Genomic DNA, 57,671 nt, shown 5'->3' with positions numbered 1-57,671 from the left:
TGCTACTCATAACAGCATTATTTCTAAAAATACGCCCGAAATGTTCCTTATCTGGAAAAATTTCATCTTGCATTGGTAAATATACACCTGCGCTATCAACTAAATAAATAATAGGCAGTCTGTTTTCAATGGATATTTCTTGAGCTCTAAGATTCTTTTTAGCAGTCATAGGAAACCATGCACCAGCTTTTACAGTGGCATCGTTGGCAACTACGATACATTGTTTTCCTTCAACATAGCCAATTTTTACAACTACTCCAGCAGAAGGACAACCGCCATGTTCTTCATACATCTCATCAGCAGCAAAAGCACCAATTTCAATAGAAGGTTTTTTGTCATCTAAGAGAAAATCAATGCGTTCGCGTGCTGTCATTTTTCCCTTACTATGTAATTTTTCTATTCGTTTTTGTCCACCGCCAACATGTACTTTGGCTAAGCGTTGGCGTAATTCTGATACTAAAAGTTTGTTGTGATCTTCGTTTTTGTTGAAGTTAATGTCCATGGTTGTTATTTTTTCCTGTGCTAAAATACGAAACTAATGCGGCTCATAAAAACAACGAAGTTTGAAAATTTTCTTAAAATGTAGAGCTTATATATTTCATGGAATTATATTCCTTGGAAAATAAAATTATTCTTTGTACATTTGTACCATTAATGTAAAACAATCAACAAAAAATAATAAAGATGAAAAAAATTGTAGCCTTTGCCGGAAGTGATAGTAAAACATCTATTAACAAGCAATTAGCCACTTATGCCGCAAGTTTGGTAAAAAATGCAGATATCACAATTTTAGATTTGAACGATTATGAATTGCCTTTATATAGTGTAAATAAAGAAGCTGAAATTGGAATTCCTGAAAACGCACATGCATTTTTAAAAGAAGTTCAATCAGCAGATGGAATCATATTGTCATTAGCAGAACACAATGGAGTGTATTCAACCGCATTTAAAAACGTATTTGATTGGATGTCACGTATTGATGGCAAACTCTGGGCAGATATTCCGATGTTATTAATGGCAACCTCACCAGGAGTTCGTGGTGGAGGAACAGTTTTGGAGATTGCTAAAGGAAGATTTCCTTTTATGGGAGGAAACATTGTGGCCGCTTATTCTTTACCTAGCTTTAATGATAATTTTCAATCAGGAAAAATTACAAATGAAACTTTTAGAGAAAAGTTGGAGGAAGAAGTTAAAAAACTAAACAAAGCCATTGACCAGGCATAAATTCGTTTTTTGTATCTTTAAGAGGAAATCCAATCACTGTAAAATCAAAATCTTATGGAGCGAAAACAAATTGTAAAAGAATATAGTAATGAAGATATTACAGTCATTTGGAAACCTAAAACATGCATTCATTCCAAAAAGTGTTGGAAAGGTTTATTACAAGTCTTTAATCCTCAAAATAGACCTTGGGTTAATATGGATGGAGCTAGTACTGCCCGTATCAAAAAACAAGTAGACGCTTGCCCTTCAGGAGCATTGATCTATGTAAACAAACATGAAGATAAAGAGAAAAACTCAACTACAACAAATGGTAAGCTAGCAGAAGGAAATCATGTAACTTTGATTGATATGAAAGAAAATGGACCACTGATTGTTCATGGAAATCTAGAAATTAAGGATACTAAAGGAAATACAGTAACACACTCTAATAAAACGGCTTTATGTAGATGTGGAGCTTCGAGTAACAAACCACTTTGTGATGGTTCACATGCAAAAGTAGATTTTAAAGCAAATTAACAGCATTCAAATTTATGGGAGATATTTCGAAAGACATACAATCTAAATTTCCATCAGAAAAAGTAAAAGCTTTTATCAATATTAAGTATACCGCAAATTGGCTTAATAGTAAAGAAAATGAATTTTTTAAACCTTTTGGGATCTCTCCACAGCAATTTAATATACTGAGGATATTAAAAGGAGCTGGTAAAGCCATCAAAGTACAAGACATAAAAAATCGCATGATTGAAAGAGCTCCAAATGCAACACGCTTAATGGACAAACTGTGCGGAAAAGAACTTATTGAACGGATTCCATGTCCTGAGGATAGAAGAGTTGTTCACATTGCGATAACTAACGAAGGATTACAACTATTAGCAGAAATTGCCAAAAATATGCCCAAGAACGATTGGTTGGGAAACCTAACAGAGGAAGAAGCGGCACAACTCAGCTATTTATTAGATAAGGTAAGATAAAAATTTGACAAAATATTTTCCATGGAAAATATTACAATGCAATAACAATTAAGAAAGGAGAAAACAAATGAAAACATTACGAAGTATTGCATACAAAGGAACAAGTGACTTTGTAAATATGGGAGGAAACTTAATTCGTCAACCATTGCCAACACAACAATTAGAGCAAGTAGATCCGTTTTTATTATTACACCATTACAAATATGACGTAGGTCCATACAGCCCAGGATTATCTCTATCTCCGCATCCACATCGCGGTTTTGAACCTGTAACATTTCTCTTAAAAGGAGAACAATTACACAGAGATTCACTAGGAAACGAAGGTGTATTAAATGCTGGTGATGTACAATGGATGACAGCTGGTAGTGGAGTAATTCATGACGAAGGACCAAGCAAAAATTTTGTGGGAACGATGGAAGGAATTCAGCTTTGGATAAATCTTCCAAAAAAATACAAAATGACAACTCCTAAATATCAAGATGTCAAAGCTAATCAAATGCCAATAGTGGCCATAAATGATGATAAAGGAACAGTAAAAATTGTGGCAGGAGAACTTAATGGACAAAAAGGAGTCGCCAGTACCTTTACACAGATTAACGCATTTATAGTAAATATAAAAACTTCAGGCGAAATAGTAATCCCTATTCCAAATCACCATGAAGCTTTAGTATACTTGTTAGAAGGAGAGGTTTATGTCAATGATTCCCAAAATTTAAAACTAGGTAAAATACAATTGCTTAATTTTCAAAAAGATGGGGAAGCAATTAAGCTTGAAGGACTTCAAGACAGTATCTTACTCGTTCTTTCAGGCGAACCTATCAATGAAAAAGTCACTTCTTGGGGACCGTACGTAATGAATACGCAAACGGAAATCATGGAAGCGATGCGTGACTATCAGCAAGGAAAAATGGGACATTTATACTAAATTTTGCCATTCCTCCGAAACTAAAATCTCAATGAAATTCTGAATAAAATGAATCTCTTTTAAAGGGACAATTTGTAGGGCGTCGCTCCCAAAAATGGGAGTCGCGCTTTCAAGAGTCGCTCTCTACGAGGAGCTTCAACACATCTTTCAATCGCTGACGCTGTTGGGTGTTAGGTATTGATTTTTTAGTATTAGACAGAAACAAAAAGACGAATCGGCAAAAAACCAAGAGGCAAGACAAAACACAAATAGTGCATAAAAAACAACACAAAAAAATGAAAACAATATATCATAAAGCAAACTCAAGAGGAAAAGCAGATCATGGCTGGCTCAAAAGTTACCATAGTTTTAGTTTTGCAAACTATTATGAGCCTTCTCGTATGGGGTTTGGGCAATTACGTGTTCTTAATGATGATATCGTACAGCCAAAAATGGGCTTTGGAACACATCCGCATCAAAACATGGAAATCATTTCGATTCCTTTAAGTGGTGCATTGTCTCACAAAGATAGTATGGACAATAAACGAGCAATAACTGTTGGAGAAGTACAAGTAATGTCTGCAGGAACAGGTTTGCAACATTCTGAGTTTAACGATAGCAAAACGGATGAGGTAAATTTTTTACAATTATGGATTCTGCCTCAAGAGATGGGAGTAACACCACGTTATGAACAAAAACAATTTGATCAAAGCAAGCGTGAAAATCAATTTCAAACGTTGGTAGCGCCCAAAAATAATAAAATTGATGAAGCATTATGGATTCATCAAGATGCATACATTTCCATAGGAAATTTTGAAGCTGCGCAAACTGTTGATTTTTCACTAAACAGTACGCAGCACGGTGTATACATATTTCTTTTAGAAGGAGAAATCGTGATTGATAATCATACGCTCTCTACTAGAGATGCTATAGGTATTTGGGAAACACAACAGGTAGAAATCAGCATTAAAGAAAATTCTAAAATACTAACAATTGAAGTTCCTATGAACTAAATGACTTCTAATATAGTTTAAAAAGACTGTTTGATAGATTTATAAATTTCAAACAGTCTTTTTTTTACAACTCAGATTGCAAGACAATGAACGAATAATATTCTTTTCTTTTTAAAAAATAAGTATATTGCATACTATTATGCGTGCATAATAAATAGTTGATTCTTTTTTAAAAGAATAATAGTATCTTTAAATACAATCAGAAAAATCGTTCATACGAAATGAAATATCCACATATATTTGAACCTTTAGACTTAGGGTTTACACAATTGAAAAATAGAGTATTAATGGGGTCTATGCATACTGGGCTAGAAGAAGAGAAGCATGGTTTTGAACGACTAGCAGCTTTTTATGCCGAACGTGCCAAAGGAGGAGTTGGTCTAATCGTTACTGGCGGAATGGCTCCAAGTGTTCGTGGTTGGTTAACTCCATTTTCTTCACGAATGAGTACTAAAAGGCATGCCAAAAAACACAGAGTAATAACCGAAGCTGTTCATAAAAATGGTGGTAAAATATGCATGCAAATTCTTCATGCAGGTCGTTATGGACACCATCCGTTGAATGTAGCTCCATCTGCAATAAAATCTCCAATAACACCATTTAAACCTTCCAAACTAAGCGATGGCGGCATTCGAAGAACAATCAAAAGTTTTGCAAACTCAGCTTCTTTAGCAAAATTGGCAGGCTATGATGGCGTAGAAATCATGGGCTCGGAAGGGTATTTAATAAATCAATTTGTTGTAGAACATACCAATAAACGAGCAGATGAATGGGGCGGAAATTATGCAAATCGAATGAAATTTGCAGTACAAACTGTAAAAGCAGTTAGAGAGGCCGTTGGTACTAAATTCATCATTATTTACCGTTTGTCCATGCTCGATCTTATAGAAAAAGGCAGTACATGGGAAGAAGTCGTTTTATTGGCAAAAGCAATTGAAAAAGCTGGCGCAACCATTATCAATACTGGTATAGGTTGGCATGAAGCACGTATTCCAACTATTGCAACTTCTGTTCCAAGAGCAGCTTTTACATGGATTACCGAACGAATGAAGAAAGAAGTGAACATTCCTTTGGTAACTTCTAACAGAATTAACATGCCTAGTGTGGCTGAAAAAATATTAGCAGAAGGTCATGCAGATATGATTTCTATGGCACGACCATTTTTGGCAGATGCCGATTGGGTTAATAAAGCTGCTGCTGCAAAAGAAGACGAAATCAATACCTGTATAGCATGTAACCAAGCGTGTTTAGATCATATTTTTAAACAAAAAGTGGCGAGTTGTTTAGTCAATCCACGTGCTTGTCATGAAACAGAATTTGATTACAGCCCTGCAAAAATAAAAAAGAAAATTGCAGTAATAGGAGCTGGACCAGCAGGTTTGGCTGCAGCTACAATTTCAGCGCAACGCGGGCATGATGTAACTTTGTTTGATGATCATCAAGAAATTGGAGGACAATTTAATATCGCTAAGCAAATACCAGGTAAAGAAGAGTTTTACGAAACTATTCGCTACTTTAATAAACAAATAGAATTACACAATGTTACCTTAAAACTAGGGAAACGTGTTAATGCAGATGAACTCTTAAGAGACGATTTTGCAGAAGTAATTTTGGCAACAGGAATTAAACCTAGAACTCCAAAAATAGAAGGTATTGAACACAAAAAAGTATTAAGTTATATAGATGTACTAAAACACAAAAAGCCTGTTGGAAATCGCGTAGCTGTCATTGGAGCTGGAGGCATAGGATTTGATGTGTCAGAATACCTATCGCATGAAGGAGAGTCTACATCACAAAATATAGATGCTTGGTTGGAAGAATGGGGAATTGACAAATCTCTCAAAGCACGCGGAGGTATTGAAAATATGAAACCTAACTTTCATGAATCATCTAGAGAAATTTTTATGTTTAAGCGTAGTAAAGGAAAATTTGGAGGAAATTTAGGGAAAACGACAGGTTGGATTCATCGAGCTAACCTGAAAAAGAAAAAAGTAAATTTTATTGGAGAAGTTCAATACACAAAAATAGATGATGAAGGTTTACACTATACGCAAAATGAAGAAACTCACGTGTTGCATGTAGATAACATAGTTATTTGTGCAGGACAAACACCTTTAAAAGAGTTACTAGCACCGTTACAAGCTAAAGGAATGACAGTGCATGTGATTGGAGGAGCTGATGTTGCAGCCGAATTGGATGCGAAGCGTGCAATAGATCAAGGGAGTCGTCTAGCAGCAAAATTGTAAACTATACATAGAACTCAAAAAAACCGCAATAGTCATATACTTATTGCGGTTTTTTTGTTTAAAATTGATTTAAAACATAAGTTACATCACTGGCTCTACTGTAAAACCTTCTTTGCGTAATAAATTGATTACTCCTTGCTCCCCAGGTAAATGCAAGGCGCCAACACCAATAAATGCAGGCGATTCTTTAGTAATCTTTGTAATTAACGGAATCCAATTACGATTACGCTGATCTACTAAACTTTCTTGGAAATCGGCTTCCAAACCTTGTTCGCCCATGATTTTTACTAAACCTTCTAAATTTTCAGCATTGTAGTACTTTGTCATTTCTTCAAAGCTCTTTCTGCTTTCTTCCATACCGTTTTCTGCCATTTCTACTAGCGTTTTTAGTTGTTCTTCGTAGGGTATTTTTTCAAAAACTTGCATTTGATCTGCAATTGTTTCCAAACCAATAACTTCTTCATTTTGAGATTTAGCAACTTTCATAAATTCAGTTTCATACGCAGTTCCGTTCTCACAAAGAGCCATTTTGGACGTTAGTGTAGACGTAATTGCAATGGGTTTCATAGAGTTAAATAATGTAAGATCCATACCTACTTGTTTTTTGAAAAAAGCGTTTAAGGTTGCATAATCTTTTTCGTTCAGCAACCCTTTGATAGTCTTTCCATCTTCCATAAAAATCATTTTCATCATATCGGTTTGCATGTTGGGATCGGACAAATCTACTTCCAGGACTAATTTATCAGTTTCATCGAATGCTTTTTTGAGTTTATCTGTCAATTGATAATCACAAGTCAAGTGAATAGTTCCGTACAAATACGAAGGTTTTTCAAGGCCATTTCCAGAAATTTTCCAAAGGAGAGAATTGGCCAATTTTTCAGGTTGCTTTGTATTAGTAACAGATTTTGTGGTGTGGCAACTATATAAAAATGTTAACACACTGAATACGAATAAAAAGAATAGTTTACGCATGAATTGTAAGTGTAATTTTTTGGAGAAAGATACTAAAAAATATAGGTTTTTGAGACGAGGAAAAATAGATTGTAGTATAATTGTATGGCTTTATCTTTTAGATTTAGAATTAAAAATTAGATATTTGTAATTCACAAAAGCGCAAAAGATAGAGGCATTTGTTAAAGCTCCTCGCAATGAAAATGAAGAGAGCGACTGCCGAAACTGACTTTCGTGTAATTGAAAGATGCGTCAAAATTATATACTATGGGAATGAACAAAAATACAGTATTAGGCTGGGCAACTTTAATAATGGTTTTAGTAGGAATTGGATTGATTGCCTTAGGAGCATTTAGATACGACGATGTAGCAGGATATGGATTTGCAGCTGTTGGAGTCGGCTTTTTTGCAATTGCTTGGGTATTCAATGCATTAAAAGGAAGAGTATAAACAGTACATACTGAAAAAAATAAAAAAGACCTTTATCGAAAGGTCTTTTTTTGTGCTTAAAAAGTTTGAAATTAAAAAGTGAGCATGTGTAAATGATTGATTTGCTAGGTAGTAAAATAATAAAATCTCCTTTGTAGCGATTTCATTGCTCTTAAGGAAAAGGAAAAAACATGCGGAATAAACAGACAATGACACGTATCTATTTTCTCTATTTCTAAGCGAAATTATATATGTGAAAGCTACGACAATTGTGTATATTTGCTCAAAGCAATTAAATAAAGATTCATTATGTCAGACGATAAGAAAGTTATCTTTTCCATGAATAGGGTTTCTAAAACCTATCAAAGTACTAACAAGCAAGTTTTAAAAGATATATATCTCAGTTTTTTCTATGGAGCCAAGATCGGAATTCTCGGATTGAATGGTTCTGGTAAATCTACTTTATTAAAAATCATTGCTGGTGTAGAAAAAAACTATCAAGGAGAGGTTACATTTGCGCCAGGTTACAATGTTGGTTATTTAGAGCAAGAACCACAATTAGACGATGAAAAAACGGTATTAGATGTCGTAAAGGAAGGTGTAGCAGAAACGGTAGCTGTTTTAGATGAGTATAATAAAATCAACGATATGTTTGGTTTGGAAGAAGTATACTCAGATCCAGATAAAATGGATAAACTGATGGCTCGCCAAGCCGAATTACAAGATAAAATAGATGCTAGCAATGCATGGGAGCTTGATACGAAGTTAGAAATTGCAATGGACGCACTTCGCACACCAGAACCTGATAAAAAGATTGGTGTACTTTCGGGAGGAGAGCGTCGTAGAGTAGCATTGTGTCGTTTGTTATTACAAGAACCAGAAATATTATTACTTGATGAGCCTACGAACCACTTGGATGCAGAATCTGTACATTGGTTAGAGCAACATTTGGCACAATATAAAGGAACTGTAATCGCAGTAACACACGACCGTTATTTCTTAGATAATGTTGCTGGTTGGATTTTAGAATTAGATAGAGGAGAAGGTATTCCATGGGAAGGTAATTATTCTTCTTGGTTAGATCAAAAGTCTAAACGTTTGGCACAAGAAAGTAAAACAGCTTCGAAAAGACAGAAAACACTCGAACGAGAGTTGGATTGGGTACGTCAAGGAGCAAAAGGACGTCAAACCAAACAAAAAGCACGTTTAAAGAACTATGATAAGCTCTTAAATCAAGATCAAAAACAAACGGAAGAAAAACTAGAAATCTACATTCCGAATGGTCCAAGATTAGGAACCAATGTAATTGAAGCGAAGGGAGTTTCTAAAGCATTTGGCGATAAATTACTGTATGAAGATTTAAATTTCAATCTGCCGCAAGCGGGAATCGTGGGAATTATTGGGCCGAATGGAGCTGGAAAGACCACTATTTTCAAAATGATTATGGGTGAAGAAACACCAGATAAAGGAACATTTACTGTAGGAGAAACAGCGAAGATTGCTTATGTAGATCAATCACACGCTAATATTGATCCTGAAAAATCAATCTGGTCAAACTTTTCAGACGAACAAGAATTGATTATGATGGGAGGAAAACAGGTAAATTCTAGAGCGTATTTAAGTCGATTCAATTTCTCTGGAAGTGAACAAAACAAAAAAGTAAGTACGCTTTCTGGTGGAGAACGCAACCGTTTGCACTTGGCAATGACTTTAAAAGAAGAAGGAAATGTACTATTATTGGATGAGCCAACTAACGACTTGGACGTAAATACGTTACGAGCATTGGAAGAAGGTTTGGAAAACTTTGCAGGTTGTGCTGTAGTGATTTCGCATGATAGATGGTTTTTAGATCGTATATGTACACATATCTTGTCTTTTGAAGGAGATTCACAAGTATATTTCTTTGAGGGTAGTTTCTCTGATTATGAAGAAAATAAAAAGAAACGCTTAGGAGGCGATTTGATACCAAAACGTATCAAGTACAAAAAATTGATTCGTTAAGTTTCTACTTTGTTTAGTCTAACAAGACTAGCCTAATATAATATATAAACTCAAAAACCTCACTTGTGAGGTTTTTGAGTTTTAATAATGCAAAGAGCTTTTTTATCACTGAGCAAACACTTCATTTTCGTTTGAAAAAGCTTTAAACTCTAATGGGTTTCCACTAAAATCAAATACAAACATCGTACGTTGTTCTCCTTTTTGACCTTCGTAGCGTATTTGTGGTTTTACTATAAATTCTATTGAGTTTGCTTCCAATCTTTTTTGTAACGCTTCAAATTGACTGAGGGTTAGTAAGCAGCCAAAATGAGGAATGGGAACGCTAACTCCATCAACTTTTCCACAATAATCCAACGCAGGGAACTGAGTACTTACATGTCCAGAAAGTTGATGACCAAAAAAATCAAAATCAATCCAATTTTCTGTTGATCTACCTTCTTTACAGCCTACTATGTCTACATAAAAGGCACGTGTTGATTCAATGTTTTTAATCTTAAAAGCATAATGAAAAGCATTCATAAATGTAGGGTTTTTATTTATCTGTATATTAGCCAATCTTTCAAAGATAGTTTAAAAGTAACGATGACAGGGGTTTGAATTTAAAAATGTAGTGAAGCATTTACTTCTTGAGAAGAATTGCACAAAAACCGTTTAGTATGTTATTTTTTTGTATTTTGAAAAGTCTTAAAACCCGAATTTTTTGAAAAGAATTTTACCTACCATATTAGTACTCCTTCTAGGGATTCTCACTGTTTCGAGTCAGAACATTGTCAAAAAGCGTATTAAAGATAGTATTAATAAATATTTAGATCAATCTTTTTATAGTTTCTCCAAATATGAATATAAAGAAGTTATTGAAGCATGCAATAGAGGGATTATTTATGCCAATGAGATTGATGATAAATACAATTTGGCTTTATTTTATAACGAACTAGGTTTGGCGTACGAAGGAATTTCTGAATTTGACAAGTCGAGAGAAAAGTTCTTAGAGTCTTTGCGATATTCTGAAGAGATAAAAAATGATACCATCCAAAATTGGGTGTATAACAATATGGGAAATTTGTATTCGGAAGGTCTTCAAAAAACGGATACTGCGTTGTATTACTACAAAAAATCTTTACAACTCGCCAGAAAAATAAAAGATACCTTCGAGATACTAACTCCAATTATGAATATTGGGTGGACTTATATAGACAAGGAAAAATACGATATGGCTTTACCGTATATAGTACAATCTGAAAACATGATTTTTACAAAATACGGAGATGATTCAGCAAAAGCTCAAATCAATTATTTGTTTGGCAGGTATTATATGCACAAAGAAAAACTGCCATTAGCCGACAATTATTTTAGAATGTCTATTGAGTATGCAAACAAAGCAAAATTGTTGGAAGAATTGACTGAGATTTATCAATATTACGCTACACTAGCTGAAAAGCAAGAAAATTATACGTTGGCATATGAACGTTTGAATAAGCATTTACAATTAAAGGACTCTTTATTAGACGAGAAAAAAATTAGAGAGAACCAAGCTGCTTTGGCAAAATTTTCGGTAGATGATATAAAAAGAGATCTCAAGCGAATTGAAGCAGAGAAGCGAAATCAAGAAACAATTATTAGAAAATCTAAACAAGTTTCATATGTTTTAATGGTGGCAGGCTTTATTCTGATCTTGTTACTTATCAATATGTTTAAGAATTATAAGTTTAGAAATAGAGCAATATCGAAACTGCGCTTAAAAAATTCTGAATTGCAAGAGGCCAAAGAAGAAGCTGAACAACAAGCCAATCTTAAGGCTCAATTTTTTTCTACAGTAAGCCACGAATTGCGCACACCTTTATACGGAGTTGTAGGGCTTACTTCATTACTATCTGAAGATTTTCCTCATTTGAGAGAAAATGAAAATTTCAAATCACTCAAATTTTCTAGTAAATACTTATTGTCATTGATTAATAATGTGTTACAGATGAATAAAATTGAGTCGCAAGGTGTCAAACTGGAAAGCATTCCGTTTAACATCAGAAACTTAATTAATGAGGTAGTCAATTCATTTAGCTTTGCTATAAGTCAAAATGAGAATCAAGTTCATAAGGAAATTGATGAAGAAATTCCGCAAATTCTCATTGGAGATTCGGTTCGTTTATCTCAAATTTTGATGAATCTTATTGGGAATGCGATTAAATTTACTGAATCTGGTAATATTTGGATTCGTATAGAATCAGTTGCTAAAAAAGGAGCAAAACATACTTTAAAATTTAGGATTGAAGATGATGGAATAGGAATTCCTAAAGATAAACAAACTTCGGTTTTTGATAAGTTCATACAATTGCGTCCTATTGAAAAAAATTATCAAGGAACTGGTTTGGGACTATCGATTGTAAAACGACTACTGTTACTTTTTGAAAGTGACATAGAGTTAAAAAGTGAAGAAGGTCAAGGCACAGAGTTTTCTTTTGAAATTACTTTTGAGGAAAGTGCAGAGTTAGTATTGAAAGAAACTACTGCTCAAAGTAAAGCTACGGAAGTAATCGAAAAACGTATTTTAATTGTAGATGATAATAAGATTAATAGAGTTGTAACGAAACGAATTTTGCAAGGAAAAGGATATGAATGTGAAGTTGCCGAAGATGGAATAGAAGCTCTAGATATATTGAGAACGAATTCGTTTGACTTGATTTTGATGGATATTAACATGCCAAACCTAGACGGTGTAGAAACAACCAAACATATTCGTAAAATTGACAAACGTACTCCTATTATCGCATTAACAGCTGTAGAAGAAGCACAAATAAAAGATAGAATTCAAGAAGCTGGAATGAATGATTTTATTATAAAACCTTATGATATGGCTGAGTTTCATCAAATCATATTAAAAAACCTTTACACAAAGGTTATATAAAATAGGCACTTCCATACACATAGATACTACATAATATCAACTCGCCAATAAAGATACTTAGCGCAAAAACGATAGGATTAATTTTCATAGCACCGGCAGTGTAGCATATTAAATCGGTAGGCACTAATGGGAAAAATGCCCAAAATATGATAAAAAGCGGGCCGTATTTTCCAGACAATTTTTCTTTTACAAGATTAGTTGTTTTAGTATTCTTATCAAATATTTTAGCAAAGCCTAATTTATCTGAAAAATAATATACAATCATTGAAGAAATAACAATTCCGATTACAGAAAGTAACAACACCAAAAATAAATCGTTTGGAAACAGATAAACACCGGCAAAAATTAAGGCAGTACTAGGAAGCATTACAAATCCTCGGATAATGTGACACAAAAAGAAAACAATTAGTCCATAAGCTCCACAAGCTTCTATTTGCATTGCAATACTTTCTCTCGAAAAAGTCTCAGGAAAAAAACAATTGTACAGAATAAAACCGATGATGAGGACAATCCAAAAACGCCTAAAAAACGTGATATAACTTTCTTTCATTAAAAATTAGTTCAGTATGTAAACAAGACGCTTCAATTGTACAAATGTTACGGTTGTTGTATTTTTTATGATAATTTAAGAAGTGAATTCATCTATAATTAATTCCATTTTGATATCTCCACGTGCATATGGATTATCAAGTTCTAATGGAATTTCTTTGAATCCATACTTTTTATATAAATAAATAGCGTTTTCAAGTTTCCGATTGGAATACAACAGCAGTTTTTCTATATGATTTTCTTTTGAAAAATTGATACAATGCTGTAACAGTTCGTGTCCAATCTTTTGCCCTCTACGTTCTGGAGAAACTGCCATTTTACTAAGCTCATATACAGTATCAATAATTTTCATTAGCGCTACAGTACCCACAATTTGATTGTTGATTTTGGCAAAAAAGATATATCCACCTTGGTCAATAATATATTTTTGAGGTTGACTCAATACTTTTTCGTCATAAGGTTCAACATAAAAGAACGCTTCAAGCCATTCGCGATTCAATTGGTAGAAATATTTAGAATATTGTTCTTCAAAAGGTATGATGGACACTTTTTCCATATTTTATTTACGAATAAAATCGGTTATCAAATAGCTTAATAGTTTACCCACTAAATACATTTCTTTGGCATCATTTGGATTTGGCGCAGCCTCACAAAGATGTAAATAGGCTGCATTTTTTTGTTTGCCAAAAAAAGAAACAAAAGCGCGTGCTTGATTTGCGGAAAATCCGCTAGGAGTCATAGCACTACTGGGAATATTTTCAATTACATCGCAATCTATCTCTATACCATATGGACGGTTGTTAATGAAGTTTAACGCATTGTGTAGTTGAAATGAAAAACCTTGTTCTTGTCGTATCATGACACTTTCAAAAGTGTTGTAACGCAAGCGATCTGGAGTTGCATTGATGGTTTTAAATACTTTTTTTGACGAATAATTTTCGTGTAAACCAAACATAAAATATCTGTCTAAAAAGCCTTCTTTAAAGGCATAACTAAAGCCGTTACCACTATGTCTGCCTTCTAGACTTCTAAAATCGGTATGCGCATCAAAATTTACTACATTAATAGCTTTGCTTTTCCCCAATGCAGCTCCTTTTATATTTCCATAGGCATTGTTATGTCCTCCACCAATAATGATAGGTTTTTTTCCTGCACTTACAATTTGAAATACCAAATAACTCACTTCGTCATCAATTTTACGAACAAGATTGGCGAGTTGTTGATAATAATTAGGATCATTCTTAGAAAAATTCTCAGCAGTTTCTTGTAACTCCGAAAAGTCAAAATGACCCAATACCAGTACATGCTTTCCTTTGTTATAGGCATTGTCTTGCGTATTTAGCAATGAGGCAAGTCCGGCATTCCATGCGGTAGTAGCTCCTTTTTTTCCACGATTAGCTCGAATACCAATATCTTCAGGAATTCCAAATAATACGTATTTGGCATTACTTTTAAGTAGTTGCTCACCTAAATCTTCCTGTGAAGAAAGTGTTTCAACTTTTTCTCCAAATTTGGTTTCTCCGTCTCTTTTATGAATCAAGGTTTCAAGAGTGGTACTGGTGTACAATTGTAGCATAAGTTCTGTGTCGGTTGCGTATAGCTAAAGTACGTTTTTTATGTTTTGAAGAAAAATGAAAAAAGAAAAGTTTCCTGAAATTAAGAAAGGAGGGAACTTTAGTATTTATATAGCCTTACAATGCTTCAGAAAGAGCTAAAATACACTCTTCTCTAATTTTCCAGATTTCTTCAAAAGAATAGGAGAGGTGCGCTGAATCAATCCATTGTTTTAGAAACTGTTGATGCCAAGTTATTTTATATGCCCCAATTTGATATGGGAGAATTTCTTCTTCTACTAGTAGACTTGTTACAAAAGAGGTGTCATTTTGGGTAATACGTGTAATGTCGAGAAGGTTACCGTTAATTTTTAAATACGTATGTGCTTCGGGTATATAAGGAAGTTGATACTTTGTTAGAATTTTGCCTATACCAGATGTGTTTTGTGCATTCATTTTATAAATTCCCATAAATAACTGAACATCATCTTGTTGGTTTTCAATCGCAAGCTGTTTTAAAAATGCATGCTTTGTAGCGCAAGTTCCTTTGTTTTCTGGGATGATAGATTGATAGTTGCTACGGTCAGTGTTTCTTCCATACGGTAACTGGTGAATATAGGTAACCGCGTCGTTAAAATTGACAATCCCTTTTTGTAGTAACAATTGAGAAAGCAAACCATTTGGAAGAAGCGAAAAATTGAGCATGGCAAAATTTGTTATAAAAAAGGAAGAAAGTTACATTACTCTTCCATTGATAAGTACTTGGTCAATATGGTTATTTCCAAAAGCATAAGGAAGTACGTGATAAGAGTCTATTTTTTTGGTAATAATTAAATTAGCTGCTTTTCCTTGTGTAATACTTCCATGAGTTTCCGAAAGTCCCATAGCATATGCTCCATTAATTGTTGCAGCATTGATGGCTTCTTCTGGGGTCATTTTCATTTTGATACAGGCAGTACTGATAACAAAATTCATATTTCCAGAAGGTGTAGATCCTGGGTTGTAATCGGTTGCTAATGCTACGGGTAGTCCGGCGTCAATCAATTTTCGGGCAGGAGTGTAGGGAATACTTAAAAAATAAGAGCATGAAGGCAATGCTACAGGCATTGTATCACTTCCTTGTAAAGCTGTAATATCTTCTTGATTTAGTTCTTCTAAATGATCCACAGAAAGAGCTTTGTATTGAACGCCTAACGCAACTCCGCCAAAGGCATTGAACTGGTTTACATGAATTTTTGGTATAAGATTGAATGATTGAGCCGCTTTGAGTAAACGTTCAGTGTCTTGTAAGCTGAAATATCCTTTTTCACAAAAAATATCTACATATTCTGCGAGTTGTTCATTAGCCACTTTAGGTAACATTTCATGGATTACTAAATCCATGTAGCCATCTTTGTTGTTTTTATATTCAGCAGGAATTGCATGTGCACCCAAGAAAGTAGTTTTAACAGGGAAATTATAGTGTTCCTTTAAGCGTTTGGCTACTCGTAACATCTTAACTTCGGCATCTGTAGTGAGTCCATAACCAGATTTAATCTCAATTGCACCAGTTCCTAGTTGTATCACTTCTTCAAGACGTTTTGCAGATTGCGTAAATAGTTCTTCTTCAGAAGTTTCTTGTAGTTTCTTTGCAGAATTTAAGATGCCACCGCCTCTATTAGCTATTTCCTCATAGCTCAGTCCGTTAATTCTATCTACAAATTCTTGTGCGCGATTCCCAGCATAAACTATATGAGTATGACTATCGCACCAAGTTGGTAATACAATTTTATCAGTACAATCTATGATTGTATCTGCGGAAGCAATTTCTATATCAGCCATAACACCAAAACTTGAAATGGTTCCATCAACAATATATAGGTAAGCATTTTGTAAAGTAGGAAGATGTTTCATTTCATTTCCTGCGACTTTAGAAACGTTGGTTTTACGAACTTGAAGTAATTCTTTAATGTTGATGAGTAATGTAGTCATGTGCTAAAAATATATATACAAAAGTAGAAGCAAAGTGAATAAATCCCTAATTTTAATGCTGTAAATTCTTTGAGATATGAAAACTATTGGACTTATAGGAGGTATTACACCACAGTCTACCATACTATATTATCAAATACTGAATGCTTTGGCAGCTCAACATATAGGAGATTCGCATACAGCAAAATGTATTATTCATTCGGTTGATTTTGGAGAAATTCATCATTTGCAAACTGAAAATCGCTGGGATGTGCTGGATCAACTGATGAGTAATGCAGCATTGAGTTTGGAGAGATCAGGAGCATCTTGTGTGATTATTTGTGCGAATACCATGCATTTAACAATTGAAGCTGTGCGCAAAAGTGTTTCTATTCCAGTTATACATATTGCTGAAGCAACTGCTCAAAAAATTCAGGAACAAGAATTGAAAACTATAGCTCTATTAGGAACAAAGTATACTATGGAAAAAGATTTTTATAAAAAAATATTGACTTCGTATGGAATACAAACAGTGATTCCTAATGAAGATGAACGCGCTGTAATACATAATGTCATTTATGACGAGTTGTCAAAAGGGATTCTCAGTCCAAATTCTAAAGAAGCCTATTGTAGAGTCATAGAACGACTTCAAGGAGAAGGTGCAGAAGGAGTTATTTTGGGATGTACAGAAATTCCGTTGTTAATTCAGCAAGCAGATGTTTCTATTCCTGTATTTGACACAACAAAAATTCATGCGTGTGCTGCTATGGATTTTGCGTTGAATAATTAAAAAGGCGATACCTCTGTATAATAGAACTATCGCCTTTTTTATATGATTAAGATATTTTTTACTGTTTAATCAGTTTCTTGTTAATTGTTTGATTAGCTGTTTCTAGCTGAACAAGATACAATCCGCGTTGTAAACTTTGAACATTGATTTCGTTCGTAGAGTTGGTATTATACAGTACTTGTTTTCCTGAAATGTCATAAACTCGAATAGTGTGTATAGTTACATTATTTTGCGTCTGTACATAAACAATATCTCCGTTAGAAGGATTTGGATACATACGGAAAGTTTCTAAGTTTTCCTCTTCAACACTTAAAGGAGTCGAATAGCAGGTCCAAGTTAAGTCATCAAAACGAACTCTATTGGAACCAGTTGAATTATTATTAATTACTAAAGAAATATCACTAGCAACATTAATATTAGGGATAGTTGTTGTAGTTACCGTACTACTGTAAGGAATTGTACCTACTACACTTCCATTCACAACTACATCAAATGTACCGCTTGACCCAGAGAAGACTAATTGTGTTGTTACAGTTAGTTCTCCAATACCATCAGGAACAGTAGGAGCTGTAATTGCTCCATTTCTTACGGTGATTGCTTTTCCATTAGCAATAGGTTGGTCGGTACGAGCATCAGTTGCTTGCCATTGTAATCCATTATCGCCTGTCCAATTTCTTGTTTGGTAAGCACTAGAGTTTGCCCCGATATTTTCAAAAGTTTCGCTAGCACATGTTGCACCAGGAGCTCCTCCATCAAGTGTAGTTCCATCAACACCTGTAGATTGTGCTGAGCTATTTCCAGCAGCATCTTTGGCTAGAACAGTAAAAGTATAAGTAGTTAATGCAGATAACCCACTTACGGTTGCAGAAGTTGTTGTTACAGTTTGATCAAACATACCATCAACATACACATCATAGGCAGTTACTCCAACATTATCAGTTGAAGCGGTCCAAGAAACTTGAATGCTACTGCTAGTTTCGTTACTTACCATTACATTGGTAGGAACAGTTGGTGCTTGAGCGTCAGAACTGTAAATTCCCCAACGATCTTCGGCAGGAGTTCCTCCCCAAATTTGTGTTGCTAAGCGTGGATTGTCAATAAAAGGATTGCGATTTCCTTGTGCGGTAGCATTTACAATATTTTCATGATAGTTATTACGAGCATCTTCATATGGAGAAACAGGATCTGCAGCATTCCACTCTAATAACAAATCAATCATGTTCGCATCTACACTGTTAGTAGTTCCGTCTGCTACCAAATTAGGAGCACACTGATTCCCATAACGAATGTACATATACATAACAATTCTTGCTACATCACCACGCCAGTCAGTTCCTCCTAAAGAAGCATCTCCAGGATACCAAAAAGCTCCAACAGTTCCAGAGTTTCCAGAACCCGCAGCAAATAAACGATTTCCACGTTGTCCATTGCGTTGTACATCACTTGAACGTAAGTTATGTGCATCGCTATAAGGAGGTCCATTGGTCGTACTAGCATCTAATGAAGGATTTGCTAATGAATTGGCAAAAGTGTGTTCTCTGTTCCAATCTCCTACGTTACCACCATTACTGTTTTTATCTCTTGATAAATCGTTGGTTACATCACCATCGCTTCCATTTTCCCAACCATAAATAAGTAATACATTGTTTGCATTGTTCGGATCAACATCTGTAATCATAGTAGCTGTCCAAATTTCAGAATAGGAAAGTGAATTTGAGTGTGTGTTGATTACTTTGGTAGCCAACTCGTCACGTAATTGAATTCCTGTTAGGGTAAGATTAACATCATTGTAATATGATTGTTGAGCAATCGCACTTAATGATAGTAATCCAATTAAAAAAAGTAGTGTTCTTTTCATCGTAATAATATAATTCAAATAATTTAGGGTTTATTTTTTTTGTAAAAGTGCCATATAAAATCCATCAAAACCAGATTCATGCGCAAGCACTTTCTTATCTTCTATCAAAGAGAAATCATCATTAGAAGCTAAAAACTTCTCAACTTGCTCTTGATTTTCTGAAGGAAGAATTGAACAAGTTGCATATACAAGTTTTCCTCCAGATTTGACCATTCGCGAATAGCGTTGTAAAATATCTTGTTGGGTTGCCTTAACTTTTTCTAAGAATTCAGGTTCAATTTTCCATTTAGCGTCTGGATTTCTTCGAAGAACACCCAATCCTGAGCAAGGAGCATCGATTAATACACGATCAGCTTTGTCATATAACTTCTTGATTATTTTTGAAGAAGTAATGGCTCGAGTTTCAATATTATGTGCCCCATTTCGTTTGGCTCTACGTTTTAATTCACGCAATTTTCCTTCGTAAATATCTAATGAAATGACTTGTCCTTTGTTTTCCATTAGAGCTGCGATATGCAATGATTTTCCTCCAGCGCCTGCACACGCATCTACGACTTTCATACCAGGTTTAACATCTAGTAAAGCTGCTACGAGTTGAGAGGATGCATCTTGCACTTCAAATAATCCATTTTTGAAAGCATCATTTTTAAAGATGTTGGCACGTTCTTTTAAACGTAACGCATCCGAATAACCTTTAATAGTTTCTGTTTCAATGCTTTCTGATGCTAAGACTTCTTGGAGTTTTTTCTTAGTTGTTCGTAAGGTGTTGGTGCGCAAAATCACGTCTGCTTGTTCGTTCAAAGCATGAATTTCTTTTGTCCAAACACTTTCTCCAAGTTCTTGTACACCCAATTCATCCAGCCAATCAGGAATAGATTCTTTGATTTTTCTTATTTTAGAGAGTTCGTCAAAACGACCTTTTATTCTACGTGTAGGAGTCCCTTTAAGTTGATTCCAATCTGGTAAGTCGATTCCTCGAAGTGTTGCCCAAACAGCAAACATACGCCATAAATTTTCTCGAGAATAATTTTCTTTAATCTCCGCTATTTCAGCATATAAACGTTTCCAACGTACAATTTCATACGTAGTCTCTGCTACAAACTTACGATCACGACTTCCCCATCGGGCATCTCGTTTGAGTAATTTTTCAACTACTTTATCAGCATAAGCCTCTTCATTAAATATCAAGTTTAATCCGTCAATCACGGAAAAAACTAAATTTCTATGTAATCGCATTCAATTTAAATTAAAGCGCAAAGGTATTATTTTATGTTCAGACTTTTTAGTTATTTTCTATAATAGAAGAAAATCGATGGGTGAAACTACTTTTATAATCGACCTATAAACAAGAAACGAAGAATTTTTACGATACCTGCACATGGAAAACTATTTCTCCAGTGTACAAAAGAAATCTAAGCTAGCTTCTGAATGTGGAGCCAGTGAATAATCGTCCAATGTAATATCATTAACCAGTTCAGGGTGTTTGTGAAGAAGTTTTTTACGATTCATCCGATTTGCAATTTCATACGGAATTTGAAGCATCCAAGCAGGAATTTTATGTTCAAGATTAAAAATATCATAACGTAAAAATCGGGCTACAGATTTTTTATTTTTTTCATAATAGGTATCTGTTTTTTGATTCCCTTTAATGGCTTGAATGGTGTATTTTGAGAATGTATGGTCAAAAAGATTGGTTAGATCTTGATAGGTATATTCTTTGTAATGCCACGGATTTCTAGCAATGGTTTTTAATGCATTGGGAGTAGAAATATACGCTTTTCCTCCAGGTTTGAGTACACGATGAATTTCCTCAATGTATAAGGAAGCTTCTTTGATATGTTCAATTACTTGAAACGAAACTACCACATCAAAACTATTGGATGCTAAGGTTGTTAATGGCGGAATTTTTTCTTGAATAATAACCGTGTTAGGGTATTTATTGTTGATAAACTCAGCCGTGTAGGGCGACTTATCAATCAGTGTTAATTGGCTGGCATTTTTATACAATAATTCTACTCCGTAGCCTTCTCCACAACCAATTTCTAATACATTGCCGTGAATTAATGGAGCTACAATGTGATACGCTTTTAGTGTGCGCTGAAATAGTGGATTATCTGATTGAATTTTTGAAGAAGTTACTTCTGTAGAGAATAGCATGTTTAGAGGAATTAATAAGGCCAATTACGTTGTTGCCATGTTTGAAATGCAGCGTCAAATTGTTGAAATGATTTCGGACTTACAGGTGAATTTTCTACACCATTAGGAAATTGTTGCATCATTTGTGCATACATATTTTTTAAGCGATAGGCATGTCGTAAATTAATAATAGGATATGGAGGATCAAAGGAAGTCATCCATTGCAATTCTTCCCAAATATTTTGCATGGCAGTTCTGCAAATTTCAGTGCCTTTAGGAGTATTTCCTGCGCGAACATATAGTTTCCCAATGGCATATGCAAATTGCTTGAAAGGGACTGTTTTATCTGGAAACAGCGTTATGCAAGTATCTAACACACGGATAGCTTCGCTTGTTTTACCTTCTTCTAATAGTGCTTGCGCTAAAAAGTAATAATTTTGACGTAAAATTTCTCTAGCATAAGATACATTTTCATTGCGTACAAAATTTTCAGAAGAATCCATTTTTTTGAATTGCAATTGATTCATTACATAGGGAAACATCATTTCTGTGTCAACTATTTTTGGATTCAATTCAGCATTTTTTCGTTGAATAGGAGCAAGAATGCTAACCATTCCGTGTTGAATTAAATACGGCTCAAGGTTGATGAGATGTCTCTTTTTTCCATTAGAAACAAAGCAAATCGGTCGATCATTAATATTTTCCATTAATACGTTCATCAACACAATTTCATTGAGTCCGTAAAACTTTTTTGGATGCTTCCAAGTAATTTCAGAAGTATAAGAAGCATTTAATTTTTCAGGACTGAATTGTTTTTGCATTTTGGTTGTATCTATTGGGATAGAAAATGTAGAGGAAGGAATATAATGTCGCATTCTACCATTCCAATTGATTTTTGTGTTGTCGTTATTTAAGAATTCAAATAAAATTGGTAATACGGCTGCTTTTTCAGTTTCTTCCTGTAATGGGAATAATTTTTCTACACCACTAATGTATAGTTTTTTGTCTAGGCTAATTTTTACAGGTTTGGACTCGTATAGTTTTTTTGTTAAATTATCAACATGTGAATCAATATTTAACTGATCAAAATTAATGACACGAACATCTGTACGATAGCCTTCTACTTGTTGTAAATACCATAACGGAAAAGTCATATTGTCGCCATCGGTAATTAAAATAGCTTGCTCTGGACACGCGTCTAAATATGCTTTTCCAAAATCATAAGCAAAAGTATCATGTGCACGCTGATGATTGTCCCAACCTTTTGCAAATAATTGTATTGGTGACGCGAGGAACACAAAGCCAGTGATGATTGAGATACGTATTTTTTTGTTTTTGATAAAAGAGAAGGTTTGTATCAAAAAAACAACCGAGAGTCCAATCCAGAGGGCGAAAATTATGAAGGATCCTATAAAAATATAATCACGTTCTCGAATTAAAATACTAGAAGGAACCGGATTTACATAAATCGTAATTCCAATACCGAATGTAAGAAAAACTAAAATAGTAGTCCAAAGATATTGTTTGTGTTTTCTTAAAGCAAAAATTCCTAGTATGCCTAGTAAAAAAGGCAAAAAGTAATAGGCATCATTTCCTTTGTGATGCTGATAATGATGAGGAATTACTTGTTTGTCGCCAATTCGATGTTTGTCCAATACGTTGACACCACTCATCCAGTTACCCTCTTTAATGTAACCTAATCCGTGGTAATCGTTTTGTCGTCCAATAAAATTCCAAAACAGATAACGTGCATTTAGCCAGATTACTTGATAATTGAAGAAAAATCGTAGATTTTCACCAAAAGTAGGTTTGTAAATTGTTACCGTTTCACCTTGCACAGGATATTCAATAGGTTCGCCAAAAATGGGTGTCCAAGCTTTATATTTTTCTGCATCTCCACGATCAAACATACGCGGAAAAAACATAGTAAATTCTTTAGCATATTGTACTTCTTTGAACTTTCCATCGTGTGTTATTAAATACTTTTCTTCAGAAGGAACATACCTAAATTCAGGGGTTCCATCTACAAAAGAAACGTCTTTGTTTAACGGAGCATTATAAACAGGGCCTTTTAAAAGAGGAATAGCACCAACGCCAAATTGTTCTGCCCGAACATATTGTAGCATTTTGTTACTATTTAGCATACGATCGGCAATCAACATTTGCACATCAGAACGTTGTAAAGGCATTAAGAAAGAACTCATTCCTATGAGAAAAAATACAATGCCAAGTGTACAATGATGAATTGTTTTTTTGTTTCTTTTTTTGGAAAAAATCAATAAAAAACTACTGATAATTGAGATTAGTATAATAACAACAATAATTCCACTATTAAGAGGCATTTTTACAGAGTTTACCAACCAAATATCTAATGAGTTTGCTAATTTAATACTGCCTTGTACCACAAATCCATATAGTAAAAAAAATGAGGCACTTCCTGCTAAAAGCGCAATGCAGAAATTTTTTAGATTGAGTCCAAACTTTTTATGAGCTATAAGAATTGAAAAAGGGATAATAATTGCTATGGTAATTAAATGGACACCTGTAGAAATTCCTAATAAAAAAGCAATTAATAAAGCATATTTTACTTCTTTTACTTTATTTGGCGTTTGTTCCCATAAAAGCATTGTGTAAATCATTCCTGTCAATAAAGAAAAAGATAAAGTGTATACTTCTGCTTCTGTTGATGCCGTCCAAAAACTATCAGAAAAAGCTAAAGACAAAGCAGCAACTATTCCAGCAACAAAAGAAACTGTACGATTAAGATTACTTTCAGGTAAAATGAATACTTTTTTACTGATATTTATAGTGATTCTAAATAACAGGGTAATTGTGAGTGCTCCAAAAAAGCTTGAAATTAAGTTGGAAACCAATGCTGCTTTACTAGCAGGAAACCATGTTAAAATGGTTTTACATAAAATAGTATAAAAAGGTGCACCTGGCGGATGCGAGGCTTGCAAGGTATAATTACTATTGATAAACTCAGGACTATCCCAGAAAGAGATAGTGTTTGGTGAACAAATGGCATAAATTACAAATACACCTAAAAATAGAATCCAGCTACAAATTTTTTCAGCTTTTGGCATTAGAGCGGCATTAAATTTTGAGATGCAATATAGTAGAATTATTCAATCTTGAATGTACCATTCATGAATAAAAGTGGTCAACTTATACAAAATTATGTAAAACAGGTATATTCTCCCATAAGGTTTTGAGCGCCGATTATTATATTTGGCAAAGGCTTAAAAAGATATATTTTATATATTTGATAAACCATTTTAAAATAAACTAACAACATTCTATTATGAAAAAACAATTACCCCTCATTGTGGTGTTTGTATTTTGCTTATTGGGAATTACTACATTACAAGCACAAACATTGAATGAAACTATGGGTACAGGATCAGGAGTAAGTATTACTTCTGGTGACTTCAACACCTATTATGGAGATAGTACAGGTAGTTTCACAACTTCAGGTTCAAGAAACACCTTGTTTGGATATTCAGCAGGACGAAGCGTAACTACCAGTGAATTGGTAGCAATTGGATACTTAGCGGGATATTCCAATACTACAGGATTTGATAACACTTTTATAGGGTATGAAGCTGGTCGTTTAACAACTACTGGTGGAGATAATACTTTTATTGGAGCTGAATCCGGAGAGAACAATACTACAGGATATGATAACACATTCGTAGGGGAAGAATCTGGAGCGAACAATACTACAGGTTATGAAAATACCTTTATCGGTGAAGATGCTGGATTTAGTAATACAACAGGATACAAACAGACATTCGTTGGTAATGAAGTAGGTATTTCTTCAAATGTTGGATACCGTAACACAGGTATTGGTAGTGAGTCTATGAGTGATGTAGATGATGGTCACCACAATACAGGAGTTGGAGACTCAGCTGCTATTGATATTGGGGATGGTATTTACAACACTATGGTGGGAGCTGCTTCTGGTGTAGCAACTGAATATGCTGATTACAACACGTTTATTGGAGCACAGGCAGGTTGGGATAACAACCGTACTAATAGTTTAACCAATGCAAACCACAACACATATGTGGGATTTTCAGCAGGTTTTACAAACCGTGAAGGACAGTACAATGTCGGAATGGGATCATTGGCAGATTTTGACAATACAAACCGTTCAAATACGATGTTCTTTGGATACAATATCACAGCAAGTAATAACAACGTAATGGGATTTGGTAACAACTCATTTATAGACGGACAATACTCAATTTCTTTGGGTATGAACCATGATGTTCGTGGTGATTACTCTGTAATGATGGGATATCAAGGGAATATGCAAGCATTAGCAGATTACTCTGTTGGTATTGGTAACGCTGTTGATATTGAAGAAAATGATGTAGTAGGTATTGGACGCTCTGTTGATATTGACAATCAATTTGCAGTAGCAATTGGATCTACTTCAGTAGCGCAAAGTGATGGAGCTATTGTAATTGGATATCAAGCTTCTTCAACTGATCCGGGTGCTTTACTTCCAACAAATAATATTGCTATCGGGGTAGCTGCAAACGTACAGGGAACTAACTCAGTTGCCATTGGTAATGCTGCAACTGCAGTAAATGATAATACAATGGTTCTTGGTGGAGCTACCAATCCTTTAAGTGTAGGTATTGGAACGGATACGCCTAACGCAAACGCTTCTTTAGATTTAACAGGAGCAACTAAAGGGTTGCAATTAAACCGTATGACAACAGCTGAACGTACTTCGTTTGGTAGTTCATTAGCAGTGTCAGATCAAGGAATGGTAGTGTATGATACCGATGATAACAACTCTTATTATTGGAGCGGTTCTGCTTGGAAAGGAATGATGGACACCGATACGGATACACAAGATTTATCCTTAGCGTCTGACATTTTAAGCTTAACGGATGGAGGTTCTGTAGACTTGTCTCCTTACTTAGATAATACAGATAATCAAGAATTATCAATTGCGGCAAACGTATTAAGTATTTCTGGCGGTGCAACAACAATTGATTTATCTTCCTATTTAGACAATACAGATAATCAAGAGTTATCAATTGCGGCTAACGTATTAAGTATTTCTGGAGGAGCAACAACAATCGATCTTTCACCATATTTGGATAATACAGATAGTCAAAACTTATCATTATCAGGAACTACTTTAAATATTTCTGGTGGAACAGGTGTTGACTTGGCAGTGATTCAAGATGGAACAGGAACAGACGATCAAAACTTAACTTCAGCAACATTGTCAGGGAATACTTTAACAGTTGCTATTGAAGGAGGAACTTCAGTAAACGTTGACCTTTCTCCAATACTAGACCCACTGGAAGCTGAAAATGTAGCGCAGCAAGCTCAAATTGATGATTTAATTACTAGAGTAGAAGCTATTGAAGCTTGTGCTTGTAGTGGAACTTTATCTTTACCAGGAGGAACACCTGCATCAAGAAGTGGAGCTATTTTATATCAAAACATTCCAAATCCTTTCAACGATACTTCTGCTATCCGTTATTTTGTACCTCAAGATATGACAGGAGAAGCAACTATTGTTTTTGTAAATACTGCTGGACAAATTATTTCTAGAGTGGATTTGCCACAAAAAGGGGATCAAGAATTAAATATCAATACTAGAACTTTATCTTCTGGAATGTATTACTACACTTTGTATGTAGGAGGAAAAAAGATTGATACTAAAAAGATGATTGTTGAATAATTTCTACAATCTAACACATAAATATCATGAAAAGCTTCGTAATATTACGAAGCTTTTTCTATTTTTAAGAACATGAAAACGCAACAAATAGATCTGCTCAATACTGTACTCATACTGATTTCGTTTGTATTGGCTTATTGGTTACCATTTGAACTTTTCCTCTTTGCATATGCAGTGTTAGGTCCTTTGCATTATTTCACTGAGATTAATTGGATCCGTGATAAAAACTATTTCATAGCAAGTAAGTTTTGGATATATTTAGTAATAGGAGCAGCATTATTAATATCAATTCCGCCATTACTTCTTGCTTTTCCAACCGTATTTTCTAATGATTCTAAAATTGTTTTATTTATAACCAACACACTTTCTCCATATCTTAATGCCTGTTTGTTTTTGACTATTGTAGGTGCAGTTGCTTTTACTGTATTTCAAAAAAAAAGGAATCAATACGTACTCTTAGCCATGGGAGTTTTACTTGCAGTTATATTTCATTTTTTATCTATTTATCATTTAATAGTAGGTATATTTCTTCCTACTATTATTCATGTATACATTTTCACAATACTTTTTATGTGGTACGGCAACCTAAAGAATCATTATAAAATAGGATACCTGAATGTTGTATTAATGTGTTTGGTGCCAATTTTTATTATACTACTTTCTGTAAAACCGTTTGATTATGTGTTAAGTTATAATACTCGTGCAATTTATGAAGACAATGCTTTTTATATTCTCAATGCAAAAATATCTCAAGCGATTGGATTGACAGACGGAAGTATATTTTCCTTTGAAGGTGTGTTATTTATTAAGATTCAAATATTCATAGCTTTTGCGTATACTTATCATTATTTGAATTGGTTTTCCAAAACTACAGTAATTGGTTGGCATCATAAACTAACCCAAAAACGTTCTATGACAATCATACTTATGTGGATTACTTCAGTAGCTCTTTATTTTTATAACTATAAAATAGGGTTTACCTTATTACTATTTTTAAGTTTTGTCCACGTACTTATGGAGTTTCCTTTAAATGTAATTTCGATTAGAGGCATTGGACAATCTATTTTTAATTCAAACAAAAGTTAGCATGCGAATAGTCTTTCTTTTAATACTCAGTATATTATTTTTTTCTTGTTCAGAAAAAAAAAGGAATACAAAAAATATAAAAACATATACATCAGTAACTATTGATTCAATTTTTACAGATTCAATCAGTATTAGGGCTCTTGCGGTTACTTCCGAGGGTAATTTAGTATATGGAGGAAACAAAACTACAATTGGATACTATGATGCAAAAAGTAATCTACATACAAACTTGCTCAAAGGTGCAATTTCTGATTCTATAAACGTAAGCTTTCGAGCTGTTGCGCATGTTAATGAGACTACTTTTGGAATTAGTATTGTAAATCCTGCATTGCTCTATAAAATTTCCAAACAAGGAACAGTGACATTAGTATACAAAGAATCGCACGAAAAAGTATTTTATGATGCAATTGCTTTTTGGAATGAACAAGAAGGCATTGCTATTGGTGATCCTACAGAGAGTTGTATCAGTATCATTATTACACGTAATGGTGGTAATACATGGGAAAAAGTATCTTGTGAAGCACTGCCAAAAGCTCTTGAGGGTGAAGCTGCTTTTGCCGCTAGTAATACAAATATTTCCATTGTAGGAGATAAAGTGTGGGTAGCTACTGGAGGAAAAGCAAGTAGAATTCTGTACTCAAAAGATAAAGGAAAAACGTGGCAAGTTTTTAATACGCCTATTATACAAGGTATTGAGACAACAGGGATGTATTCTGTGGACTTTTATGATGCTAACAATGGATTTGCTATTGGAGGAGATTATACTCAACCTACTATCAATGAAGCAAATAAAATCAGAACAGCTGATGGCGGAAAAACATGGGAGCTGGTTGCCAAAAATTCTGGACCAGGTTATCGTAGCTGTGTGCAATACATTCCTAATGGTGAAGCAGCTAATTTGGTAGCCGTTGGTTTTAAAGGAATTGATTATTCCAATGATGGTGGAAACACATGGACACATTTATCCGACGAAGGGTTTTATACCATTCAATTTGTAAATGACTCTATAGCGTATGCAGCAGGAAAAAATAGAATCGCTAAGTTATTGTTTCATTAAAAGAACTTTTTAACGGAGTTTGTCTAAAACTTTTTTAACGCTATCATGTGCAAGCATTGATTCCATAAATTCGTAGGCTGGAATCGCCATTACACGACTCATTGCGGGTTCAATAATAGTTCCTGTTGCTGCAGAAGCACCTTTTAAATGTTCTTTTATGGATTTATTATTCTTTTCAATAAGCGTGTATACTGTTTCAATACAGTCTAGATTCTTTAATTTTTCTCCATAAATAGCTTTTATATCTTCCATGGTGAATGTATGTGGCAAATAAATAGTTTCAAAAGAAAAGTTAGGGTTTAAATCATCGAGCAATTGTAATTTTTCTTTGATGTATCCAGGAAACATTTCTGTAGCTGCTACAGAATTCAAGATTGCAGAAATCTCGGTAGATTTGTTGATGATACCTCCATTACATTCATTCATAATAGAATCCATACAATGCTTAATATACGGAACTTTATCATTAACAATATTGATAAAAACGGTTTCTTTACTCGCTGCACTTGAATCGATAGAATTGATGGCTTCATACATTTTGTAAGCAGAAAGCAACCCTGAATTTTCAAAAATTCCGCCATCATTATATTGTCCCTCGGTTTCAATGGTAGCGGCAGGACTAATTAAAGGAAAACGGTTGGTGGTGGAAGCTGCATTATAAAAACTGAGTGTATTACTTTCAGGTAATTCTAAAATATCATTAGCTCCTAAATACAATATTCTGTTTGCAATGCCTTTGGAAGCAATTGAAACCGCCATGCCTTGCCGTCCTTTGATATTGGTAGAATTACTTATTAGAATAGGAAACTGTTTGTTTCGTTTTTGATACATTTCGTTCCAATATTGTCTGTAAGTTTTGTTTCTAAATTCGTCTTCACAAAATTCAGGGTTACCAAATTTTGCATACACACGCATTGCTGCTGTTGAGCGATCCATTCCGTCAAGACTGGTAGGTACAAATAAGTGTGTAATCCAATCGCGTCCTAACAAATGGGCTACATCCATAGATAAAATATTCTCTGTGCTAATTTCTCGAATAATTGAATCACGTTCTGTTTGTAATTCGTATTCGTGCTTAATCACAGAATAATTAATCAATCCAATAGTTCCTCCAGAAGCACCAGATAAACATACGGTGTTGTCATACAATGTATTGTTTTTATCTAAAGCGTTTAGCACTGTCATAGTCCAAGCATTAGCTTTCATACCACCTCCATAACAACCTATATAGTAGCGTTTTTCAGGTAAATTCTGTACATATGTATCGAGTGTAACAATATTTTCTGTTGTGTCTTTAATTCGAGTTAGTTCAAATAGATTATTGGCAGTACTTTCATTATGCCTAGCTAAAAAGTTTAACAGAACTAATACCAACACAGTCGTATATACAGTAAAGAAAAAAGTAGTTCTTTTTTGTGTGGCAAACTTTTCTTTGGAGAGATTGTAATAAATAAAGTGTTTAAGAATGATGACTATAATTCCATAAAAAAGGAAAAAAGTAGACAGAATCAAAATAATCACATTTACTTTTAAAGCAATGATAGGAAAGAAGTTGATGACAAGTAAAATTAGCATGTTTGCTAATCCAAAATAAGCAATGATTCTTAAAAAAACGATGTTGTTACTCATAGAGCCTAAACATAGATCTCCAATTCGTAGTTTAGATAGTTGGCTAAAGAATCGTGTTTGTCCAAAATACATTTTGTCTTCGACCATTTGTGTAATTTCTACTTTCTTTTGCTCGTAACTGCGTTCGTCTTTTGGATTGTGTATAATTGAAAAAGCGTTGATAACAGCGTTGATATCTTCGTTAAAAAAAACATACTTAAAAAGCGTTCTAAATGTACGATAGTAGGTATAAGTAATTGCTTGTAATGTGATGCAAAATAGGCTTAGAATAACTGTGATATAATTATACGGATGTTCAGATTGAACTAGTAAAATGAATAAAATAATGTGCGCAATGATGGTAAGTGATAAAAAAAGTAAATAATTCCGGATTGGCCGATTTAACCGTTTTTCTTCAGGTTTTACTACATATATATCGACAATATCATCATTTAAGAGATCTTCATCAAAAAAATGATCTTTCCATGCACTTTTTTTTGTTTTTAATACATACAACCACCATATCAAACCAGCCATTAATACCAAGGTAAGACTACTTAACCGGAAACCTGTGTCAAAATTGGTATCTGCCGTATAAGAAATCATATAAAAAAGGGCTCCATAAAAGAAAACTCCAATAACTCTCCGTAAAAAACTAATGTAATTTTCAAAGGCAATTTCATTTTCTGTGTTTTGGTCGCCATTTCGATACCAAATGATTCCAAATATGGAAAATACTCTGGTCATGTGCCATTTTTTATCCTTGAACTTTCTGTTAGATCTTGAAAACAAAAAATAATTAGGATAATGTGAAAGTACAATACAATAAATAGGCGCAAAGAATAGAAGTAATACAAATACAAACCAAAATGGATGATAGTACAAATCTACAACAATCGAATTCATCTGTGTAGTTTTAGGCAGCGTCATTCCAATAATGAAAAGAAATAAAAAACTAATCCAAGAGGAAGCAAAAAACTCTTTAAAAATGACCAATCGATTTTTTAACGAGTAGCGAACCCAAATTAGCAGCGTCGTAATAAAAGTTAAAGCATATGCACTATTCTTAATAGTAACAATGGTTTGGGGGTATTTTTTATAAATAAGATAATAAAAATTCTCAGTGCAATCAAAACTATATGCAATACAGGCTAAAGCAATAAATAGATAAAATATCCATACTTTTTTATGTGTTTTGGTCTTTCTACACACATAATTCCCAAGGATATAGAGAAGTATAAATGCCCAAGCAAAATCGAGTAAAAAGAAGAAAGTGAAAATGGTTTGATCAAAAGTGTCTGTATGATTATATAACCACTCTTTAGTGACCAACTTTTCTGTGAATTGTGGGTGCGATATCCAATCAAGAATAGAAAAGCTTTTTCCGCAGATAAGCATTAAAACAGTAAGTATGATAAAGATGATGATAGTTGTTTTTGAAACTTTTTTACAGCTGCTATCTGTCTTAGGTGTTTTTTTGGGTAGTTCAGTTTTTTTCATGAGTTGGTAATTTGACTAAAGCTACAAATGAAATTTGTAAAATAAAATACTTACATAAAGGTATTTTGAAATCTGTCATATACTTACGAAAAAGGAGTGCCTATACAGCACTCCTTAATACCAATCACCAAATTGTAAACTGTGACGAATCACTTCTTACTACACTATATATTGGACTTTACTTTTTACAAAAGGTTTAAATCAAAAAGAGCATTTCTTAACTAGAAATGCTCTTTTCTCATCAATGCTAGGTTAGAATACAATGTACTCTAGGTTTTTTAGGGCATTGATTTTCGTTTACCATGCTTATCACGGAATTGTTTCATTAGCTTTTTATTAAAATCGCGCTCTGCTTTTTTTAAACGTATAATCTTAATTGCTGGTAAAATTTTTCTCAGCTTTTGCATCATATCACGTTCATTTTCATACAATTGACGTTCAATTACTTCTAGGCGATCGAGAATTTGAGAAGCTTCTGCTTCTGATAAGTTTTCCATATCTTTCACTTCTCGCTTAATTTTTGACATTTCACGAATACGTAACTCGTGATGCTTATCATCATAGGCATTGTAAATTGGCCAAAATTGCTGAGCCTCTTTTTCGGTCAAGTCTAGGTTTTCTGTAAAATAAGCAATTTTTAATTTTTTAATTTTTTCTTTAATATGCCTGTCTTGTGCATTCCCAATCAGAACGCCAAATAGGACAAAAAGTATTGTAGTGTATATTTTCATGTTCAATAGGTTATTCAATTAATAACTCGTATGGATCTGTTGTTTTTTCTAAATAATCTAAAGTTTCCGATTCGTCCAGTTCTACCTCGAAAACGGCTGTAATATCTACATTTTCTTCTTCATAAACATTGACTAACTCATAATTATTGAGCGCAATCAAATCATTTTCTATAAATGTATTAATCTCACTATTTTCTACTGTTTCGATACTGATAATTTCTTTTGTATTTTGATATATTGCTACAGAAGAAACTAATACCAAGCATGCTGCGACAGCATAACGAATATATTTTTGGTAGTTTTTCTTAAACTGTAGTGAAATTACCTTCGTTTCAGATTCATTTGAAAATAATTTTTCTGAGAGTGTGTCTTCCAAACGATTAAAATACATTTCTGGAGCCTTGAAACCAGATGTTTCAGGAATCGTAGATTCGGTTGTTAATCGCTCAAAAAAACGATCTTCGAAGTTCTCAAAGTATTCTTTAGGCGTTTTAAAACCTGTTTGATTTGTATGTAATTCGTTCTTTTTCACAATAGTTTGACTCTAAATATAAGAAAAGGTTTAATGGGTTAAAAAAACTTCTATCTTTTTTACTGCGTGATGATAAGATGCTTTCAAAGCGCCAATGGATGTATCTAAAATCTCACTCATTTCATTGTATGTTATATCATCAAAATACTTCATGTTGAATACAATTTGTTGTTTTTGTGGCAACGAAGCAATGGCTTTTTGTAATTTTAATTGAATTTCATCACCTTCAAAAAATACGTCAGCTGTAAGATTGTTAATCAATTGTTCTTGGACTTCTTCAGAAGAAATTCCTGCTTTTTTAGCTCGTTGATTGATAAATGTAATGGCTTCATTGGTAGCAATACGATACATCCATGAATATAATTTGCTATCACCTTTAAAATTGTGAATACTTTTAAAAATTTTGATAAAAGTATTTTGCAATACATCATCTGCATCGTCGTGACTGGTAACTATTCTACGAATATGCCAATACAAGCGTTCTTTATAGGTAGATACCAACTGACGAAACGCTTTTTCTTGCGTTTTCGGATTCTTCAACTCATCAATAAGACTTATCTCTACACTATTCAAGGGTATGCATTTTATCTTTGGACTCTTACCGAAGGAAAAGGTTTAATTAAAGATAAAAAAAATGTCATTCTACTAAAAATGTAAGAATGACATTTGTGTTGTTTTTTACTAGCTACTAAATAGATTGCATTTGTACCAACTTAGTATATACTTTATTGTTACGAATCAATTCTTCATGAGTTCCTTGTTCAACAATTTCTCCTTTTTGCATAACCACAATCAGGTCTGCATTTTGAATGGTAGACAATCGATGAGCAATTACTATTGAAGTTCTATTTTTCATCATATTTTCTAATGCTACTTGTACCAAACGTTCACTTTCTGTATCAAGGGCAGAAGTCGCTTCATCCAAAATCATGATTGGTGGATTTTTAAGAACAGCTCTAGCAATACTTAATCGTTGTTTTTGTCCGCCCGAGAGTTTTCCTCCAGAATCACCAACATTATGATCGAGTAATTCAGGCAAGTCTTTGACAAATTCCCAAGCGTTTGCAATTTTTAATGCATCAATTACTTCTTCATCAGTTGCATCTTGTTTTCCAAGTTTTACGTTGTTGCGAATGGTATCATTAAATAGAATTGAATCTTGCGTTACAATACCCATCAAACCTCGAAGAGAAGCTTTTGTGAGCGTTTTGATATTTTCTCCATCTATGTCAATACTTCCTTCATTTACATCGTAAAAGCGTGTCACCAAGTTTGCAATTGTACTTTTTCCACTTCCAGATTGCCCCACGAGCGCCACTGTTTTTCCTTTAGGAACGTTTAGTGAAAAGTTTTTGAGGACTAACTCTTCTTCATATTTAAAAGATACATCTTCTAGGGTAATTCCAGCAGTAAATTCAGTTTTTGCTTTCGCATCTATAGCATCTTGAATCGTTGATTCGGTATTTAAAACTTCCAAAACACGATCTGCGGATGCATTTCCTGCTTTTACTTTATAACTCGCTTTGCTGATTGCTTTTGCAGGTGTTAGGATATTATATGCCAATGCCATATAGGTGATAAATTGATCTGGAGAAAGCGTTTTATCTATCAGCACTAATTTTCCACCATATAATAAAATAACAGCAATTACGACAATACCTAAAAATTCACTGGTTGGAGACGCAAGGTTTTGTCGATGTGCCAAATTATTAGAGTATTTGTACAATTGAGAAGTAGAATTACTAAAGGCTTTATTGAAATGTTTTTCAGCATTAAATCCTTTAATCACTTTTAATCCATTCAGTGTTTCATCTAAAATAGATAAAAATACACCATTTTCTTTTTGAACTCGGTCAGAATGTTTTTTTAGACTTTTACCTACTCTAGAGATGATAAATCCTGAGATGGGAATAAAAACAAAAACAAATATTGTCAATTTTGAACTGATGGAAAACATAAAGAGAATTGTAAAAATGATTGTCAATGGCTCACGTACCAACAGCTCAAGAATCGCTAATAACGAGTTTTGTATCTCATTTACATCACCAGAAATTCGGGCGATGATATCTCCTTTTCTCTTTTCAGAAAAATATGAAATAGGTAAAGTGGTTACTTTATGATATAGTTTATTGCGAATATCCTTTAAAATACCATTTCGCAAATATGCCAAAAAGAAGTTAGAAAAATATCCTGCGACATTTTTTAGTAAAAACGTAGATATGACAATACAAATCATGAAAATTAATACTTCATATTGACCATTTTTTTCTATTTTTTGTGTGATAAAAAAGTTTAAATAGTCATTTAGGTAATCACCATAACCTTGAAGTCCTACATAATTTTTTCTTATTGGTTCAACTGTAATGCGCTCTGCCGTTTTTAATAATACTTTCAACATTGGCATAAGCGATACAAAGGAAAGTGTACCAAATAACGCATACAAAATATTGAAAAATATATTTAGATACGCATACTTTTTATATGGAATAATGTAATGCGATAATTTTTTTATGTAATTCATCTAATTGAGTTTCATTTCGTGTACGATGCGCTCAATTTTGGCATCAAGCTTTTGTTCTACCGTATAAAAGTCTGCTTTATTCTCTAAAGGCAGATTTACACTAAAGTAGAATTTAATTTTTGGTTCTGTACCACTTGGTCGGGCTGCAATTTTAGTGCCATCTGCGGTGTAGTAAATTAATACGTTTGATTTTGGTACAGTTATGTCAGAAGTACTGCCATTTTGCATGTTTAAAGCAATTGAAGTTTGGTAGTCTTCAATGCGAATTACAGGCGATCCATCAATGGTTTTCAAGGGATTTTCTCGAAGATCAATCATTGTTTGTTTGATTTCTGCAGCACCATCTATGCCTTTGCGTACGAGTGAAATCAATTTTTCTTTGTAAAAACCGTGTGTAACATACAAATCAATCAATGTTTCATAGATAGAGCTTCCATTCGCTTTTGCAGTTGCTGCAATTTCACAGGCTAGGAGAGAAGCGGTAACGGCATCTTTGTCACGTACAAAATCTCCTGTCATGAATCCAAAACTTTCTTCACCACCACCAATAAATTCTAATTCAGGGAAATCCTTAATCATTTTAGCAATCCACTTAAAACCTGTCAGGCCAATTTTACATTCTACATTGTAGGCTGTTGCTAATTGTTCCATCATAGGAGTAGAAACAATTGTAGAGCCGATGAATTGTTGACCGTTAATTTTATGGTTTTCTTGCCATTTTTTAAGTAAAAAGTCAGTCATTACAACCATAGTTTGATTTCCATTCAAGAGAATCATGTCTCCATTCAAATCACGTACGGCTATTCCAAGTCGGTCACTATCAGGATCAGTTCCAATCACAATATCTGCATTTACATCATTTGCTAGATGTAGTGCCATTTCTAAGGCTTCTGGTTCTTCAGGATTTGGAGAAACGACTGTAGGGAAATCTCCATCAGGTTTGGCTTGTGCTTCTACTACATGAACACTTGTGTATCCCGCTTCTTTTAAAACAGTTGGAATCATTGTAATAGATGTTCCATGCAACGAAGTAAACGCAATTGTAAGATTGTGTTTTTTTGGAGCATTAAAACTACCATTTAATACACTTGCCTTTACAAAAGCTTCATCTACTTCTGTGTCAATTTTTTTAATGAGTTCCGCATTCGCATCAAATACTATTTGCTCAAAACTTAGCTGATTGATTTCTTGTATAATATCAGTGTCTTGTGGTGGAACAATTTGTCCACCATCAGTCCAATATACTTTATATCCATTATATTCTGGCGGATTATGAGAAGCTGTAAGCACAATTCCGCAGTGACAATTCAAATATTTAACAGCAAATGACAATTCTGGTGTAGGGCGCAAATCAGAAAATAGATATACATGAATTCCGTTTGCTGAAAATACATCGGCTACGGTTTGCGCCAAAGATTTGCTGTTATGTCTGCAATCGTATGCAATGGCAACTTTCAAAGATTCATTAGGATATACTTTTTTAAGATAATTACTGAGTCCTTGAGTGTTTTTACCTAAGGTATATTTGTTAATTCTATTAGTGCCAGGTCCCATAATACCACGCATTCCACCTGTGCCAAAGGCAAGATTTGTATAAAAGCTTTCAGTAAGTTCTTTCGGGTTATTATCTATAAGTTGCTGTATTTCTTCTTGAGTTTTAGCATCAAAAAAAGGACTAAGCCAACTTGTTGCTTTTTTCAAGATTTGAGCATCAATCTTTGTCATTTGTAGTTATTTTAAGCAACAAAAATAATGAAATCATTTGGTTTGTATTTTGGTAGTTGGCATATTTTAGATAACTTTAGGGTATTGCTATGATCAAATGAAAAAAAATACCCTAAAACTTTTATGCATATTTCTGTTTTTTTCATTTTCAGCTTTAGCACAACTTGAAGCTAGTCATTGGTTTTTTGGTGTTAATGCTGGTTTGAATTTTAATACAGGAATTCCAATCTCAATAGATCCTGGACAGGTTAATACTTTAGAGGGCTGTTCTACTATTTCTGACGCCAATGGTTCTTTACTATTTTACACAGACGGAGTGACCGTGTGGAATAGGATGCATGAAATTATGGCCAATGGTACGAATTTGGCAGGAAGTTTATCCAGTACACAGTCATGTATTATTGTTCCCAATCCTGGAAGTGAAACAATTTATTATATATTTACTACAGATGTTGTAGATGCGTATGCGCAAAACGGAAACGGAAATAGTAATGGTTTCAACTATTCTGTAGTTGATATGTCGCAAGTAGGTGGTTTAGGAGCAGTTGTTACTAAGAATGTTAATTTATTGCCCAATACATCAGAAAAGGTTACAGCAGCATTAAGTGCAGATGGTAATTTCTGGGTAATTACACATCGCAATAATCAATTTTTTTCTTTTAAAGTGACTCCTATGGGAGTTACTACCATTCCAGTAGTATCCAACACGCCACTGTCTATTGCTGATTATAGAAATATTCGTGGAAATATCAAAGTATCACCTGATAGTAGAAAATTAGCAATTGCACATACACTTTTTGAGCCTGACCAAGCTGGTTCTCTTTATTTGTATGATTTTGATGCAAATACAGGGTTGGTAAGCAATGGTACTTTTTTAGCGGATGATTTGGTGTTTTATGGTGTAGAATTTTCTTCAAATTCTACACGATTATATGCTTCCGGGAAATTCATCTCAGATACTAGTTTAGAAAATATTCAATTACAACAATATGACGTGACGGCAAGTACTGTTTCTTCCACCAAATATATTGTTCATAATTATTTTCAAGGTCAAATAGTTCCTTCATTAGCTGGAAGTTTACAATTAGGGTTAGACAAACGTATTTATCATGCGCTACCAGGTTCAAAGATATCTACAATTAACACACCCAATTTATTAGGAGCAGCTTGCGATTTTGACTTTGAAAGTGTTGATTTAGGACTCAATTTTGCACGATTCGGATTGCCAGCTTCGGTACAGTCTTATTATGAAAGCATTGCGACGATTGAAAATTTTTGTTTTGGAGAGCAAACGACCTTTACAGTAAACTCCTTAAACACTATCATTGGAATTGATTGGAATTTTGGAGATCCCGCTTCAGGAAGTTTGAATACATCTAATGAGATATCAACAGCACATACGTTTTCATCGGTAGGGACTTATACGGTCACAGCGACTGTGACATTTTCCAATGCTCCTGCTCAAACCTTTACTGAAATTGTTGTAGTTCAAGAATCACCAACTATAGCTCCTTTGTTTGTGCTTGAACAATGTGATGCGGACGACAATAGTAATGACGGATTATCAATTTTCAATTTACAAGAGGCGATTACAGTGATTGAAGAAGATAATGGAAATAGTAACATAGAAGTTTCATTTTTTGAAAGTTTAAGCGACGCTCAAGCGAATCAAAATACATTAGCGAGTTATTTTTATGCCAATTCAACAAATAATCAAATTCTATACGCACGAGTCTTTTCGTATGTAGATTGTTACACAATTACACAAATACAGCTAAATGTAAATTCAGGGACAAATTTAGGAGTATATGATACTATTGAAGTATGTGAGATTAACGGAATTAATATTTCTATTTCTCAAGTGGAAGATACTCTGGAGGCTGATTTTCCAGGAGCTATGATTGGTGTATTTAATACAAGGAACGATGCTTTATTGCAAGATAATCAGCTAACTGATACGACACCTATTAATGTTGATTTGATAAATGAATTGTTTTTTAGAGTTTCGTATGCTAATGAATGTGCTTTTATAGGAAGTGTAGCAATAACTATTGTTGGACAGCCAGAAATAGAAGATCAACAAGCTTTTTTATGTAGAGATGAAAATGCGTCTGTAGAACTTTCATTTGAAGAAACTTTTACAAGCTATGTATGGTCTACTAATGAAACTACACCTTCAATTACCGTAACAGAAACAGGAATATATTCTGTCATTGTGACGAATAGTGCAGGTTGCGAAAAGCAGGTTTTCTATATCGTTGAAGAAGAACCATCTGTGACGATTGATCGAATTGAAGTGCAAGATTTTCAAGAGGTAAATACAATCAAGATTGTGATAGCTTCAACTGATGACGCCGAAAATATAACGTATTCAATCAATGGAGGAAATTTATTTTCTGAATCGAACGAGTTTGTGAATGTTTCTCCAGGATTGTATGATATTATTGTACGTCGTGGCGAATGTGATGCAGCTACAGAAACGATTTTAGTGGGAGGATTTCCAAAATTTTTCACGCCAAACGGCGATCATATTAATGATACGTGGCAATTGTATCAAAAAGAATACTATCCCAACGCCACTATTGAGTTATATGATCGTTACGGGAAAAACTTAAATGTAATCAAAGCAAGTAGTGAATGGGACGGAACTTATAAAGGTGTGCTATTACCTTCGGGAGATTACTGGTATAAGTTAATACTTGAAAATGGTAGAATTGTCAAAGGAAATGTCACGTTGAAACGTTAAAAGTTTTTTGTATCACTAATCTTGTAACGTTCTTTATCACGTCTGCTACGCAAAACAATCTCTCCCAAAAATCCAGCTAAGAAAAATTGAGTACCAATAATCATAGTCGTTAGAGATATATAGAACCATGGATTTTGTGTTACTAAAATTGCAGGTAGGTCATAGGCCAATTTATACAATTTCATCACGCCAATATATCCAGCAGAGGTAAATCCTATAAAAAACATCAACACACCTAATGCGCCAAATAAATGCATTGGGCGTTTTCCGAATTTTGACAAAAACCAAATAGTGATTAAATCTAAGAAGCCGTTGATGAAACGATCATATCCAAACTTAGTTTTTCCATACTTTCTGGCTTGGTGTTTAACTACTTTTTCATCAATATTCTGAAAGCCTGCATTTTTAGCTAATACGGGAATGTATCGGTGCATTTCTCCATATACATCTACATTCTTTATTACTATATTCTTATAAGCTTTTAGTCCGCAGTTAAAATCGTGTAGTTTTAACCCAGAAGTACGCCGCGCAGCCCAATTGAATAATTTGGAGGGAATATTTTTTGCAATGACAGAGTCGTATCGTTTCTTTTTCCAACCAGAAATGAGATCAAAATTTTGTTCTGTAATCAATTTATATAATTCAGGAATCTCATCAGGACTGTCTTGTAAATCGGCATCCATCGTAATGACTACATCTCCAGTAGCTTTTTCAAAACCAGCATGCAATGCTTGCGACTTCCCGTAATTTCGTAAAAAACGAATGCCTTTTACCTCTAAATATTGCTCGCTTAGTGTTTCAATTATATCCCATGAATGATCTGTACTACCATCGTCAATAAATAAAATCTCATACGAAAAAGAATGTACTTGCATTACATTGGCAATCCACTGATGCAATTCTCGTAAGGATTCTTCTTCGTTTAGAAGTGGTATAACTACAGATATATTCATGAATAATATTTATTGCGGTTTATAAAAAGCATTAATGACCAATGAAGTAATCAAAGAAACAAAAAATCCTGTAAATAAACTTTTTAAAACAATATCAATAAACAAGCTAAACTTATAATTTTCTTTAAAAAAGGCGACTTTTTCCGCAACTTCTTCAGGTTTGAATTGAGAATCTAGTTTCAAATCTTTTTGAGCAACTTCGGCTAAGTTACCAATATAACTAGGCTCAATAAAATTTGCGTGTATGATTTGATAAATCCAAAACATAATCCCGCCAATTAATATTACACCAATTCCTGTTTGTAAACCTTTACGAATACTGAACAATTCACCAGTAGATTTTTTACTAGCAATCACAATAGATAAGATAATCATAATGGCAGTAATTGGTAGCATTACAATCGCAAAAATATTTTTAGAATCTGTGTGAATATTTTGCTGATATTGCAATAGAAAAAAAACAATATTCAAAATTCCGAGGGCAATGCCAAAGTGTGCTGTTTTTGAAAACATACAGGTAATTTTAAAACAAGTCACAAATATAGAAATTCGTGCGTAGAAAATGTCAAAATATTTTTATTTAAAAGTTGCTTATTCAGAAATAATAATTAAATTTGCACCTCGAAAATTGAGAAAGTTATATTAAAGCATACAAAGATGAAACAAGGTATACATCCAGAAAATTACAGAATGGTAGCTTTTAAAGATATGTCTAATGATGATGTATTTCTTACAAAGTCTACTGTAGATACTAAAGAGACTATCGAAGTTGATGGTACTGAGTATCCATTATATAAATTAGAAATTTCAAGAACTTCACATCCATATTATACTGGTAAGTCTAAATTGGTAGATACAGCTGGACGTATCGATAAGTTCAAAAACAAATATGCGAAATTCAAGAAATAAGAATTTCTCACAACACATGCAAAATGTCTTTCAGGAAACTGAGAGACATTTTTTTTTGAAAACATTATAGTTTTTATATTTACAAACAGACTATCTTTAACAAAAATTAAGCTCTTATGAACTATATCCTCTTTGATGGAACCGTACGAAATGCCTTATTGCCATTTACATTTACTCGACCAGTAGCTGATATTAGAGTCGGAATTTTAACGATAAGAGAAAAGTGGGAATTGTACCTTGGCGGAACTACCACTACAATAACAGAAGAGTATCTCTCCGATAAATGGCCTATGGTGGAATTGGAGGAAAATGTAATGATTAATGCTTCTTTTTTTCCCAATGCCGATTTAGTAGCTATGATTCAGGAGCTAACGAGTAAGCAAGCTATTTTTTGTGGAGATGAAATCATTGCTTTTCATAGCACAGATGAGCAAGATGAGGTTGACTTTGATACATATGAGATAATTACGTACGATCAAGAGCACATACGAATAGAGAATACATGGGATATTTTTTCTAAAAATGCAGATGCAATTCAAGCTGATTTTGAATTGATTACTAGAGATAGAACATCTCAACCCATCCCAGCAACGGTAAATGTAATTGCTCCAGAAAATATTTTTATTGAAGAAGGGGCAAAGCTTAATTTTTGTACACTCAACGCAAGTTCAGGACCTATCTATATTGGTGAAAATGCTGAGATTATGGAAGGAAGTGTGGTGCGTGGCGCATTGGCAATGTGTGAAAGCTCCGTGTTGAAACTTTCTACAAAAATTTACGGAGCAACTACCCTCGGGCCATATTGTAAAGTTGGAGGCGAAGTAAATAACTCGGTTTTAATGGGATATTCTAACAAAGGACATGATGGATTTTTAGGGAATTCTGTCTTAGGAGAATGGTGCAATATTGGTGCAGATAGTAACAATTCTAACTTAAAGAATAATTATGCGCCAGTGCGTTTGTGGAGTTATGAAACTGAAAATTTTGCTAAAACAGGCTTACAATTCTGTGGACTCATGATGGGCGATCACAGTAAATGTGGAATCAATACGATGTTTAATACAGGAACTGTTGTTGGTGTCAATGCAAACATTTTTGGCTCAGGTTTCCCAAGAAATTTTGTACCCAGCTACAGTTGGGGTGGCGCAAGTGGATTTACTACCTATTTGACCAATAAAGCATTTGAAGTGGCCAAAGTTGTGATGTCAAGACGAAATGTAGAATTCACTTCACAGGACGAAGCCATTCTCACGCATGTGTTTGAGGAAACCAAAAAATGGCGTAAAGACTAAATAAAATCTATAAAAAATATGTTAGGATTTGTTCTCATGTATTTCGTCGGAAAGGCGTTTTACAACATGGCAAAAAAACACGAACAATCGGGTTGGTTGTACGCCATACTAGGTGTGTTATCGTATTATGCTGGCCTTGTGCTAGGAGGCGTTTTACTAGGAATTATTTTAGGACTTTTATATCCAGAATTCATAGAAAGTTCAAGTGAATTATTCTTAGGATTATTAACCATTCCAGTTGGAATATTGTGTTGTTGGGGATTTTACCAAATTTTAAAAGTAAAGTGGGAAAAGGAATTTGCTGAAAAAGAACGGAATAAGCCAAAAATCTCTGATATTGGAAAAAAAGAAGAAGATTTATATCCAACACAAAACTTATTACCAAGAAATACAAATATAGAAGGCGAAACTCCAGAAAAAAATGATGGATTCCGTTTCTAGGAATTCACCATTTTTTATCAACTATAAGAAAATAGATTCGAAAAACTCTCCGAGATTTCTATCTTAAAAAGTAAGTAATACAAGATAAAGCCAAAAATTACGGTAGCAATGCCCAATCTAACAAGTAGTTTTTTTCTATACACTTTCTGTTCTTCTGAAATTTGAACTCTGATTTGTTGACGCATTTGAGAAGTAAGTTTAGGGAATGTATTGTTGATTCCGTCGTCTTGATAAAATTGTGTATTCGCATCAAACACTTTGCGTTTTTCGCGTCTTTTCTTAGTTCTTCGTATATCGTCAAATACGTAAAAGCCTACTCCTTGTCCCATGATCTTCAGTTTTAATAGTTAACATGCACTATATCAGTATAAAAAAGAAGAAAAATGTTACAATATTGATGATTATTTATTTTTTTTAACACGTTTCAACTCCAATAAATTTAGTGCGTTATTGCCTAAGCCTTGTACGTTTTTTTGGGTAAATCGTACGACTTGATCATAATACAGAGGAATCAAAGGAGCTTCCGAAATAAGTAAAGAATCCATTTTAGTGTACAAATCTATCCGAGTTGAAGCGTCTGTTTCACGTAATGCAGCTTCGTACCAAGTGTCAAATTGTGTATTTTTAAAATGAGTATAATTTGGTCCGTTTGGAGTGAAATTTTTACTGTAAAATAGAGATAAATAATTTTCTGCATCTGGATAATCAGCAATCCAACTTGCTCTAAAAATGGGTAATTCACCTTTTGATCGTAACTCTCGCAGAGTGGAAGCTGGAATCACATTTACACTAGCTTTGATTCCAATCTTTTCAAGTTCTCGCTGAATGTATTCACAGAAATTTAAATATTGCCCATTTGTAGTGATGGCAACTTCAGGAGTTAAATTCCCTGTTTCTTTTTTGTATTGAACGACTAAGTCTTTTGCTTTTTCAGGTTGATACTCAAACCCTTGAATATTTGCAAATCCCGGCAGCCCTTTTGGAATAAACCCATGCGTAGCAGGTGTGCCTATTCCGCTTCGCAAATAAGTAATCATTTTTTGACGGTCAAAACTATAATTCATGGCTTTTCGCAGCAAATGATGACTCGAAACATTTGTGCTATCACCCATATAAATTCCTAAATATTCAGTGTTTAAATACGGGCCAGAAATCATTTGAAAATCGTTGCGATATTTTTCTTGAAGCCTTCCAGAAGCATTTAAGATTTCATCTTGATATGAAGGATCCAGTGAATTTAAAAAATCTAAATTTCCTTGAACAAACTGTAAAAACTCACTTTGCTTATCGGGTAAGAATGTAATTGCAATAGCTTCTAAATACGGTAAGCGAATTCCGTTGTCATCTTTTTCAAAATAATGCGGATTTTTACGAAAAACCAATTTGGTATTCTCTTCCCATATTTTGAATTGAAAAGGACCTGTTCCGATTGGGTTTGCTCTAAAATCATTTCCATAATGTGTTACAATTTCTTTAGGAACTACGGAGCAATACTTCATGGTTAGCAAGCTCAAAAAAGCAGGAAAAGGTTGTTTTAATCGAATTTGAAATGTAGTCGTATCAATTGCGTTAAAACTTTCTACACTTTTAAAAATCCATCGTCCGCTAGACGCTAATTTATCATCTAAAATTCGTCCAAAACTATATTCAAAATCATACGCATTGACAGTACGTGTTTTTTTTTCGCCAAATAATGCATGTTCATGAAAATATACATCATTTCGCAACGTAAATGTATACGTTAAAGCGTCTTCAGAAACCTTCCAAGATTTTGCAATAGAAGGAATAACATTCAAATTTTCGTCCATTTCCACCAATCCATTAAACAATTGATGAACTGCCCAAATATTCCGTTGATCTTTTGCAAAAGCAGGGTCTAACGAAGTGATATTAGCATGCTCGTTATAACGAAAAACCAAATGTGCTCGATTAGTTGCTTTTTCTTGTATACAAGAAGAGAATAGAGTGAATAAGCAAATAATTGATACATAAGTATTTATCAATCTGAAATGTTGCGGTATTAATTTTATCATCTTCCGAATTAATTGTAAATTTGCAGGCTTTATGCTAAAGAAAACACATTTTTGTGTTGATTGGAAAGTTTAAAAGTACATAATAAAAAACACAAAATACTACCAAATAGGTGGAAAAATAGAGGAATGAACGATCAAAAGAAAGTTGCTTTTTATACGCTTGGTTGCAAACTGAATTTTTCAGAAACGTCTACGATTGCCAGAGGTTTTAAAGACGAAGGATTTGATAAAGTAGATTTTTCGGAAGTTGCTGATATCTATGTGATTAATACTTGTAGTGTAACTGAAAATGCAGATAAGCGTTTTAAAACGATTGTAAAGCAGGCACAAAAAGTCAATCCTGATGCATTTGTAGCAGCTGTTGGATGTTATGCACAATTACAGCCCGAAGAATTGGCAGCGGTGGATGGTGTTGATTTAGTGTTGGGGGCAACGGAAAAATTTAAACTTACTTCCTATATTAATGATTTACTAAGTCGTCCAGAGCGCAATCGTGGGATGGGAGAAGTACATTCTTGCGAAATTGAAGAAGCTGATTTTTATGTGGGAAGTTATTCTATTGGCGATCGTACACGCGCATTCTTAAAAGTACAAGATGGTTGTGATTACAAATGTACCTATTGCACGATTCCGCTAGCTAGGGGAATTTCACGTAGCGATACTCTTGAAAATGTACTAAAAAATGCTAAAGAAATATCTGAGCAAGACATTAAAGAAATTGTATTAACAGGTGTAAATATAGGTGATTACGGAAAAGGAGAGTTCGGTAATAAAAAACATGAACACACCTTTTTAGAATTGGTTCAAGCACTAGATACTGTTGAAGGAATTGAACGTTTGCGAATTTCTTCTATTGAGCCTAATTTGCTGAAAAATGAAACAATTGATTTTGTTTCTAAAAGTAAAACTTTTGTGCCGCATTTTCACATTCCACTGCAAAGTGGGAGCAATACATTATTGCGTTTAATGCGTCGTCGCTACATGCGTGAATTGTATGTAGATCGTGTCGCAAAAATTAAAGAAGTGATGCCAGATGCTTGTATTGGTGTTGATGTTATTGTTGGATTTCCTGGAGAAACAGACGAGCTATTTATAGAAACCTACAATTTTTTGACTGAATTGGATATTTCATATTTGCATGTATTTACCTATTCGGAGCGTGAAAATACAATTGCAGCCGAAATGGAAGGAGTAGTTCCTCAAAATGTTCGAAAAAAGCGTAGTAAAATGTTACGAGGACTATCTGCAAAAAAACGTAGAGCATTTTATGAAAATCAGTTAGGAAAAACCAAAACTGTATTATTTGAAGGAGAAAATAAAGAAGGATATATTCACGGTTTTACGGAAAATTATGTAAAAGTAAAAGCACCTTGGAATCCAGTATTAGTCAATACGTTGCATGAAGTAACACTCACTAAAATAGATGATGATGGTATGGTACGTTTTGACTTTGTAAATGAACTAGCGATTTCTGACCTGTAATTTTTCTAAATTGGTACGATTCATGTAATTCATTCAATACAGCTTATCGCAAATTGCGATTAGATATGTATATTTAACAAATAAATGAATGAATAGCATGAAAAAACTTTTACTACTAATACTCACTCTTACTTTAATAGCTTGTGATGCGCAAACCAAAGAATTTATTGGAAGTTCATGGCGTGTAACTAGCTTAGAAATGGAAGGAAAAGCAATTGCAGTTGCCAACGAAGTTATTTTGACGGTAAAGTCAGATTCTGAATTTGCTTTAGCATTGGATAAGAATAATTGTTTTGGAACGTATGTTATTACCAATACTAACGAAATTCAATTAAAAACATTAGGGTGTACAGAATTGTGTTGTGACTCTGAGTTTTCTTCAGAAGTAACTCAAGCTTTGTATAAAGTTTCGTCAATCAAGATGAAAAAAGACGTAGTAACTTTGGAGGGAAAAGACGTTTCCATTACATTTAAAAAACATCTAGAAGCTAAAAATAGAATTCAGATGATGCATAAAGACAAACCTATTGTAGAAAAAAAAGAAAAAATTCCATCAGAAGAGACTACAAATATTGGCAAAATTGAAAATCCTAATCAACAAATTGAAAAAGAGAAGATTCAAGGAACTGGGGAGTTTATCGTGCTATATAAGTCACCCTGTAAAGGAAATTGTGAAGAGTATACAATGACTTTTTATGAAAATGGTGTTGTTCTGTACGAAGGAAAATTCAATGCAAAAATTCAAGGAGTCCGCACTTTACAACTAGCAAAAGAGAGTATAGCAACAATGTTTACTTCTTTTCAAACTGAAAACTATCATGGTTTTAACGAAGTATATGATAATAATCGTATCATGGATCTTCAAAATACGTATTTAACCTATCAAGGAAAGAAAATACAAATTCGCTTTAAACCGAATGCTCCTCAAAAATTACAAGAATTGTTAATGATTGTAGAAAAAGAGGCAGAGCAAGTATTACAACAACTTAAAAAATAAAACTAGTAACAAAAGAAAAAGGGAATCGTTGCGATTCCCTTTTTTAATTTTTTTTACGAGAGTTTTTTAAATGCGTACACCTACAGGAAGTAGATCTTTGTACTCTTTGTGTTTTCTCAAAAAACTAGCAATTCTCGGACTAGTTGGCACAACTCTTAAATTTCGTTCTTGAATTGTATCTAGAACAATCTTAATAAAGGCATTCTTAAATTCTGGATCATCTAGTTCTTCTGGCACAATCAATTTTGTCAAAAATATTTTGCGTTCTTGTAGTGAATACTCAATCTTAGCAATCCCATGTTCAGTTTTGTATTCAAATTGACGCAAAAATTCGTTATCATTGATAACAATTTCATTATTCATAGCGGTAGAATTTAAATTAATTTAAAAGGTGTATTTTAGGAGAAATGTCAAATTAACTTTGCAAAGATACAAAATTTACAGTAGATTTCCGAGTTTTTAGTACGACTATCTGTATGAAAGCGAATAAAATACCTGTATACTGTATGCCAGGAATGGCTGCAAATCCTTCCATATTTCAATATATTAAACTGCCAGAAGATGAATTTGAGATGTTCTTTTTAGAATGGTTTGTTCCTGAAAAAGAAGAAACATTAGCGGCATATGCCATGCGCATGACGAAAAAAATTAAACATGACAACATTGTATTAATAGGTGTTTCTTTTGGCGGAATTTTGGTTCAAGAAATGGCAAAAATCATTAGTGTGCGTAAATTGTTCGTAATCTCTAGTGTAAAAACACGTTTTGAATTGCCACGACGTATGAAACTTGCTAAGGCTACTAAGCTATATAAACTGCTTCCAACTAGTTTGGTAAACAATATAGAAGTGTTGAGTAAATTTGCTTTTGGCGATTTGGCAACCAAACGATTAGAGCTCTATGAACAGTATCTTTCTATGAGAGACAAATTTTATTTGGATTGGTCGATAGAACAAATCATTAATTGGACACAAGAAGAACCTTTGCCAAATACAATTCATATTCACGGAGATAAAGATATGGTGTTTCCTATGCAACATATTGAAAATTGTATTGTTGTAAAAGGAGGAACACACATAATGATTATCAATAAATACAAATGGTTCAATAAAAATCTTCCTAAATTAATTAACGAATAAAAACTTCTAAACCGTTCAAAAACAACTGAAAAATGTTTTCTTCATTCTGAAACAGTTTGTTATTTTTGTAAGACCTACCCAACACTTTTTCAATTCAAATAAAATAGCTAACTTAAAGACGATTAAGAAAAACTTTAAAAAAATTAGACAATGCGTAAGATTAAAAATGGATTTGCTTTCTTGGGATTGATTTTTCTAGGAATATTATTGATGAATGCCGTACAAAAAGATAAAGTGATGACTGCTGAACTGGAGACAGAAACGACTGGAGTGTCGTCAAGAATGATAGAAAATGATGAAAACGACTACAATGTATATGCGCTAGAAATGCCTAATACATTAGATTTTGCAGGAGAAGAAGTGCCGTTATATCTGCCAGATATTAAGGAGCGAATGGATAGAGAGCTACTAGTCAACACGTATTGGCAATCCAATGGATTGTTATTGTTTAAAAGAGCAAACAAATATTTTCCAATCATAGAACCAATTCTTAAAGAACATGGAATTCCAAGTGATTTTAAATATTTAGCATTGATAGAAAGCGGTTTGCAAAATGTAGTTTCGCCTGCAGGAGCTACAGGTTTTTGGCAAATTATGAAAACTACTGGAAAGGAAAATGGCTTAGAAATCAATTCAAATGTAGATGAGCGTTATCACTTAGAAAAAGCAACACATGTAGCTTGTAAGTATCTCTTAGAATCTAAAGAGCGTTTTGGAAACTGGACAGCAGCAGCAGCAGCATATAATGCAGGAAATACAGGAATTTTACGTCGTATGGAAGACCAGCAAGTAGATTCGTATTATGATTTATTACTTGGTCAAGAAACCGGGCGTTATATTTTCAGAATTATTGCATTGAAGGAAATTTTTAAAGATCCTAAAAAATACGGATTCAATTTTAAGAAAGAAGATTTATATACTAACATTCCTACTTATAAAGTAGAGGTTGATACCGCTATTACTAATATTGCTGAATTTGCGAAAAAATTTAATATCAACTATAAAATTTTAAAAATTCACAATCCGTGGTTGCGTGAAAACAAATTGAATAACAAATCACGTAAGCTATACGAAATTGAAATTCCGCAGAAAGGATTTTATTCAAAGTAATTCTTTAATCAGAGCAGATTTACAAACAAAATAAAATCTCCCCATGAGTTGTGTTAAACCCATTGGGAGATTTTGTATTTTAGAAAAACTTATAGAGCGCAACTTAGATAGATTTGAACTACTTAGTTGTAAAAATGATTTTAGAAATTCGTCTTCGAAAAGTATATGATTTAATTAAAAAGCGAAAAATTCAAAAGAGCGCTTCGTATAATTATTACACGATTTTGAGTCATATTCAAATACTTTTTACATATCATTTTTAGATATTGATAAATCTATCATATAAAGAACTTATATAGAGAAAACTCTAACATCTAAAAATTGCTTCTTACATATAAATTTCGTTCTTTTGGATGACGCTTACTGTCAGGCAAACGCTTTTATGTTTAATTCTCTTGAGTTTACAAAATAACATACTACAAACCATTCATCATTTACGAACATCAGGACACTTTGTACTTTATACCAAGCAACCAAAAGTTACGTTAGATGAATTGGCAGATGTTGGCGATTTTTTAGCACAGGAGTATGAAAATGAAAGCTTAAACTATCCTTATCAAGCACCAGATTTTGACAAAGAAGCCGCAATATGGGCAGCAAAAACCATATATTATGCGGCGCAATTTTTAGCACATCGTTTGGAAGAACCTAAAGATTTAGAGAAGTTCTTCAAGCCTTACGCAGGGAAAATAACACCTGCAACACAACTTTCTGCTGATTTGTCGTTGCGTTTTCTACCTTATATTTTCAAAGAATTAGAGCACATAGACTTTGATGATTGGTTGGTAAAGACACTTCAGCAAATACTACAAAGTTTTCCATATGCTGCCATAGGGCACGACATTGAACTTAAAGTCAATGAAGAACAGCTTATTTCAGATTTTTCTAATGATTGCTTTCGAATGATGTTTACTGACAGAGTAATTGCCGCAAAAGATATCAATATGACCAAACATAAAATCATACAAAACAATGTGTCAATCCATTTAGGTGAGCATGCTCATTCTTTTTGGAGTGCATTTGTTACCGAAGTATAAAAAATGAACGAAACAAAAAAAATACGAGCAATCCTTGAAGAAATCAAACAAGTTTTTGTTGGGAAAGACGAAGTAATTGATTTATTAGGAATTGGACTATTGGCAAAAGAAAATGTGTTTTTATTAGGACCTCCTGGAACAGCCAAAAGTGCCATTGTTAAACAATTGTCCAGTCACGTAATTGGCGGAATTAATTTTGATTACTTACTCACGCGATTTACCGAACCGAACGAAATTTTTGGTCCATTGGACATACGCTTATTAAAGGAAGGTGAATTAGTGACGAATACAGAAGGAATGTTACCAGAAGCTTCATTGGTATTTTTAGACGAAATATTTAATGCGAATTCTGCCATCCTAAATAGTTTATTAATGGCGCTAAATGAAAAGATTTTCCGCAGAGGAAAAGAAACTAAGAAGTTGCCTGCTTTAATGTTTATTAGTGCGAGTAATCAGTTGCCTGAAGATGAAGCCTTAGCAGCTTTATTAGATCGTTTTTTAATCCGACTGAAAGTAGATAATGTAAAACCAGAGTTGCTGGAAGAAGTTTTGCATGCAGGTTGGAAACTTGAACGGAATGAAACTACGAAACAAACACAAATTTCTCCTGAAGAAATCAAAGACTTACAAAACAAAGTAAAAAGTGTGGATTTGAGCTCGATAAGAAGTTCATACATTGAGCTAATTCACAGTTTGCGAAATACGGGAATAGAAGTCTCTGACCGACGAGCTGTAAAAATGCAAAACCTAATCGCTGCAAGCGCAATTTTGTGCAATCGTACCGAAGCTATTTTGTCTGATTTATGGGTATTAAAATACATTTGGAGTACAGAAGAACAAATAGAAACACTACAAGCTACCGTAAATGCGATGATCGAAAAAGAAGAAACGGAAGCTACGGTTCATCCGCAAGCATTTTTTAACAAAGCGCCCAATCCTAAAGAGTTGATGAATGAAGTGGAAAATCTAAAAGAAAAATTTGAGGAACAAACAGTTTCTTTACAGGAATTAAATGTCATCAAAGACAAATTGCGATACCTGCAAAATAGAACAGATTGGATAAAAGACCAACAGAAAAAAGAATATATCAATAGTGAAATAGATCAATTGTGGAAAAAGATCTTACACAAAACATAACAGAATATTGGCTGCGTTTACCAATCAAGTATAAAGACAAACTTGCTCAGATTCGTGTGTGGCAATCGCTTCGTGTAGCGGTTGACAATGACGATATTTGGATACGAGGAATTGCTCCGGCACAATTACACAGTCCAGAAATACGAAGCATTCCGTTTAAAAAAATCTATTTTCAGCGAGAAAATGCATTATTTTTTCTCGAAGGGAATTTGCCTGAGGAACGATTAAAAACTTCTTGGGTATGGTCGCCCATTCATACTTTTTTACCGGTTACACTACCCGATTATAACTTTAACTTTTTCGGAATTAAAGAAAAAATCATATTTCGTATAGTACCTTCTACAGTAGAACGGGAAGCTGCTGCCCAATGGGTAGATATGGACGTTTTAAAAAATAGTATACTCAAAACACCTGCTGTCCGATTACAACCTGTACAATGGACTATAGTCAATAAAAAGGCACTACTCATAGGAATTCCTTTGTTGGCTTTACCAGGAACCACATTATGGAAACACCAAAACTTTTTATTACCTGCGGGATTTGATTTTGAATATCCAGAATTGAGTACATACTTTCAAAAAAAAATGACTCAAAGCGACAATGAACTAATAATAATCAACAATAATAGTACGTATTTTACCATATCAACTACTGATTTTCAATCGTTATCTATCAGTAGTTTTCGATTATCACAGTAAATTATGAATAACGCACAATCCATAGCAAGCAGGTACTTTCAATCCTATCAAGATTATTTTTGGCAATGGGAGATTGATTATATGTTCTACGGAAGTGTGATAAATGTAGTACAAGACTATCAAGGAGGGATAAACTGTATCAGTATTCCAGATGGTATGACGATTGCTTACAAAGAACAAATTGAGCAAGTATTAAAAATAATTACTCCTAATGGAATTCCTCCGTTCGGAAGTTTAATTTTGGCGTTTTTAGCTACCAATCCAGGAGAAGTTCGGTTTGCTATTAATCAAATTTTCAATGAAAATCTTCAAGAAATTTTAGTAAATAGAAGCGAGTTTTCTACTGAAACGATAAACTTAGAAGACGCTAGAAAATTCTTGGATATATTAATTATGCTTCCTGAAAGCTATAAAAAAGGGAAAAGACGAATGGATCTTTTTGCTTTTCTATTTGAGAATAAAAATTATACTTTATCATCAAAGCATGCAGATGAGGTTCTTACATTGATAAAAAATAAAGAATTTGAACTGAATGAATGTGGAGAAAAAAGACAACTTACCATAACAGCGTTTAGTAAGGATATTAATGCCTTAGCTTATTTGTATTTTTTATATCCAACAAAAGAAGCATTACTCAAAGCTTGGTTAAAAATTGAAACGGTTCCTGTTGAGCTAGAAGATACTGAAATACATAACTTTAGTGACAATCCTGACTTGTTACAGCAACTACTAGAAGATCCCAAAACCTTTTTTATGGGAAGTTTGGTCAAACGAATCTGGTCGGGAATCCAATTACCTATGCATTATGTACATCCTGGAGAAATGCCGTTAGGAGGTATTTCGGATATTACCAACAAAGGGACATTTGACAATATTCTCTTATCAGAGTTTGCTAATGATGATTTGATTTTTTTACATCGAATTGCAAACAAAGAGGCATTATTTGTACGACGCGAAACAACACCTGAAGAAGATTTGCGAACTCGTATTTTCTTGATAGATACGACTATTAAAAATTGGGGAACTCCCAAAATTCTTTCATTTGCAACTGCTTTTTCGTTAATACATCATCCAAAGAACGAAATGAATTTTTTGTCATTTGTTCTAGGAGAAAAATACAAGAATATTCATTTTGATACCAAAGAAAATATAATTGAAAATTTACAGCTTACGTCAGCTTCTTTAGATGCTGCAAATGCGCTTAGCTTATTTTTGAACGAATGTGAGGAAGAAAATATAGAAATTACATTTTTCACAACACCCAAAACGTTGGAACATGCTGCTATTCGTAGCATTTTTAATAAACATAATGCTAGTTTTGGAAGTATTATTACAGCCGATGCTGGAGGAAATATAAAAGTGTATACACTAAAAAATGGTTCTAAACGATTAGCAAAGCACATCGTACTTCCTTTGGAAGAACTTTGGGCTAAACCACCTAGAAAAAGAAGAGCAGCGGTTAACCCCGAAAAAAAACAAAATACAAATATTGTTAATTATCCCGTATTGTATGGCTATCCTGTCAGAAGTATTATCAACTTTACTGATGAGTATTTTTCGTATGTACTCCAAAAAAATGGAGATCTTTTCAAAACGTATACACGCCAAAAAGGGTTTGAAATGATTCAGAAAGAAATGCGTTTTGTAACGGGGATTCAACAACAAAAATTAGCAACCTTATTTGAAGGTGAATTGTTAATCCTATATTGGAGTGCAGATCATGAAATGATTTTTAAAACCGCTAGTTATACTATAAAGTATAAAGGCGATCATCGAGAATTTCAAAAAAACTACCTTAAACATTTAATGGTACTTGAAGGCGAACTTTACTTGGTTACCAAACAATACTATAATGACGATCCTGTATACACACGATTTCATATTCATGAGCTTACATATGAAAAAATAGTTCAACCGAAGCTTTCGTTATTGCGTTGTTACCGAAATCATTTGTCCAATTATGTTTCGTATGCGGAGGGTTCTGTATTTAGCAAAATACGAACCATAACTATTACCAATGAATTGGAGCTTATTTTTAATGAAAAACACAAACTTAACATATCAGGAAATTCAATTCAATTACAATTATTAAGGGAAAAATTAGATAATAAAAATGTAGGGCTAACGACTTACGTGTACAAGCGAGAACTTATGATTCATTTTGAAGATGGAAGTACTATAGAAATTGACAAAAACGGAGTGCTCATCTTTAAAAGTAGTAATGACGTGATTCCTATTTTTTACCTGTCCTCTTATATTGGTATTCAGCTTGCATTAGCCACAACCAAAGAATTTGCAGGAGATATGTATTTTTACCCAGAAAAAAGCAAGGCGCATAAAATAAGTGCAGAATCTTTTGAAAGAAAATATCTAATTCCTTTTCTGAAACACATATTACATCCATGGAAATAACCTTGCAACATACCAAGGAGAACGTTTATGAAAAAGCGGGTATCTTTATTGAAAATTCTTCGCCAGCAATATGGTTGCAAGAGATTACTCGAATGCGCTTGTCTCTTTCAGATTGTGATGTGTACCCATGCCCAGGAATTAATGCTAATAGTATTGCAGGTATTCTGTTAATTATCAAGAAAATGCCAAAACATTTGGCGGTTGAAAAAAATAAATTCATTCAAAAAGTAGCGCCTCAGTTCTATATTCCAGAGTTTACAATGCTTAATATGGCATTGATAGCTGAAGAATTTGCTAGGATTACTCATGGAGTACCACACTTTTTGCATCATACGTTAGGATTGATAGAACTTAAAGAAAAACTATCTTGGGAAAACATATTGGAGGCGTTTGAACCGCAAGCAGTCAATATACAAGTTCCTTCTAAAGGCGTTAGAGTCCCTACTCAAGTTTCTACATTTAGTGTGGAAATCTCAGAAACAGAAGAAGAAACAACAATGGGAAATCCTTTTGTGGGAGAGGAAGTGGTTGATTTAAAAAAGTTGCCTTTTGATATGGAAAAAGTACTCAAAGGGAACAATATAGAAATTGAAAAGTATTTAAAATACTTAGAAAAAAATCCAGAAGCAGCTTTAAAAATGGCAGTTCCTCTTGACATGTTGGGGACAGCCCGAGGAAAAGCTTTGGCAAAGTATAAATTTAAAAGTGGTTTGTGGCAATCTATAGGAATGACAGGTGAAGGAAGTCAAAAAGGAATGAAAATTCTTTTAGGAATTATAGCGATTATATGTATGATAGGAATAGGATATGCTATTTTTGATCAATCTCAAGCCAATAAAAAAACAATTTCAGAAGATGTAAGGCTCACGAAAAATCAGTCGGAACAAAACATGAAGGAAAATAAAGATTTTATTCCTAACAATACCTCTGATTCAACACTAACCAATGATAGCTTACAATATCAACAAATCCTTATACCACTTTTATTAATTATTGTAATTATATTGTATTTTGTTTTAAAAAAGAAAGAAAAGCAAATACAGAAAAAAACTCCTTCTTGGTTAGAATTATCAGAAGACAGTGATTTTTTCTCATTTAAAGAAAATTCAACTAAAAGTGGTGAATTTTATTTTGGAGGAGATGAACTGACATGGGTGTCAAAACTTATTGTTTTATGTATTATTATTGGGTTATTGATATACCTATTTTATCCTTTAGTAACCTCTAATGGCGTTGGAATTATTTTTGCACTAATTTTAGGGTTTACCGTATTGAAATTATTATATAAACTGGTTCGAAAGGACGAAAAATTAGTAGATGACTGATACAAAAGAAACA

50 protein-coding genes (2 of these 50 running past the window's edge) are annotated in these 57,671 nt (G+C 33.7%); 27 read left to right on the top strand and 23 right to left on the bottom strand.

Annotation, left to right across the window (positions count from 1 at the left end):
• A protein-coding gene (locus AA088_RS09940) for an acyl-CoA carboxylase subunit beta (protein ID WP_046744826.1) crosses the window boundary here: on the bottom strand, window positions 1-502 show its 5' end (the start). It extends 1,127 nt beyond the left edge of the window; the window shows 502 of its 1,629 coding nt (coding positions 1-502); the start codon lies at window positions 500-502; its stop codon lies off the left edge, out of view.
• A 182-nt stretch (window positions 503-684) separates the two neighbouring features.
• Here AA088_RS09940 and AA088_RS09935 point away from each other — a divergent pair, with 182 nt between their 5' ends.
• The 6 genes from AA088_RS09935 to AA088_RS09910 all read left to right on the top strand — a co-directional run bounded on the left by AA088_RS09935 (window position 685) and on the right by AA088_RS09910 (window position 6,358).
• Window positions 685-1,224, top strand: coding sequence for an NADPH-dependent FMN reductase (locus AA088_RS09935; RefSeq protein WP_046744825.1), 540 nt, complete (start codon window positions 685-687; stop codon window positions 1,222-1,224).
• 54 nt (window positions 1,225-1,278) lie between these two features.
• Window positions 1,279-1,740: a (4Fe-4S)-binding protein gene (locus tag AA088_RS09930; protein WP_046744824.1), complete on the top strand. Its 462-nt coding sequence runs from the start codon at window positions 1,279-1,281 to the stop codon at window positions 1,738-1,740.
• A gap of 14 nt (window positions 1,741-1,754) precedes the next feature.
• Window positions 1,755-2,195 (top strand): MarR family winged helix-turn-helix transcriptional regulator, encoded by a 441-nt coding sequence (locus tag AA088_RS09925; protein ID WP_046744823.1) that lies wholly within the window; start codon window positions 1,755-1,757, stop codon window positions 2,193-2,195.
• Window positions 2,196-2,262: 67 nt separating this feature from the next.
• Window positions 2,263-3,120, top strand: coding sequence for a pirin family protein (locus AA088_RS09920; RefSeq protein ID WP_046744822.1), 858 nt, complete (start codon window positions 2,263-2,265; stop codon window positions 3,118-3,120).
• Between the two features lie 275 nt (window positions 3,121-3,395).
• Window positions 3,396-4,112 (top strand): pirin family protein, encoded by a 717-nt coding sequence (locus AA088_RS09915; RefSeq protein ID WP_046744943.1) that lies wholly within the window; start codon window positions 3,396-3,398, stop codon window positions 4,110-4,112.
• Window positions 4,113-4,333: 221 nt separating this feature from the next.
• A complete protein-coding gene (locus tag AA088_RS09910) occupies window positions 4,334-6,358 on the top strand; it encodes an NADPH-dependent 2,4-dienoyl-CoA reductase (protein WP_046744821.1) in 2,025 nt (674 codons plus the stop codon).
• Between the two features lie 81 nt (window positions 6,359-6,439).
• Here AA088_RS09910 and AA088_RS09905 read toward each other — a convergent pair whose 3' ends face one another.
• Window positions 6,440-7,330 carry a TraB/GumN family protein gene (locus tag AA088_RS09905; protein WP_052752853.1) on the bottom strand — a complete coding sequence of 297 codons (891 nt, stop codon included), beginning with the start codon at window positions 7,328-7,330 and terminating at the stop codon, window positions 6,440-6,442.
• A 246-nt stretch (window positions 7,331-7,576) separates the two neighbouring features.
• Here AA088_RS09905 and AA088_RS09900 point away from each other — a divergent pair, with 246 nt between their 5' ends.
• Both AA088_RS09900 and ettA read left to right on the top strand, forming a co-directional pair.
• A complete protein-coding gene (locus tag AA088_RS09900; RefSeq protein WP_046744820.1) occupies window positions 7,577-7,759 on the top strand; it encodes a CAL67264 family membrane protein in 183 nt (60 codons plus the stop codon).
• A 288-nt stretch (window positions 7,760-8,047) separates the two neighbouring features.
• Entirely contained in the window at window positions 8,048-9,739 is a 1,692-nt protein-coding gene (gene ettA / locus AA088_RS09895; protein ID WP_046744819.1) for an energy-dependent translational throttle protein EttA, read from the top strand.
• Window positions 9,740-9,844: 105 nt separating this feature from the next.
• Here the strand turns inward: ettA and AA088_RS09890 are convergent, their stop codons facing one another.
• Window positions 9,845-10,258, bottom strand: coding sequence for a VOC family protein (locus AA088_RS09890; RefSeq protein ID WP_046744941.1), 414 nt, complete (start codon window positions 10,256-10,258; stop codon window positions 9,845-9,847).
• A gap of 181 nt (window positions 10,259-10,439) precedes the next feature.
• Here AA088_RS09890 and AA088_RS09885 point away from each other — a divergent pair, with 181 nt between their 5' ends.
• Window positions 10,440-12,638, top strand: a complete 2,199-nt coding sequence (locus AA088_RS09885; protein WP_052752852.1) for a response regulator — start codon at window positions 10,440-10,442, stop codon at window positions 12,636-12,638.
• On the opposite strand, the gene AA088_RS09880 is transcribed toward AA088_RS09885, so the two are convergent.
• The 5 genes from AA088_RS09880 to hutI all read right to left on the bottom strand — a co-directional run bounded on the left by AA088_RS09880 (window position 12,631) and on the right by hutI (window position 16,711).
• A complete protein-coding gene (locus AA088_RS09880; RefSeq protein ID WP_052752851.1) occupies window positions 12,631-13,188 on the bottom strand; it encodes a TVP38/TMEM64 family protein in 558 nt (185 codons plus the stop codon). The genes AA088_RS09885 and AA088_RS09880 overlap by 8 nt on opposite strands.
• A gap of 75 nt (window positions 13,189-13,263) precedes the next feature.
• Window positions 13,264-13,743 carry a GNAT family N-acetyltransferase gene (locus AA088_RS09875; RefSeq protein ID WP_046744818.1) on the bottom strand — a complete coding sequence of 160 codons (480 nt, stop codon included), beginning with the start codon at window positions 13,741-13,743 and terminating at the stop codon, window positions 13,264-13,266.
• 3 nt (window positions 13,744-13,746) lie between these two features.
• The gene (locus AA088_RS09870; protein ID WP_046744817.1) at window positions 13,747-14,763 is read right to left on the bottom strand and encodes a formimidoylglutamase; all 1,017 of its coding nucleotides are present in this window, start codon (window positions 14,761-14,763) and stop codon (window positions 13,747-13,749) included.
• 115 nt (window positions 14,764-14,878) lie between these two features.
• A complete protein-coding gene (locus tag AA088_RS09865) occupies window positions 14,879-15,445 on the bottom strand; it encodes a hypothetical protein (RefSeq protein WP_046744816.1) in 567 nt (188 codons plus the stop codon).
• Window positions 15,446-15,475: 30 nt separating this feature from the next.
• Window positions 15,476-16,711 (bottom strand): imidazolonepropionase, encoded by a 1,236-nt coding sequence (gene hutI / locus AA088_RS09860; RefSeq protein ID WP_046744815.1) that lies wholly within the window; start codon window positions 16,709-16,711, stop codon window positions 15,476-15,478.
• A gap of 76 nt (window positions 16,712-16,787) precedes the next feature.
• On the opposite strand from hutI, the gene AA088_RS09855 reads away from it, so the two are divergent.
• On the top strand, window positions 16,788-17,480 hold the full coding sequence (locus AA088_RS09855) for an aspartate/glutamate racemase family protein (protein ID WP_046744814.1): 693 nt from the start codon (window positions 16,788-16,790) through the stop codon (window positions 17,478-17,480).
• Between the two features lie 58 nt (window positions 17,481-17,538).
• Here the strand turns inward: AA088_RS09855 and AA088_RS09850 are convergent, their stop codons facing one another.
• The 4 genes from AA088_RS09850 to AA088_RS09835 form a co-directional block, all read right to left on the bottom strand.
• Window positions 17,539-19,338 (bottom strand): endonuclease, encoded by a 1,800-nt coding sequence (locus AA088_RS09850; protein WP_046744813.1) that lies wholly within the window; start codon window positions 19,336-19,338, stop codon window positions 17,539-17,541.
• Window positions 19,339-19,368: 30 nt separating this feature from the next.
• On the bottom strand, window positions 19,369-20,574 hold the full coding sequence (locus AA088_RS09845) for an RsmB/NOP family class I SAM-dependent RNA methyltransferase (protein ID WP_046744812.1): 1,206 nt from the start codon (window positions 20,572-20,574) through the stop codon (window positions 19,369-19,371).
• 150 nt (window positions 20,575-20,724) lie between these two features.
• The gene (locus tag AA088_RS09840; protein ID WP_046744938.1) at window positions 20,725-21,495 is read right to left on the bottom strand and encodes a class I SAM-dependent methyltransferase; all 771 of its coding nucleotides are present in this window, start codon (window positions 21,493-21,495) and stop codon (window positions 20,725-20,727) included.
• Window positions 21,496-21,506: 11 nt separating this feature from the next.
• The gene (locus AA088_RS09835; RefSeq protein WP_046744811.1) at window positions 21,507-24,560 is read right to left on the bottom strand and encodes a glycosyltransferase family 117 protein; all 3,054 of its coding nucleotides are present in this window, start codon (window positions 24,558-24,560) and stop codon (window positions 21,507-21,509) included.
• A gap of 218 nt (window positions 24,561-24,778) precedes the next feature.
• Here AA088_RS09835 and AA088_RS09830 point away from each other — a divergent pair, with 218 nt between their 5' ends.
• From AA088_RS09830 to AA088_RS09820, 3 genes are all read left to right on the top strand, one after another.
• Window positions 24,779-27,187, top strand: coding sequence for a T9SS type A sorting domain-containing protein (locus tag AA088_RS09830; RefSeq protein WP_046744810.1), 2,409 nt, complete (start codon window positions 24,779-24,781; stop codon window positions 27,185-27,187).
• Between the two features lie 72 nt (window positions 27,188-27,259).
• Entirely contained in the window at window positions 27,260-28,273 is a 1,014-nt protein-coding gene (locus AA088_RS09825) for a hypothetical protein (RefSeq protein ID WP_046744809.1), read from the top strand.
• 1 nt (window position 28,274) lies between these two features.
• Entirely contained in the window at window positions 28,275-29,330 is a 1,056-nt protein-coding gene (locus AA088_RS09820) for a WD40/YVTN/BNR-like repeat-containing protein (protein WP_046744808.1), read from the top strand.
• A gap of 9 nt (window positions 29,331-29,339) precedes the next feature.
• Here AA088_RS09820 and AA088_RS09815 read toward each other — a convergent pair whose 3' ends face one another.
• From AA088_RS09815 to AA088_RS09790, 6 genes are all read right to left on the bottom strand, one after another.
• Entirely contained in the window at window positions 29,340-32,438 is a 3,099-nt protein-coding gene (locus AA088_RS09815) for a hypothetical protein (RefSeq protein WP_046744807.1), read from the bottom strand.
• Window positions 32,439-32,716: 278 nt separating this feature from the next.
• Complete coding sequence (locus AA088_RS09810; protein WP_046744806.1) at window positions 32,717-33,169, bottom strand: hypothetical protein; 453 nt, start codon at window positions 33,167-33,169, stop codon at window positions 32,717-32,719.
• A 10-nt stretch (window positions 33,170-33,179) separates the two neighbouring features.
• On the bottom strand, window positions 33,180-33,701 hold the full coding sequence (locus AA088_RS09805) for a hypothetical protein (RefSeq protein ID WP_046744805.1): 522 nt from the start codon (window positions 33,699-33,701) through the stop codon (window positions 33,180-33,182).
• 30 nt (window positions 33,702-33,731) lie between these two features.
• Window positions 33,732-34,274 carry an RNA polymerase sigma factor gene (locus AA088_RS09800; RefSeq protein ID WP_046744804.1) on the bottom strand — a complete coding sequence of 181 codons (543 nt, stop codon included), beginning with the start codon at window positions 34,272-34,274 and terminating at the stop codon, window positions 33,732-33,734.
• A gap of 115 nt (window positions 34,275-34,389) precedes the next feature.
• A complete protein-coding gene (locus AA088_RS09795; RefSeq protein ID WP_046744803.1) occupies window positions 34,390-36,222 on the bottom strand; it encodes an ABC transporter ATP-binding protein in 1,833 nt (610 codons plus the stop codon).
• On the bottom strand, window positions 36,223-37,947 hold the full coding sequence (locus AA088_RS09790; RefSeq protein ID WP_046744802.1) for a phospho-sugar mutase: 1,725 nt from the start codon (window positions 37,945-37,947) through the stop codon (window positions 36,223-36,225).
• 97 nt (window positions 37,948-38,044) lie between these two features.
• Between AA088_RS09790 and AA088_RS09785 the strand changes: the two genes are divergently transcribed.
• A complete protein-coding gene (locus tag AA088_RS09785) occupies window positions 38,045-40,693 on the top strand; it encodes a T9SS type B sorting domain-containing protein (RefSeq protein ID WP_046744801.1) in 2,649 nt (882 codons plus the stop codon).
• Here AA088_RS09785 and AA088_RS09780 read toward each other — a convergent pair.
• Together AA088_RS09780 and AA088_RS09775 are read right to left on the bottom strand one after the other, a co-directional pair.
• Window positions 40,690-41,646: a glycosyltransferase family 2 protein gene (locus AA088_RS09780; RefSeq protein ID WP_046744800.1), complete on the bottom strand. Its 957-nt coding sequence runs from the start codon at window positions 41,644-41,646 to the stop codon at window positions 40,690-40,692. The two genes, AA088_RS09785 and AA088_RS09780, sit on opposite strands and share 4 nt — an antisense overlap.
• 9 nt (window positions 41,647-41,655) lie before the next feature.
• The gene (locus AA088_RS09775) at window positions 41,656-42,159 is read right to left on the bottom strand and encodes a DUF4199 domain-containing protein (protein ID WP_046744799.1); all 504 of its coding nucleotides are present in this window, start codon (window positions 42,157-42,159) and stop codon (window positions 41,656-41,658) included.
• Window positions 42,160-42,303: 144 nt separating this feature from the next.
• Between AA088_RS09775 and AA088_RS09770 the strand changes: the two genes are divergently transcribed.
• The 3 genes from AA088_RS09770 to AA088_RS09760 all read left to right on the top strand — a co-directional run bounded on the left by AA088_RS09770 (window position 42,304) and on the right by AA088_RS09760 (window position 44,288).
• On the top strand, window positions 42,304-42,555 hold the full coding sequence (locus AA088_RS09770) for a type B 50S ribosomal protein L31 (RefSeq protein ID WP_046744798.1): 252 nt from the start codon (window positions 42,304-42,306) through the stop codon (window positions 42,553-42,555).
• 116 nt (window positions 42,556-42,671) lie between these two features.
• Window positions 42,672-43,847 carry a GlmU family protein gene (locus AA088_RS09765; protein WP_046744797.1) on the top strand — a complete coding sequence of 392 codons (1,176 nt, stop codon included), beginning with the start codon at window positions 42,672-42,674 and terminating at the stop codon, window positions 43,845-43,847.
• A gap of 66 nt (window positions 43,848-43,913) precedes the next feature.
• A complete protein-coding gene (locus AA088_RS09760; RefSeq protein ID WP_046744796.1) occupies window positions 43,914-44,288 on the top strand; it encodes a hypothetical protein in 375 nt (124 codons plus the stop codon).
• 17 nt (window positions 44,289-44,305) lie between these two features.
• On the opposite strand, the gene AA088_RS09755 is transcribed toward AA088_RS09760, so the two are convergent.
• Together AA088_RS09755 and AA088_RS09750 are read right to left on the bottom strand one after the other, a co-directional pair.
• Window positions 44,306-44,617 carry a hypothetical protein gene (locus AA088_RS09755; protein ID WP_046744795.1) on the bottom strand — a complete coding sequence of 104 codons (312 nt, stop codon included), beginning with the start codon at window positions 44,615-44,617 and terminating at the stop codon, window positions 44,306-44,308.
• A gap of 72 nt (window positions 44,618-44,689) precedes the next feature.
• Complete coding sequence (locus AA088_RS09750; RefSeq protein ID WP_046744794.1) at window positions 44,690-46,321, bottom strand: ABC transporter substrate-binding protein; 1,632 nt, start codon at window positions 46,319-46,321, stop codon at window positions 44,690-44,692.
• Between the two features lie 126 nt (window positions 46,322-46,447).
• Here AA088_RS09750 and mtaB point away from each other — a divergent pair, with 126 nt between their 5' ends.
• Together mtaB and AA088_RS09740 are read left to right on the top strand one after the other, a co-directional pair.
• Complete coding sequence (mtaB, locus tag AA088_RS09745; RefSeq protein ID WP_046744937.1) at window positions 46,448-47,803, top strand: tRNA (N(6)-L-threonylcarbamoyladenosine(37)-C(2))-methylthiotransferase MtaB; 1,356 nt, start codon at window positions 46,448-46,450, stop codon at window positions 47,801-47,803.
• A gap of 97 nt (window positions 47,804-47,900) precedes the next feature.
• On the top strand, window positions 47,901-48,800 hold the full coding sequence (locus tag AA088_RS09740; RefSeq protein WP_162199681.1) for a DUF6438 domain-containing protein: 900 nt from the start codon (window positions 47,901-47,903) through the stop codon (window positions 48,798-48,800).
• 66 nt (window positions 48,801-48,866) lie between these two features.
• Here AA088_RS09740 and AA088_RS09735 read toward each other — a convergent pair whose 3' ends face one another.
• On the bottom strand, window positions 48,867-49,163 hold the full coding sequence (locus AA088_RS09735; RefSeq protein WP_046744792.1) for a GNAT family N-acetyltransferase: 297 nt from the start codon (window positions 49,161-49,163) through the stop codon (window positions 48,867-48,869).
• A 113-nt stretch (window positions 49,164-49,276) separates the two neighbouring features.
• On the opposite strand from AA088_RS09735, the gene AA088_RS09730 reads away from it, so the two are divergent.
• The 8 genes from AA088_RS09730 to AA088_RS09695 all read left to right on the top strand — a co-directional run.
• Complete coding sequence (locus AA088_RS09730; RefSeq protein ID WP_046744791.1) at window positions 49,277-49,939, top strand: alpha/beta hydrolase; 663 nt, start codon at window positions 49,277-49,279, stop codon at window positions 49,937-49,939.
• 150 nt (window positions 49,940-50,089) lie between these two features.
• Window positions 50,090-51,049 carry a lytic transglycosylase domain-containing protein gene (locus AA088_RS09725; protein WP_046744790.1) on the top strand — a complete coding sequence of 320 codons (960 nt, stop codon included), beginning with the start codon at window positions 50,090-50,092 and terminating at the stop codon, window positions 51,047-51,049.
• Window positions 51,050-51,444: 395 nt separating this feature from the next.
• The gene (locus AA088_RS09720; RefSeq protein WP_046744789.1) at window positions 51,445-52,086 is read left to right on the top strand and encodes a hypothetical protein; all 642 of its coding nucleotides are present in this window, start codon (window positions 51,445-51,447) and stop codon (window positions 52,084-52,086) included.
• 3 nt (window positions 52,087-52,089) lie between these two features.
• On the top strand, window positions 52,090-53,223 hold the full coding sequence (locus tag AA088_RS09715) for an AAA family ATPase (RefSeq protein ID WP_046744788.1): 1,134 nt from the start codon (window positions 52,090-52,092) through the stop codon (window positions 53,221-53,223).
• The gene (locus AA088_RS09710; protein ID WP_046744787.1) at window positions 53,196-53,921 is read left to right on the top strand and encodes a hypothetical protein; all 726 of its coding nucleotides are present in this window, start codon (window positions 53,196-53,198) and stop codon (window positions 53,919-53,921) included. The genes AA088_RS09715 and AA088_RS09710 overlap by 28 nt, the downstream gene beginning before the upstream one ends.
• Window positions 53,922-53,924: 3 nt before the next feature.
• Window positions 53,925-56,333, top strand: a complete 2,409-nt coding sequence (locus tag AA088_RS09705) for a hypothetical protein (RefSeq protein ID WP_157547137.1) — start codon at window positions 53,925-53,927, stop codon at window positions 56,331-56,333.
• Entirely contained in the window at window positions 56,324-57,658 is a 1,335-nt protein-coding gene (locus AA088_RS09700; protein WP_046744785.1) for a hypothetical protein, read from the top strand. The genes AA088_RS09705 and AA088_RS09700 overlap by 10 nt, the downstream gene beginning before the upstream one ends.
• Window positions 57,651-57,671, top strand: the start of a protein-coding gene (locus AA088_RS09695) for a tetratricopeptide repeat protein (RefSeq protein WP_046744784.1). Its footprint extends 981 nt past the window's final position; 21 of the gene's 1,002 nt are visible here — the first part of the coding sequence; the start codon lies at window positions 57,651-57,653; the stop codon falls past the right edge of the window. The genes AA088_RS09700 and AA088_RS09695 overlap by 8 nt, the downstream gene beginning before the upstream one ends.

This window comes from Kordia zhangzhouensis (genome assembly GCF_001005305.1).
GTDB classification, from domain to species: domain Bacteria; phylum Bacteroidota; class Bacteroidia; order Flavobacteriales; family Flavobacteriaceae; genus Kordia; species Kordia zhangzhouensis.
Note: the sequence above shows the minus strand (reverse complement) of the source record. Positions and strands in the feature narration are given on the sequence as shown.

Excerpts from the sequence above, each read along its gene's own strand:
- AA088_RS09890 (WP_046744941.1), bottom strand. The coding sequence starts at position 10,258 with ATGAATGCTTTTCATTATGCTTTTAAGATTAAAAACATTGAATCAACA.
- AA088_RS09715 (WP_046744788.1), top strand. The coding sequence starts at position 52,090 with ATGAACGAAACAAAAAAAATACGAGCAATCCTTGAAGAAATCAAACAA.
- AA088_RS09705 (WP_157547137.1), top strand. The coding sequence starts at position 53,925 with ATGAATAACGCACAATCCATAGCAAGCAGGTACTTTCAATCCTATCAA.
- AA088_RS09775 (WP_046744799.1), bottom strand. The coding sequence starts at position 42,159 with ATGTTTTCAAAAACAGCACACTTTGGCATTGCCCTCGGAATTTTGAAT.
- AA088_RS09755 (WP_046744795.1), bottom strand. The coding sequence starts at position 44,617 with ATGGGACAAGGAGTAGGCTTTTACGTATTTGACGATATACGAAGAACT.
- AA088_RS09880 (WP_052752851.1), bottom strand. The coding sequence starts at position 13,188 with ATGAAAGAAAGTTATATCACGTTTTTTAGGCGTTTTTGGATTGTCCTC.
- AA088_RS09795 (WP_046744803.1), bottom strand. The coding sequence starts at position 36,222 with ATGAATTACATAAAAAAATTATCGCATTACATTATTCCATATAAAAAG.
- AA088_RS09820 (WP_046744808.1), top strand. The coding sequence starts at position 28,275 with ATGCGAATAGTCTTTCTTTTAATACTCAGTATATTATTTTTTTCTTGT.
- AA088_RS09770 (WP_046744798.1), top strand. The coding sequence starts at position 42,304 with ATGAAACAAGGTATACATCCAGAAAATTACAGAATGGTAGCTTTTAAA.
- AA088_RS09930 (WP_046744824.1), top strand. The coding sequence starts at position 1,279 with ATGGAGCGAAAACAAATTGTAAAAGAATATAGTAATGAAGATATTACA.
- AA088_RS09915 (WP_046744943.1), top strand. The coding sequence starts at position 3,396 with ATGAAAACAATATATCATAAAGCAAACTCAAGAGGAAAAGCAGATCAT.
- AA088_RS09780 (WP_046744800.1), bottom strand. The coding sequence starts at position 41,646 with ATGAATATATCTGTAGTTATACCACTTCTAAACGAAGAAGAATCCTTA.
- AA088_RS09850 (WP_046744813.1), bottom strand. The coding sequence starts at position 19,338 with ATGAAAAGAACACTACTTTTTTTAATTGGATTACTATCATTAAGTGCG.
- mtaB (WP_046744937.1), top strand. The coding sequence starts at position 46,448 with ATGAACGATCAAAAGAAAGTTGCTTTTTATACGCTTGGTTGCAAACTG.
- AA088_RS09785 (WP_046744801.1), top strand. The coding sequence starts at position 38,045 with ATGAAAAAAAATACCCTAAAACTTTTATGCATATTTCTGTTTTTTTCA.
- AA088_RS09925 (WP_046744823.1), top strand. The coding sequence starts at position 1,755 with ATGGGAGATATTTCGAAAGACATACAATCTAAATTTCCATCAGAAAAA.
- AA088_RS09855 (WP_046744814.1), top strand. The coding sequence starts at position 16,788 with ATGAAAACTATTGGACTTATAGGAGGTATTACACCACAGTCTACCATA.
- AA088_RS09750 (WP_046744794.1), bottom strand. The coding sequence starts at position 46,321 with ATGATAAAATTAATACCGCAACATTTCAGATTGATAAATACTTATGTA.
- AA088_RS09700 (WP_046744785.1), top strand. The coding sequence starts at position 56,324 with ATGGAAATAACCTTGCAACATACCAAGGAGAACGTTTATGAAAAAGCG.
- AA088_RS09920 (WP_046744822.1), top strand. The coding sequence starts at position 2,263 with ATGAAAACATTACGAAGTATTGCATACAAAGGAACAAGTGACTTTGTA.
- AA088_RS09815 (WP_046744807.1), bottom strand. The coding sequence starts at position 32,438 with ATGAAAAAAACTGAACTACCCAAAAAAACACCTAAGACAGATAGCAGC.
- AA088_RS09865 (WP_046744816.1), bottom strand. The coding sequence starts at position 15,445 with ATGCTCAATTTTTCGCTTCTTCCAAATGGTTTGCTTTCTCAATTGTTA.
- ettA (WP_046744819.1), top strand. The coding sequence starts at position 8,048 with ATGTCAGACGATAAGAAAGTTATCTTTTCCATGAATAGGGTTTCTAAA.
- AA088_RS09825 (WP_046744809.1), top strand. The coding sequence starts at position 27,260 with ATGAAAACGCAACAAATAGATCTGCTCAATACTGTACTCATACTGATT.
- AA088_RS09810 (WP_046744806.1), bottom strand. The coding sequence starts at position 33,169 with ATGAAAATATACACTACAATACTTTTTGTCCTATTTGGCGTTCTGATT.
- AA088_RS09765 (WP_046744797.1), top strand. The coding sequence starts at position 42,672 with ATGAACTATATCCTCTTTGATGGAACCGTACGAAATGCCTTATTGCCA.
- AA088_RS09845 (WP_046744812.1), bottom strand. The coding sequence starts at position 20,574 with ATGCGATTACATAGAAATTTAGTTTTTTCCGTGATTGACGGATTAAAC.
- AA088_RS09910 (WP_046744821.1), top strand. The coding sequence starts at position 4,334 with ATGAAATATCCACATATATTTGAACCTTTAGACTTAGGGTTTACACAA.
- AA088_RS09935 (WP_046744825.1), top strand. The coding sequence starts at position 685 with ATGAAAAAAATTGTAGCCTTTGCCGGAAGTGATAGTAAAACATCTATT.
- AA088_RS09870 (WP_046744817.1), bottom strand. The coding sequence starts at position 14,763 with ATGCTACAATTGTACACCAGTACCACTCTTGAAACCTTGATTCATAAA.
- AA088_RS09900 (WP_046744820.1), top strand. The coding sequence starts at position 7,577 with ATGGGAATGAACAAAAATACAGTATTAGGCTGGGCAACTTTAATAATG.
- AA088_RS09760 (WP_046744796.1), top strand. The coding sequence starts at position 43,914 with ATGGCAAAAAAACACGAACAATCGGGTTGGTTGTACGCCATACTAGGT.
- AA088_RS09835 (WP_046744811.1), bottom strand. The coding sequence starts at position 24,560 with ATGCCAAAAGCTGAAAAAATTTGTAGCTGGATTCTATTTTTAGGTGTA.
- AA088_RS09905 (WP_052752853.1), bottom strand. The coding sequence starts at position 7,330 with ATGCGTAAACTATTCTTTTTATTCGTATTCAGTGTGTTAACATTTTTA.
- hutI (WP_046744815.1), bottom strand. The coding sequence starts at position 16,711 with ATGACTACATTACTCATCAACATTAAAGAATTACTTCAAGTTCGTAAA.
- AA088_RS09875 (WP_046744818.1), bottom strand. The coding sequence starts at position 13,743 with ATGGAAAAAGTGTCCATCATACCTTTTGAAGAACAATATTCTAAATAT.
- AA088_RS09740 (WP_162199681.1), top strand. The coding sequence starts at position 47,901 with ATGAAAAAACTTTTACTACTAATACTCACTCTTACTTTAATAGCTTGT.
- AA088_RS09830 (WP_046744810.1), top strand. The coding sequence starts at position 24,779 with ATGAAAAAACAATTACCCCTCATTGTGGTGTTTGTATTTTGCTTATTG.
- AA088_RS09730 (WP_046744791.1), top strand. The coding sequence starts at position 49,277 with ATGAAAGCGAATAAAATACCTGTATACTGTATGCCAGGAATGGCTGCA.
- AA088_RS09790 (WP_046744802.1), bottom strand. The coding sequence starts at position 37,947 with ATGACAAAGATTGATGCTCAAATCTTGAAAAAAGCAACAAGTTGGCTT.
- AA088_RS09840 (WP_046744938.1), bottom strand. The coding sequence starts at position 21,495 with ATGCTATTCTCTACAGAAGTAACTTCTTCAAAAATTCAATCAGATAAT.
- AA088_RS09735 (WP_046744792.1), bottom strand. The coding sequence starts at position 49,163 with ATGAATAATGAAATTGTTATCAATGATAACGAATTTTTGCGTCAATTT.
- AA088_RS09725 (WP_046744790.1), top strand. The coding sequence starts at position 50,090 with ATGCGTAAGATTAAAAATGGATTTGCTTTCTTGGGATTGATTTTTCTA.